The sequence below is a fragment of the uncultured Corynebacterium sp. genome, from assembly GCF_947253065.1.
In the GTDB taxonomy this organism is placed as follows: Bacteria; Actinomycetota; Actinomycetes; order Mycobacteriales; family Mycobacteriaceae; genus Corynebacterium.
Genome location: NZ_CAMXWS010000015.1, coordinates 1 through 48,380, shown reverse-complemented (window position 1 = coordinate 48,380; position 48,380 = coordinate 1). Strand labels below are relative to the sequence as shown.

At 59.7% G+C, this 48,380-nt stretch carries 40 protein-coding genes; 18 read left to right on the top strand and 22 right to left on the bottom strand.

What is annotated here, in order from left to right; all coding sequences use genetic code 11:
• The 6 genes from Q0X21_RS05465 to dnaA all read right to left on the bottom strand — a co-directional run.
• On the bottom strand, positions 1–6,863 hold a 6,863-nt coding region (locus Q0X21_RS05465), incomplete at its 3' end, for a G5 domain-containing protein (protein ID WP_297850807.1).
• A 421-nt stretch (positions 6,864–7,284) separates the two neighbouring features.
• The gene (gene gyrB / locus Q0X21_RS05460; protein WP_297850805.1) at positions 7,285–9,372 is read right to left on the bottom strand and encodes a DNA topoisomerase (ATP-hydrolyzing) subunit B; all 2,088 of its coding nucleotides are present in this window, start codon (positions 9,370–9,372) and stop codon (positions 7,285–7,287) included.
• A gap of 557 nt (positions 9,373–9,929) precedes the next feature.
• Positions 9,930–10,595: a DciA family protein gene (locus Q0X21_RS05455; RefSeq protein WP_297850804.1), complete on the bottom strand. Its 666-nt coding sequence runs from the start codon at positions 10,593–10,595 to the stop codon at positions 9,930–9,932.
• Entirely contained in the window at positions 10,592–11,788 is a 1,197-nt protein-coding gene (recF, locus tag Q0X21_RS05450) for a DNA replication/repair protein RecF (protein ID WP_297850803.1), read from the bottom strand. Before recF ends, Q0X21_RS05455 begins: the two co-directional genes overlap by 4 nt.
• Positions 11,789–11,790: 2 nt before the next feature.
• Positions 11,791–12,978 (bottom strand): DNA polymerase III subunit beta, encoded by a 1,188-nt coding sequence (gene dnaN, locus Q0X21_RS05445; protein ID WP_297850802.1) that lies wholly within the window; start codon positions 12,976–12,978, stop codon positions 11,791–11,793.
• A gap of 522 nt (positions 12,979–13,500) precedes the next feature.
• Positions 13,501–15,186 (bottom strand): chromosomal replication initiator protein DnaA, encoded by a 1,686-nt coding sequence (gene dnaA, locus Q0X21_RS05440; protein WP_297850801.1) that lies wholly within the window; start codon positions 15,184–15,186, stop codon positions 13,501–13,503.
• An 803-nt stretch (positions 15,187–15,989) separates the two neighbouring features.
• Between dnaA and rpmH the strand changes: the two genes are divergently transcribed.
• The 7 genes from rpmH (at position 15,990) to Q0X21_RS05405 (ending at position 20,732) form a co-directional block, all read left to right on the top strand.
• Positions 15,990–16,127, top strand: a complete 138-nt coding sequence (gene rpmH, locus Q0X21_RS05435) for a 50S ribosomal protein L34 (protein ID WP_076598259.1) — start codon at positions 15,990–15,992, stop codon at positions 16,125–16,127.
• 15 nt (positions 16,128–16,142) lie between these two features.
• Complete coding sequence (gene rnpA, locus Q0X21_RS05430) at positions 16,143–16,505, top strand: ribonuclease P protein component (protein WP_297850800.1); 363 nt, start codon at positions 16,143–16,145, stop codon at positions 16,503–16,505.
• Positions 16,502–16,780: a membrane protein insertion efficiency factor YidD gene (gene yidD, locus Q0X21_RS05425; RefSeq protein ID WP_297850799.1), complete on the top strand. Its 279-nt coding sequence runs from the start codon at positions 16,502–16,504 to the stop codon at positions 16,778–16,780. Before rnpA ends, yidD begins: the two co-directional genes overlap by 4 nt.
• 7 nt (positions 16,781–16,787) lie before the next feature.
• On the top strand, positions 16,788–17,966 hold the full coding sequence (yidC, locus tag Q0X21_RS05420) for a membrane protein insertase YidC (protein ID WP_297850798.1): 1,179 nt from the start codon (positions 16,788–16,790) through the stop codon (positions 17,964–17,966).
• A gap of 5 nt (positions 17,967–17,971) precedes the next feature.
• Complete coding sequence (gene rsmG, locus Q0X21_RS05415; RefSeq protein ID WP_297850796.1) at positions 17,972–18,613, top strand: 16S rRNA (guanine(527)-N(7))-methyltransferase RsmG; 642 nt, start codon at positions 17,972–17,974, stop codon at positions 18,611–18,613.
• A gap of 89 nt (positions 18,614–18,702) precedes the next feature.
• Positions 18,703–19,647, top strand: coding sequence for a ParA family protein (locus tag Q0X21_RS05410; protein WP_297850812.1), 945 nt, complete (start codon positions 18,703–18,705; stop codon positions 19,645–19,647).
• Between the two features lie 8 nt (positions 19,648–19,655).
• A complete protein-coding gene (locus Q0X21_RS05405; protein ID WP_297850795.1) occupies positions 19,656–20,732 on the top strand; it encodes a ParB/RepB/Spo0J family partition protein in 1,077 nt (358 codons plus the stop codon).
• 11 nt (positions 20,733–20,743) lie between these two features.
• Here Q0X21_RS05405 and Q0X21_RS05400 read toward each other — a convergent pair whose 3' ends face one another.
• From Q0X21_RS05400 to Q0X21_RS05370, 7 genes are all read right to left on the bottom strand, one after another.
• Positions 20,744–21,904: an N-acetylmuramoyl-L-alanine amidase gene (locus tag Q0X21_RS05400; protein WP_297850794.1), complete on the bottom strand. Its 1,161-nt coding sequence runs from the start codon at positions 21,902–21,904 to the stop codon at positions 20,744–20,746.
• A 99-nt stretch (positions 21,905–22,003) separates the two neighbouring features.
• Positions 22,004–22,327 (bottom strand): thioredoxin, encoded by a 324-nt coding sequence (trxA, locus tag Q0X21_RS05395; protein WP_297850792.1) that lies wholly within the window; start codon positions 22,325–22,327, stop codon positions 22,004–22,006.
• A 62-nt stretch (positions 22,328–22,389) separates the two neighbouring features.
• Entirely contained in the window at positions 22,390–23,355 is a 966-nt protein-coding gene (gene trxB / locus Q0X21_RS05390) for a thioredoxin-disulfide reductase (protein WP_297850810.1), read from the bottom strand.
• Positions 23,356–23,444: 89 nt separating this feature from the next.
• Positions 23,445–24,035 (bottom strand): sigma-70 family RNA polymerase sigma factor, encoded by a 591-nt coding sequence (locus Q0X21_RS05385; RefSeq protein ID WP_297850791.1) that lies wholly within the window; start codon positions 24,033–24,035, stop codon positions 23,445–23,447.
• A 137-nt stretch (positions 24,036–24,172) separates the two neighbouring features.
• Positions 24,173–27,424, bottom strand: a complete 3,252-nt coding sequence (gene murJ / locus Q0X21_RS05380) for a murein biosynthesis integral membrane protein MurJ (RefSeq protein ID WP_297850789.1) — start codon at positions 27,422–27,424, stop codon at positions 24,173–24,175.
• 86 nt (positions 27,425–27,510) lie between these two features.
• Complete coding sequence (locus Q0X21_RS05375) at positions 27,511–29,991, bottom strand: hypothetical protein (RefSeq protein ID WP_297850787.1); 2,481 nt, start codon at positions 29,989–29,991, stop codon at positions 27,511–27,513.
• Positions 29,991–30,863 carry an NUDIX hydrolase gene (locus tag Q0X21_RS05370; protein ID WP_297850785.1) on the bottom strand — a complete coding sequence of 291 codons (873 nt, stop codon included), beginning with the start codon at positions 30,861–30,863 and terminating at the stop codon, positions 29,991–29,993. Before Q0X21_RS05370 ends, Q0X21_RS05375 begins: the two co-directional genes overlap by 1 nt.
• A gap of 109 nt (positions 30,864–30,972) precedes the next feature.
• Between Q0X21_RS05370 and Q0X21_RS05365 the strand changes: the two genes are divergently transcribed.
• The 8 genes from Q0X21_RS05365 to Q0X21_RS05330 all read left to right on the top strand — a co-directional run bounded on the left by Q0X21_RS05365 (position 30,973) and on the right by Q0X21_RS05330 (position 37,090).
• The gene (locus Q0X21_RS05365; RefSeq protein WP_297850783.1) at positions 30,973–32,466 is read left to right on the top strand and encodes a CCA tRNA nucleotidyltransferase; all 1,494 of its coding nucleotides are present in this window, start codon (positions 30,973–30,975) and stop codon (positions 32,464–32,466) included.
• Positions 32,459–33,067: a YqgE/AlgH family protein gene (locus Q0X21_RS05360; RefSeq protein WP_297850781.1), complete on the top strand. Its 609-nt coding sequence runs from the start codon at positions 32,459–32,461 to the stop codon at positions 33,065–33,067. Before Q0X21_RS05365 ends, Q0X21_RS05360 begins: the two co-directional genes overlap by 8 nt.
• 2 nt (positions 33,068–33,069) lie before the next feature.
• Complete coding sequence (locus Q0X21_RS05355; protein ID WP_297850779.1) at positions 33,070–33,789, top strand: AzlC family ABC transporter permease; 720 nt, start codon at positions 33,070–33,072, stop codon at positions 33,787–33,789.
• A 2-nt stretch (positions 33,790–33,791) separates the two neighbouring features.
• On the top strand, positions 33,792–34,139 hold the full coding sequence (locus Q0X21_RS05350; protein WP_297850778.1) for a branched-chain amino acid transporter permease: 348 nt from the start codon (positions 33,792–33,794) through the stop codon (positions 34,137–34,139).
• A 120-nt stretch (positions 34,140–34,259) separates the two neighbouring features.
• A complete protein-coding gene (locus Q0X21_RS05345; protein ID WP_297850776.1) occupies positions 34,260–34,631 on the top strand; it encodes a hypothetical protein in 372 nt (123 codons plus the stop codon).
• Between the two features lie 22 nt (positions 34,632–34,653).
• Positions 34,654–34,776: a hypothetical protein gene (locus tag Q0X21_RS05340; RefSeq protein ID WP_297850773.1), complete on the top strand. Its 123-nt coding sequence runs from the start codon at positions 34,654–34,656 to the stop codon at positions 34,774–34,776.
• A gap of 10 nt (positions 34,777–34,786) precedes the next feature.
• Positions 34,787–35,341: a hypothetical protein gene (locus tag Q0X21_RS05335; RefSeq protein ID WP_297850771.1), complete on the top strand. Its 555-nt coding sequence runs from the start codon at positions 34,787–34,789 to the stop codon at positions 35,339–35,341.
• Positions 35,342–35,512: 171 nt separating this feature from the next.
• Positions 35,513–37,090, top strand: coding sequence for an HNH endonuclease signature motif containing protein (locus Q0X21_RS05330; protein ID WP_297850769.1), 1,578 nt, complete (start codon positions 35,513–35,515; stop codon positions 37,088–37,090).
• On the opposite strand, the gene Q0X21_RS05325 is transcribed toward Q0X21_RS05330, so the two are convergent.
• Genes Q0X21_RS05325 through Q0X21_RS05285 form a run of 9 tightly spaced genes read right to left on the bottom strand, consistent with a single transcriptional unit; the run spans position 37,087 to position 45,103 of the window.
• On the bottom strand, positions 37,087–37,398 hold the full coding sequence (locus tag Q0X21_RS05325; protein ID WP_297850767.1) for a hypothetical protein: 312 nt from the start codon (positions 37,396–37,398) through the stop codon (positions 37,087–37,089). The two genes, Q0X21_RS05330 and Q0X21_RS05325, sit on opposite strands and share 4 nt — an antisense overlap.
• A gap of 18 nt (positions 37,399–37,416) precedes the next feature.
• The gene (locus Q0X21_RS05320; RefSeq protein WP_297850765.1) at positions 37,417–37,815 is read right to left on the bottom strand and encodes a Rieske (2Fe-2S) protein; all 399 of its coding nucleotides are present in this window, start codon (positions 37,813–37,815) and stop codon (positions 37,417–37,419) included.
• Entirely contained in the window at positions 37,812–38,654 is an 843-nt protein-coding gene (trpA, locus tag Q0X21_RS05315; RefSeq protein WP_297850763.1) for a tryptophan synthase subunit alpha, read from the bottom strand. The genes Q0X21_RS05320 and trpA overlap by 4 nt, the downstream gene beginning before the upstream one ends.
• Positions 38,654–39,910, bottom strand: a complete 1,257-nt coding sequence (gene trpB, locus Q0X21_RS05310; RefSeq protein WP_297850761.1) for a tryptophan synthase subunit beta — start codon at positions 39,908–39,910, stop codon at positions 38,654–38,656. The genes trpA and trpB overlap by 1 nt, the downstream gene beginning before the upstream one ends.
• Before the next feature lie 45 nt (positions 39,911–39,955).
• Positions 39,956–41,368 (bottom strand): bifunctional indole-3-glycerol-phosphate synthase TrpC/phosphoribosylanthranilate isomerase TrpF, encoded by a 1,413-nt coding sequence (trpCF, locus tag Q0X21_RS05305; RefSeq protein ID WP_297850809.1) that lies wholly within the window; start codon positions 41,366–41,368, stop codon positions 39,956–39,958.
• 49 nt (positions 41,369–41,417) lie between these two features.
• Positions 41,418–42,446, bottom strand: coding sequence for an anthranilate phosphoribosyltransferase (gene trpD / locus Q0X21_RS05300; RefSeq protein WP_297850759.1), 1,029 nt, complete (start codon positions 42,444–42,446; stop codon positions 41,418–41,420).
• A complete protein-coding gene (locus tag Q0X21_RS05295; RefSeq protein WP_297850757.1) occupies positions 42,439–43,107 on the bottom strand; it encodes a glutamine amidotransferase-related protein in 669 nt (222 codons plus the stop codon). The genes trpD and Q0X21_RS05295 overlap by 8 nt, the downstream gene beginning before the upstream one ends.
• Complete coding sequence (locus Q0X21_RS05290; RefSeq protein ID WP_297850755.1) at positions 43,104–44,645, bottom strand: anthranilate synthase component 1; 1,542 nt, start codon at positions 44,643–44,645, stop codon at positions 43,104–43,106. The genes Q0X21_RS05295 and Q0X21_RS05290 overlap by 4 nt, the downstream gene beginning before the upstream one ends.
• Positions 44,646–44,671: 26 nt before the next feature.
• Complete coding sequence (locus tag Q0X21_RS05285) at positions 44,672–45,103, bottom strand: SdpI family protein (protein WP_297850754.1); 432 nt, start codon at positions 45,101–45,103, stop codon at positions 44,672–44,674.
• Between the two features lie 178 nt (positions 45,104–45,281).
• Between Q0X21_RS05285 and Q0X21_RS05280 the strand changes: the two genes are divergently transcribed.
• The 3 genes from Q0X21_RS05280 to Q0X21_RS05270 form a co-directional block, all read left to right on the top strand.
• Positions 45,282–46,496, top strand: a complete 1,215-nt coding sequence (locus Q0X21_RS05280) for a dicarboxylate/amino acid:cation symporter (RefSeq protein WP_297850752.1) — start codon at positions 45,282–45,284, stop codon at positions 46,494–46,496.
• A 99-nt stretch (positions 46,497–46,595) separates the two neighbouring features.
• Positions 46,596–48,041 (top strand): DUF5129 domain-containing protein, encoded by a 1,446-nt coding sequence (locus Q0X21_RS05275; RefSeq protein WP_297850750.1) that lies wholly within the window; start codon positions 46,596–46,598, stop codon positions 48,039–48,041.
• Positions 48,042–48,062: 21 nt separating this feature from the next.
• Positions 48,063–48,380 (top strand): flavodoxin domain-containing protein (locus Q0X21_RS05270; RefSeq protein WP_297850748.1); only part of this gene is annotated, 318 nt, incomplete at its 3' end.

Sequence of the window (48,380 nt, the reverse complement as noted above, 5' to 3'; positions counted from 1 at the left end):
ACAGTCTCGTTACCGGAGGAACCCGGCTTGGTCGGATCCTCAGGATCCGTCGGCTGATCCGGGTTATCCGGCGTATCCGGGTTGTCCGGAGTATCCGGAGTGTCCGGCTGGTCCGGCGTATCCGGGTTGTCCGGGTCCGTCGGCGTATCGCAGTTGCACTTGGTGCCAACGCGGATCTTACGATCCTGCTTTTCCTTCGTCACCATCTCGGTGGTCTCCGGGTCGCCAACAGGCTCACCGTTTTCAAGCTTCCAGGTCTTGGAAACTTCCTTCTCACCGACGACACCAGCCTGATCCTCTTCAACCTTGCCGGCTTCGAGGTTCGGGTCGTACTCAACGATGGTCTCGTACGGAATCTCCTCGGTGTGCTTGTCCGTCAGCTCGGTCTGGTTCTCAGCCGGACCAACCTCGATGATGCGCGGAGTCGGGTCGCTGATCTTTTCAGTGGACTCGTCTTTGTCGACCTTGCCGTTATCAACGGTCACCGTAACGGTGTGCTTGATCTCGCCAGGCGTGCCCTCCTGGACAACCTTGGTCTCACCCGGCGCAAGGTCCGAGTTTACGCGGATCTCGGTCTCGTACGGAGTCTTCTCAGTCCATTCGACCTTGTCAGAAACAGGGTCAGCCTTGGTGCCCACGCGGATGACCGCGTTGATCGGCTCCTTGGTGCGCTCGGTGGTCACGGTCGGCTCGCCGGACGGCTTACCGTCCACGATCTTCTGAGTAGAGGTCACAACCTCAGTACCAAGCTCACCCTGCTCATCGACGACCTGCTCGCCCGCCTTCAGATTCGGATCGAAGACGATCTTCGTCTCGAACGGAACCGGCTTCTCAGTCTTGGTCACAACCTCGCTGTCGTCAGCCTTTGGGCCGTACTCGATGATCTGCTGAACCGGCTGCTTGGTCACCTTCTCGGTGGTATTCACCGTGGAGGTGTTGTCCTTCGCAGTGAAGTCGGCGGTGAATTCCTTCTCGCCGTACTCACCCTCCTGGACGACCTTCATCTCTCCCGGCTTCAACTCCGGGTTCACCCGCACGATCGTGTCGTACGGCAGCGGCGCAGTCCACGTTGCCTTGTTCGTTGCCTCAGCAGGCTTGGTGCCGACAGTGACAATCTTCTCAACCGGCTTCTCGATGATCTCCTCGGAGATCTTCGGGTCGCCAGGCTTGGAGTTGACGATATCGCGTTCGATCGTCACCTTCTTCTTGCCAGGCTTACCCTCCTGAGTGACCTTGGACTCTCCCGGCTTCAGGCTCGGGTCGTAGACGACCTTCACATCGAACGGAACCTCAGTCTCAATGGACTCAGTATTCGTGCCGGTGGTCTTGGTACCAACACGGATGATCTGCTTGACCGGCTCCTTGGTGCGCTCAGTGTTCACCTCAGGATCACCAGACGGCTTGCCATCGACAATCTTCTGAGTGGAGGTCACAACCTCAGTACCGGTCTCACCCTGCTGATCAACCTTCTGCTGACCCTCTTCAAGAGAGTCATCAAAGACAATCTCAGTCTCGAACGGAACCGGCTTCTCAACCTTGGTCACCACAGAGGTGTCCTTAGCAGCAGGACCGTACTCGATGATCTCGTTAACCGGAGCCTTGGTCTGCTCCTCTTCCGGGGTCACCGTTGCCTGATCACCCTTAGCGGTGAAATCAGCAGTGTAGGTCTTCTCACCCGGAACACCCTTCTGGACAACCTTGATCTCACCCGGCTTCAACTCCGGATTCGGACGCGTCTCAACCTCAAACGGAACCTGAGCAGTCCACGTCACCTTCTCCGAAGCCTCAGACGGCTTCGTACCAACCTTGATCACCTGATCAACAGGCTCTTCGGTGACCTTCTCCTCAACGGTGGCTTCGCCATCCGGCTGGGAGTTGGTCACCTTCTGGGTCACCGTGGTGGTCTTCTTACCCGGCTTGCCCTCAGTCACAGTCTCAGACGTACCGGCAGGCAGGTTCGGATCGAACTCAATCTTCACACCAAACGGAACCTCAGACTCAACGGTCTTCTTGGTCTCACCAGTGGTCTTGGTGCCGACGCGAATCTTCGCGTTGGTCGGCTCCTTGGTCCGCTCGGTGGTCACGGTCGGCTCGCCGGAAGGCTTGCCGTCCACGATCTTCTGAGTAGAGGTCACAACCTCAGTACCCAGCTCGCCCTGCTGATCGACAACCTGCTCGCCTGCTTCCAGGGAGTCATCGAAGACGATCTCAGTCTCGAATGGGACCGGCTTCTCAGTCTTGGTCACAACTTCGCTCGGCTCTGCGCCCGGACCGTATTCAATGATGCGCTCGACCGGTTCGGTACGTGCCTTGGTCTCCTTGACCGTTGCCTCACCATTGGTGCCAGTGAACACAGCGGCGTAGGAAGCCTCGCCGTTCTTGCCCTCCTGAACAACCTTGGTCTCGCCCGGCTTCAACTCCGGGTTCGGACGCAAGACGGTGCCGAACGGAATCGGCTCCTTCCACTCAACCGACTCGGTCGCCGTGGCCTGCTTAGTACCAACGGTGATTACCTCATCGACAGGCTCCTTCGTGATCTCCTCAGTGATCTGCGGATCGCCCGGCTTGGAGTTGGTGATGTCGCGCTTGATCGTCACCGTCTTCTCACCCGGGACGCCCGGGGTGGTCACCTTGGACTCACCTGCAGGCATGTTCGGGTCATACTTCACGACGACCTTGTACGGAGCCTCCGTGGTGAAGGTCTCGGTGTTCGTGCCGGTGGTCTTGGTACCAACGCGGATCTTGGCGTTCTTCGGCGCCTTCGTCTGCTCAGTGGTCACCTCAGGATCACCGGACGGCTTACCATCGACGATCTTCTGGGTAGAGGTCACAACCTCAGTACCAAGCTCACCCTGCTCATCGACGACCTGCTCACCCTCCTCGAGGGAGTCATCGAAGATGATTTCGGTCTCGAACGGAACCGGCTTCTCAACCTTGGTCACCACAGAGGTGTCCTTAGCAGCAGGACCGTACTCGATGATCTGGTTAACCGGAGCCTTGGTCTGCTTCTCCTCCGGCGTGACCGTTGCCTGGTCACCCTTGGCAGAGAAGTCAGCGGTGTAGGTCTTCTCGCCCGGAACACCTTCCTGGACGACCTTGATCTCACCCGGCTTCAGCTCCGGGTTCGGACGAGTCTCAACCTCAAACGGAACCTGAGCCTTCCACTCAACCTTTTCGGAAGCCTCAGACGGCTTGGTGCCGACGGTAATGACCTCGTCGACAGGCTCCTTCGTGATCTCCTCAGTGATCTGCGGATCGCCCGGCTTGGAGTTGGTGATGTCGCGCTTGATCGTCACCGTCTTCTCACCCGGCTCACCCGGGGTGGTCACCTTGGACTCACCAGCAGGCATGTTCGGGTCATACTTCACGACGACCTTGTACGGAGCCTGAGCCTTGTAGGTCTCGATGTTCTCACCAGTGGTCTTGGTACCGATGCGGATCTTGGCCTTCTGCGGAGCCTTGGTCTGCTCGATGTTGATGCTCGGCTCGCCGTCCGGCTTGCCGTCCTTGATCTTCTGGGTGGAGGTAATGGTCTGCTCACCCGGAACGCCCTCTTTGTCGACAACCTGCTTACCGGACTCGAGGGTGTCGTCGTAGACGTACTCGATCTCGAACGGGACTTCCTGGGTCTTCTTGCTGGTCAGCTCCTGATCAGGGATACCCGGGCCAACCTCGATGATGCGGGTCTGCGGCTCCTTGGTTACCTTTTCCTCGGCCACAGAAGCCTGATCACCCTTAGACGTGAACTTGGCAGAGTAAATCCTCTCACCGTTCACGCCCTCCTGGATAACCTTCATTTCACCAGGCGCAAGCGCCGGGTTCTCGCGAACCTCGGTCGGATACGGAATCGGGAAAGTCCAAGCGACATCCTTGGCGCTCTCGGCAGGCTTGGTGCCAATGACAACGACTTCGTTGACCGGTTCCTTGGTGCGATCCCAGGATCCGTCCTTCTTCATCTTCTCTGCGCCCGGCTCGCCCTTGGTTTCTACCTTGTACTCGCCGGCAGGGATGGTGTTGTCGTACTTGTACTCGACCTTGAACGGAACCTCACGCTTCGGAACATCAATAACCTTGATCAAAGCGTTGGTGACGTCCTTGGAACCGTCCTCATAGGTCACGGTGACGGGGACCTGAATGCTGTCGCCCGGCTCTGCGGTTGCCGGCGAAGTGGAGACAACGTTGCCCTTGTCGTCCAGGCCAACGATCCAATCACCGTTAGCAGTGTTGACCTTGTAGGTCGGGTTGCCGAAGCCGTTGTTCTCGCCAGTCGGCGTGAAACCCGGGGTCGCTGGATCGATGACATAGGGGTTATTGTCAGCAACCTTGACGTTAGCGCCGGCTGGCTGGCTGATCTCCAGCGGCGAAGTTGCCGTATCACCCGGGTACACGGTCTGTGGAGGGATGCCAGGCTCAGCCTCGTAGTTGTTGGTCAGCTTCACCACGGTGGTGACAGGCACCAGCGGGGTCGAGCCGTCCGGGGTGGTCACAGTGACGTTGATGGTCTTCTTGTCACCCGGCTTGGAGTCTGCCGGCGGGGTGGAAGTTACAACACCCGTGTTCGGGTCAACCGTGTACTTCCAGCCGTCAACTTCCTGCTCAAGGATCGGCTGATCGTTCTCGTCCTTGCCGAAGGAGAACTTGGAGCCCTTAGGCGCGTCCTGCACCTGATGGTTCACGGCCTTGTTCGGGCCAGTGGACTCCACGGAGTACGTCGGAGAGAAGTCGCTCCTCAGAACGACAACGGTGCCCTTTACCTCTTGCGGCTTGTCAGCGTTGTCGTAGTACGCAAGAACCGGGACGTTCAGGATGTAGCCCTCAGGAGCGGTGCGCGGAATCGTCGTCGTGATCTCACCGGTGTTCTCGTCAATCTTGACGGTCCACTTACCGCTATCGTCCTCGACGGTGTACTCAGTCTTGCCGTCCGCGAAGGTGTAGCGATTTGGGGCCTCGTCGGTCGTGTTACCGCTCAGACCACGCTCCGGAACCTTAGGCTTGAGGGAGACCTTTGCCGCCGGCTTATTGGTGACCGTGTCGTAGGTCGGGATCTTGATATCCACGATCGCCTGGAACTGGGTCTCGATCTCATCCGTGGTCTGGTCCGGGTAGGTTGCCTTGACCTTCGGGGTGATGATCGTGCCCGGTGCGACGGTGTCGTCAGCCTTAGCGGTGACCTTGCCAGTGTCATCGACGGTGACGGTCCAGCCGTCCGGCACGGTGGCTGGGTCGATCTCGAACTTGGCCGGGTGAACCGGCTTATAGCCCTTCATGATCGACTTGGTGCCCACCTGGGCGGTGAGGTCGTCACCGATGTGGCCCTTGGTCAGGCTTGGGCGCACGAGGTCGGTGACCTGGGTGTTGTTCGGGTCAACGACGACGAGCAATTCAAGCTCATCGGTGGAGCCGTTGGAGTATTCGACGGTGATCTTCGGGCGTGCGAAGGTGCCCGGACGTGGGTTTTCCGGAGCGGTGACGGTGACGTTGTAGTCATCGTCCATCTCGACGGTCCAGCCCTCGTAGACGTACTTCTCGTCGAGCTCGACCTTGGCTTCGTAGCCGCCGTCACCCTTCTTCTTGACCAGCTCCTTGATCAGGTCAGGGGTCTGGGTGAAGGTGACCTTCTGTGGCTCGGTAGCAATCGGACCGGTAGCACTATCAACGCCCGAGATGATCGACGCATCCGTCTTGTCGTACTTCGGGGAGTGGTACTCGGTGTCGTCCAGGGAGAACGCCTTCGAGTCGATGACGTTCGCCTTGTTGTAGCGCGTCAGCGAGTTGGAGCTGTCGAAGGCCTTGGGCTCGCCATCCGGATCGTTGTGCGCGCTGGCAGCCTGGAGCTGGTCCACGTTACGCGGCTTTGCCAGAACGGAGAAGTTCACGTTCTTATCAGTCGCCAGGTCGGTACCGCGGTACTCGGGCCAGGTGAAGAAGATCTCGCCGGTTGTTTCGTCGATACGCAAGTTCTGCGTACCGCCGGAGGCTGCCGGGTCCGTGGTGCCGATGAACTTGCCGTTACCGTCGTAGGCTTCCACGACCATGCGGGACATGGAATCGTCCGTGCCGCCGCCCGTCACATCCGGGATGTTGATTGTACCGACCTTGGTTTCATCGCCAGCAACAATGACGTGCTTCTCGAAGTTCTCCCAAGACACCGTGATCGGGTTACATTCGATGTTCTCGCTCGGCCACGGGTTCACAACGGCAGTGAAGGTTGCGCTGGTCCCGTGGGTGGCCCTTGGCCCATCAGGATTTTCCTTCGTATAGTTTCCCTGCCAGGCGTAACGCACCGGGTTACCGGCAGTGGCCCCAGCGAACTGCTTGACTTTCGCATCGGTCAGTTCCGCGAAAATGTTCAGGTTTCGCTGTTGCCTAAATCCATCAATCACGACGGCTTCGTCGGCCTTGTGCGTAACTGCCTTGCCAAGGAAGGTCTGACCGGCATTCATAGCAGGAATTTGAGCCGCATCGAGGTACGCACCCATAAGGCCTGAATTGGTAAAGCCCCAGTCAGCGAACGTGCGGTCCTGCGAGTTATCAAAGGAGACGCTCAAGCCCCAGGCTTTCTTGTTGGGGCTGGACGCGGACGGCTCAGAGGTGCTCCAGCTAAAACCAGCCTGGCTGCCCTGCTGAGAGTTGTTAGCCTGAACAACACACGAACCGGCGGGCAGGTCGGAGGCCTTCTGCTTATCCTGCTCGACCGCGCCGGACTTGTCACGGATGCCGCCGCTCAGGGTGGCGGCGGTTGCCTCAGTGGTGAGGGGGCCGGTTGGAACGATGCTCAGGCCACCCAAAGCCAAAGCGATTACAGATGTAGCGGCGATACCAGTGCGGGTGGGCTTCCGCAGACGCCGAGATGATTCAGTCAAAGTTGCTCCTTAGACAACCGCAAAGCGAGACCAGATAGATCTGACTCGCAGTAATGACCATGCGATTTTAAGACCATATGAAGAGCGGGACAATAGATTAGTCAGCCAAAATGCAGACACTTTTACCTTCGCACAGATTTAGGTTCAGCGTCAACTAGATTTAATGGCTCTGAGCTCGATGAATCCAAAAATTTCACGATGCTTCGACTGGGGCGCTTGTTGAAGCTGGGAAATGCCTAGACGCTTGATCGAAATCATTTTCATTTGTGAATCAGACGACATAGGCAAAAATTATGATCTTGTTCACAGCCATCGCATAAATGACAAAATGCCCCCGAACCAAAAGGTTCAAAGGGGCATCACTGTCTGCTTTCTTCAGGGCGGTGATTCCTACCACGGCCCGTCGATAAGCGAAAAAGCGCTAGATGTCCAAGAAGCGGACGTCCTTCGCCTTGCGGGTGATGAACGAACGGCGGGCCGCGACGTCATCGCCCATGAGGATGGAGAACAGCTCATCAGCACGCTGGGCATCCTCAAGATCGACGCGACGCAGCACGCGGTGCTCCTTGTCCAAGGTGGTCTCCCAGAGCTCACCCGGGTTCATCTCACCCAGACCCTTGTAGCGCTGAATGCCATCATCCGTGTTGATCTTGCGGCCAGCATTCAAACCAGCCTCCAACTCCGCATCGCGCTCAGCGTCGGAGTACGCGTAGCCCGGCTCGCCCTTCTGCCACTTCAGCTTGTACAACGGCGGGTTAGCCAAGTACACGTGGCCATTAGCAATCAAGTCCGGCATGAGGCGGTACAGCAGCGTGAGCAGCAGCGTAGCAATGTGCTGGCCGTCCACATCCGCATCGGCCATGAGCACGATCTTGTGGTAGCGGAGCTTCGAAATATCAAACTCGTCGTTGATACCCGTACCCAGCGCAGTGATGATCGCCTGGACCTCATTGTTGTTCAGCACACGATCAAGACGTGCCTTTTCGACGTTCAGGATCTTGCCACGCAGCGGAAGAATCGCCTGGTACATCGAGTCACGGCCCTGCTTTGCGGAACCACCAGCGGAGTCACCCTCCACGATGAACAACTCAGAGACGACCGGGTCCTTCGAACGACAATCCGCCAGCTTGCCCGGCAGACCACCCAAGTCCGTCGCGGACTTACGACGCACAGACTCACGCGCCTTACGTGCTGCTTCGCGCGCCTGGGACGAAGACACTGCCTTCTTGATGATCACCTTGGCCTCAGCCGGGTTCGCATCAAACCAGTCATTCAGGTGCTCATTGACCGAGCGCTGCACGAAGCCCTTGATCTCCGAGTTACCCAGCTTCGTCTTCGTCTGGCCCTCGAACTGCGGGTCGCCGACACGGACCGAAACAACTGCGGCAAGACCCTCGCGGCAGTCATCGCCCGTGAGGTTCGGATCCTTATCCTTGATCAACTTGTGCTCACGCGCATAACGGTTCATCAGCGAGGTCAGCGCCGCACGGAAACCTTCCTCGTGCGTACCGCCTTCATGCGTGTTGATGGTGTTAGCGAAGGTGTGCACCGACTCCTTGAAGCCGCTGTTCCACTGCATGGCGATCTCAAGCTCGTGCTCCTCGCCCTTGGCCTCAAAGCCAACCGTGGTCGGGTGGATCGCCGTCTTATTGCGGTTCAGGTAATCCACATAGTCGATCAGACCGTTCGGGTAGTGGTACGTGACCTTCTTTTCACGCTTCTTCTTCGTGTCCGGCGCGACACCAGTTTCATCGTCGCTGTCCTCGGTCTTCTCCGTGTCAGCGTCGCCGTCTGCTGCCTCGTCGTCGAAAGAATCACCCTCGACGATCTGGGCGGTATCGCCTTCCTCAGCGATCGCCTCGAGCTCCAGCTCCTCGTCGGAGACACGCTCATCCTTCAGAACAATGGTCAGACCCTTGTTCAGGAATGCCATCTCCTGCAGGCGACGGGCGATCGTGTCGTAGTCGAAGTCGACCGTCTCAAAAATCTCCGGGTCTGGCCAGAACCGGATCGTGGTGCCCGTGCCGCGGGCATTATCGCCCTCAACCAGGTCCTCCGGGATCGCATTGGCGAACTTCTGGTACCAGTGCTTCCCGTCACGCTTAATATCCGCCTCAACACGAGTGGACAGCGCATTCACCACGGAAATACCAACACCGTGCAGACCACCCGAAACGGCGTACGACTCCGAGTCGAACTTGCCGCCGGCGTGCAGCTGCGTCATAACCACCTGCACAGTCGGTGCGCCCGACGGGTGCATCTCCACCGGAATACCACGGCCGTTATCTACGACCTGGACACCACCGTCTGCCAACAAGGTCACCTCAACCTTGTCCGCGTAGCCAGCCATGGCCTCATCGACGGAGTTATCTACGACCTCCCACACCAAGTGGTGCAGGCCGCGCACACCGGTAGAGCCGATGTACATGCCGGGGCGCTTACGCACCGCCTCCAATCCCTCAAGGATGGTGATCGATGACGCGTCATAATGCGGTTGTTGCTCGGCCACTTTCCCGAAACTCTCCTGTCACGGCGTGAAATACGTCTTTAACCCAAGTCATCTTACACGGTTGTGGTCCCCCACAGACGCACCGCCAACATCAGCGACAGGGTGTTTCACGCGCGTTTTGGGGGATCAGTGTCTTCGCTCGACTAGAACCAAGGGTGAAGACGGACCCCCAACCCCCTTCAGTTGCTATCGTCACCCTCAAAATGGGCCGGAGCCGACCCCGTCGGGGCCGACTCCTGCATGTCTTTGAAATTACCCTGCCACGATTTCTAAGTCCACATCTTTGACACTGTCTATTTCGGGCCATCTGATTACAGTCGACTCCTACAGGCAGTGGACATCTGCACCTATTTCTACATGCAGTCACGTTTTTCCAAACCTGCCAACAACCCATGGGCACGATCCCAGATCAAAAGTATTTGCGAGATTGTGGATAGTTTTTTGCAATTCGAATACGAATGGCCTTCTTAGTGGACCGACGCCTACAAATTGGGAAGGGATACTGCTCAGGACTACCGCCGCCCGAATCGCAACGATTTCATGACCTGAATTGCAATCTACCCGTACGTGTCCCGCGGTCCGCGGCCCTTGACGTGCAGGGGCCCGTAGCGCCAGTTCTTGGTTTTCGGCGGGTACACGTGCAGCTTCGTGATCACGCCGGGGCCGATCTTTTCCGCGATCTGGGACAAAACGGTGGACTGCATGTACTTCAGGTTGGTCGCCCACGCGGTCTGATCGCACGAGATGAAAAGTTCGCCGTTTTTGATCATGGTCACTTCGGTGTGCTGGGCGATCTTCTCCCCCACCAGCGCTTCCCAATTTCCCATCACCCAGCCATGCGCGATCGGTTCAGTCCACTCACGCTGCGCGATCTCCTTCTTCAACAGCGAACCAAAACCAGAGATCTTGTAGTCCCGCTGCATCGCGCGCCCATCAGGACCAGTCGGGCGACCGTGTTGGAACCTCCGCTTCTTCATTGGTTCGGGCGTGAGGTCCAACCCAGGCACGGAGATCTCCGGTGCCGTGGGTTCTTCCGCGCCCATTGCTTGTGCGAGCTTGCCCACTGAGCGACGCGGAATGACATTTCTGCCCTGCCCCGTCAGTCGCGGTACCTTGCCGCCACGGCGCTTCGCGGTCGCGCGGAGGTTCTCAAAAGTGGAGCTGACCAGATCTTGAGTTGGTTCTTCTGGTTGCTGCTCGCGGCTTTCTTGCGGCTCGGTCATTGTGGATCCTCAATCCGGGAAACACGGCGACCATCATCGCTTTCCTCCATGACCACGCCGAAACGCGCGGAGACATGGTCATCCAGATTCGTCGGCAGATCATCACCGACAGCAGCCGTGATCAATACCTGCTCGGCCTTTTCCGCCACGGCTACCAGACGCTGACGTCGCTTAGCATCGAGCTCCGCGAAAACATCGTCCAGAATCAGCACTGGCTCCGCACCATCAGAAGCAAGCAGCGTGTACTCCGCCAAGTGCAGGGAAAGCGCGAAAGACCAGGTCTCCCCGTGGCTGGCATATCCCTTCGCCGGCTGGTCACCCAGCATCAGCACCAAATCATCACGGTGCGGGCCGACCAATGTCATGCCGCGATCAATCTCCTCCTTGCGGCGCCGAGACAGCTCAGTGAGAAACGCGGCCTCAAGAATCTCCGGGTCGGCAGAATCCACGCCAGCTAGCTTTTCGACGCCCCCATCCACCGTCGACGAATAACTAATACTCGCCGGCCGCGATTCCGGTGCCACCGATGCGTAGGCATCATGCACTGGTTCAGTGAGCTCAGCCACCAGTTTCTTCCGGCCAGCGATCACCTGCGCACCCAAAGATGCCAGCTGCATATCCCACGCATCGAGCGTGGACAGTGCACTTGCTCCCTGATCGTCGTTATAGCCGCGCCGGAGGAGCATATTTTGTGATCGTAATAAGGCATTTCGCTGGCGCAGCACCTTGTCATAATCCGCTTTCGCACCACCGAAACGTGGTGTGCGGATACTAGCCAGACCATCGAGGAATTTCCGGCGCTCCCCTGGCTCACCCACCACGAGTGCCAAATCTTCCGGTGCGAAAACTACCGTGCGCAACACCCCGAGCATCTCCCGCGGGGACTTCAAACGCGTCCGGTTGATCTGCGCTTGGTTCGCTTCACGCGGCTTGATCAGCAAATGGGTGGTCAGCTCACGGCCCTCATTGACTGTGGTCACTGACACGCGCGCATTCTGTGCACCAGCGCGCACTAATGGTTGGTCTTGTGAGACACGATGGCTCGACAGCGTCGCCGAATAGATGATCGCTTCAACGATATTCGTCTTCCCGTGACCATTGCGGCCTGAGAAAACGGTGACTCCTTTATCCAGCGCGAGATTCAGCTCCGGCCAGGAGCGAAAATCACGCAGATCGAGTTCACGAACAAACACGTCTATCCCGGCAGACGCACCGGCATGAGCAGGTAGGTGAAGTCCGTCGCCGGAGTTTCAAACGAGCCATCCGCACCAGCTTCCGGCATTTCCTCCGGCTCCGGGATCATGATCGCCGGGCGGGAAGCCTCAGTGAATCCGAAGACCACGCGGTTAGTCGGAATGACGCTCAGCCCATCGCGCAGGTAACCAGAGTTGAATGCGATGAGCAGCTCATCTGCACCCGTGAAGGCGCACTGCAAGGACTCGCTCGCCTCACCGGAATCAGCACCGGATGCGTACAGGGTGACTTCGCCCTGCTTGAAGTGCATGCGCAACTGAGCATTGCGGTCCGCAACCAGGCTGACGCGACGAATTGCCTCGACCAGCGGTGCGATCTCCACCGACGCCATCGACGTATGCGTCTTCGGCAGCAGCGGCTGAATATTCGGAAATTCCGCATCCAGCATGCGCGTGGTGGTCTCACGGTTATCGGAGTGCAGACCAAACAGGCCGTCACCACCGACATTCTCACCAGTACCCACAGCGATCTCCACTGGCTCCTCAAGGTGAGTATCCAGCGTACGAGCGTTATCCAGAAGCGTCTTCGCTGGGACAAGCAGCTTCGCCTGCACATCACCAGAGACCGGTTCCCACTCCAAAGAACGCAGGGCCAGACGGAAACGGTCGGTAGCAGCCAGGTTCACCTGGTTGCCCGAGATCTCCATGTGCACACCCGTGAGCATCGGCAATGTGTCATCACGACCAGCAGCGGATGCCACCTGGGTGACAGCATTGACAAACGTCGAGGTGTCCAGCGTGCCAGTGACCTCCGGCAGCGTAGGCAGCTGCGGATAATCATCAAGCGGCATCAACGGCAGCTCGAAGCGTGCGGATCCGCCCTGGAGCAGAAGGCGGGAATTATCCACGGAGACCTCAACCGGCTTGGCCGGCATATTGGAAACGATGTCAGCCATGAGCTTGCCTGCAACAGCGACGCGGCCAGGTTCATTGACCTCTGCGCTAATGCGTACACGCGTAGAAACTTCGTAGTCGAAGCCTGCCAGTTCCAGCCCGTTGTCATCGGCCGTGATCACAACAGCGCGGAGTACCGGCTGCGTGTTCTTTGTTGGCAGGTTACGGGCAACCCACGCCACGGCATCCGAGAGATCGTCTTTGTGCACTCGGAATGACACGTTGTTGTCGTCCATGGTCCTTGTCGCTCCTTGATCGGGCCACCGTGAGAATTGTGATTCTGTCTCACCTTAAGCGGTGAGTGGATTCGCCTCAACGGCAGGTTGGCGGTTGCTCGTCGAAGTTGTCCCCACGCTCTGTTTCTCTTGGTTTAAATACTAGGAAAAAGTTTGGGAAGAACAGTAGGTGCTGTGCAGTCTGTGGATCACAGCCTATTGCCCCACGTCGCACTGGCGTGTCGCCTGTGGGATGAGGGTGTGTAATTTCTGTGGATAACTCTCAATAGTTGTGGATAACTTTTTGTCCCTTCCCTTTCCTCACAACCAAGTCTTGTTATTCCACCGCTTAATCACAGCTTTGTCCCGTGCCTGTGGACTGCGGTTTTGTCCTGTGGATAACGCAAAAGTGACTAATTTCATCTAATTACAATGGTGGAATTACACAGGTGTGTATAACTCTGTGGATAACTCGATGAGTGTGAAAAGGGCATAAAAAATGACGCCTGGGGGATTCCCTCAGGCGTCGATAAGCGAATGAAGCTAGCGCGAACGGACCTTGCTCTTGATGATCTGGGTGAGCTCCTGGATCTGGTCGTATGTCTCGCGGTTCTCCTGCATCTCGCTGCGGATCTTGCGGTCGGCGTACATGACCGTGGTGTGGTCCTTGCCGCCGAATTCCTGGCCGATCTTGGGCAATGACAAATCTGTCAGCTCGCGGCACAGGTACATGGCCAGCTGGCGGGCATGCGCAACAACGCGTGTTTTGCCGGCGCCGGTGAGCTTGTCCATGGGCACCTTGAAATAATCCGCCGCTGCTTCCTTGATCGTCGCTGCGGTGATGGTCACATCGCCCTCATCAGGCAAAATATCGCGGAGCGCTACCTGGGCAACCTCCATGGTGATCGGCTCATTGATCAGCGACGAGTACGCCGAAACCCTGATCAACGCACCCTCGAGCTCACGAATTGAGGATTCGAATTGTGAGGCAATGAGCTCCAGGACATCCTCATCCACATGCGTGCCGTCGGCCGCTGCCTTCTTCATCAGAATTGCAATACGCGTTTCCAAATCCGGCGGCTGAACATCGGTGATCAACCCGCCTTCGAAGCGGGTACGCAGTCGATCCTCCAGCGTGGTCAGCTGCTTCGGCGGACGGTCCGACGACAAGATGATCTGCTTATTCGACTGGTGCAGCGCATTGAAGGTGTGAAAGAACTCCTCCTGAGTTCCTTCTTTGCCTTCCAAGAACTGGATGTCGTCGACCATGAGAATGTCCAGGTCGCGGTAGCGGCGCTTGAAGGATTCCTGGCGGTCATCGCGCACGGAATTGATGTAGTCGTTGGTGAACTCTTCTGATGAGACGTATTTAATACGCAGATTCGGCTGGAGCACCTGGGCGTAATTGCCTGCGGCGTGCAGCAAGTGCGTCTTGCCCAGGCCGGAGCCGCCCCAAATGAACAGCGGGTTATAAGCACGCGCCGGATTTTCCGCGACAGCAACGGCTGCGCCGTTGGCGAAACGGTTGGATGAGCCAATCACGAAATTCTCAAACGTGTACTTCGGGTTCAGGCTCATGTCCCGGTCCGGATCATGCGCGGGCTTTTCGCGCGGGATGCGCTGCGGCGCCGGCACGATCGGGTGGTTGGACTGCTGGCGGGAAGATTCCTCCACGGGATTTTCCTGCTGCTGCGCGTGAATGCGCGCGAGCTCATCCAGCCCCATTGGCAGCTGCTCCCCCGTCAGGTGTGTTTGCTGCATTGGGCGGGGCTGCTCATGTTGCTCATGCTGCTGTGGTGGCTGGTTGTGCTGTTGGTTTTGCTGGGCACGCTGGGAATAGGTGCTGTACCAGTCATCGGCGGAGCTATCCGTGCGCGTTTGGGTTGGCGGCTGGTAGCTCGACTGCTCAGGCTCAGGGGCTGGTTGTGCTGGCTGTGCTTCGGGCGCATTGATAGAAACGGCCAGTGCGCAGGGCTGTCCCATGTGCTGGGTGAGCAGCTCCACGATGTAAGGGCCCAGATTGTTCTCAACGACATTCTTTGCCGCGGCGTGTGGGGCAGAAAGAATGCAGTAGCCCTGCACCAGCATGACCGGTTTGACCAGCTGCAGGTAAGCGCGATCCCCCGGGGAGAAGGTGGGGACGTGAGAGTTGGGGCGTTCAGACAGGTTGAGCAGTTCGGCGACGATGTCGTGCCACAGAGCATCCAGACTCTGTTGATCGTTAGCCATATAAGCCCGCTTTCCTTCTCTATTCCTGTTCCACTTCCCCACCGACTTGGGCGCCGGCAAGGAAGCTATTCACACCCCGTGTGGGAGTGTGATCATCGCTCTGAACATGTGAATTCACAGCTTTATCCACAGGTAGTGCGTACAGCCCTGTGGAGTTTATCCACAAGGTACCAATCTTGCTGTGGATAACCGGTTTGCGCCAAATTCTGGGCGCTGACCTCCTCTTTCTCGGCTTGCCCGGGCAGAACCTCAAGTAGTTGTTGAGGTTTATCCACAGAAGTGTGGGGAACTTTCCTGTGAAGATGTGGTGATAAAACTTTCTTACCCTGCTCCGCGCCGGACTGTCTAGACAGACCCACTTGTCCCGGCGGTCGTCGCCGAGAGATCAGCAAGCACGTTCGACACCCCCGACGAAGGAGTGCAGGATACGTCGGCGTGTCGTGTTTGACCTGCGAAAAACCACATTGTTGTAATTTCGGGGGTGGACAAAAATTGGCCCGAGTACCCCCGCGCGTCGATTTTGTCGGTGCGATACCGATCACGTATCCTGGCATGGTCTGTCACACCAAGTGACTCTTGTGAACAGTCATGTCGGTGTGTGTGAGAGCATCATCTGCGCTGAGCACCGGGCCGCTACAGGCGAGTCAGTGCGGACGACGCAAGCCATCAGCTATGGCCTTTTAGCTGTAAGAGCATCTCACTTACATGTTTTGAAAATGGCTGCCTCTTCCCGGGAAGGCGCATAGCCGGTTGAACCGGCGGGCGCCGCTGGCCGCCGCATAGATTGCAAGGAGTACCCCGCCATGTCTAAGCGGACTTTCCAGCCGAATAACCGTCGTCGTGCACGCAAGCACGGCTTCCGTACCCGCATGAACACCCGTGCAGGCCGCGCTATCGTTTCCGCGCGTCGCCGCAAGGGCCGTTCCAAGCTCACCGCCTAGTTTTTCTAGCGCGCTGTGTTACCCCGCGCCCATAAGCTCACCTCCTCGGCGGAGTTTCGCCGGGTGATTTCTAAAGGTGGTCGCGCGGGCACCCGCACCGTCGTGGTGCACTATTACACCCGAACCGACACCGTTATTAATGGCGGTCCTCGGTTCGGGTTAATTGTGTCTAAGCAGGTGGGCAACGCTGTTGCCCGTCACCGTCTCTCGCGCCAGTTGCGTCATATTTGTATGGAGCTCGCTCTAGAGCTGGACCGCGAGGTCGACATTGTCATCCGTGCCCTGCCGGCTAGTGCTTCGGCGACCAGTCAGGCACTGCTGGAGGATGTGCGGTCGGGTGCGAGCAGGGCGCGTCGTAAAGCAGAAAAGCGCGCATGAGCGCCTACTGGAACTCTGATGGACAGCGCATCCCAGCACCTTCCGGCCCTGTTGGGCGGGCTGTGGTGCGGTGCGTGCGTCTTTACCAAAAACATTTCTCACCCCTTAAGATGGGATCGACGTGCCGTTTCGCACCGACGTGCAGTGCATATGCGCTCGAAGCGGTGTCCCGGCATGGAGCAGCCCGCGGTGGCCTTCTTGCACTAGTCCGATTGACCAAGTGCGGGCCATGGCATCCCGGCGGCTACGACCCCGTACCTATGAATAGGAGTTAGACAACCAGTGCTGAATTTCATCTACTGGCCCATCTCAGCGGTGCTGTGGTTCTGGCACAACATCTTCGGCTACATTTTCTCGCCGGATTCTGGTGCCTCGTGGCTGCTGGCGATCATGTTCCTCACTTTCACCATCCGTATCTTCCTGGTGAAGCCGATGGTGAACCAGCTGCGTTCTGGCCGCAAGATGCAGGAACTCCAGCCGAAGATGCAGGAGATCCGCCAAAAATACGGCAAGGACCAGCAGAAGCAGGCGATGGAGATGCAGCGCCTGTACAAGGAAGCCAACATGAACCCGTTGGCCAGCTGCATTGTGCCGCTGGTGCAGATGCCGGTGTTCATTGGTCTGTTCCACGTGCTGCGTTCGTTTAACCGCACCGGCACTGGTGCCGGCGGTCTGGGCATGTCTGTGGAGGAGAACCGCAATACTGCGAACTACATCTTCTCTCCGGAAGATGTCCAGTCCTTCCTTGATGCCCGTGTGTTTGGCATTCCGCTGTCTTCCTACATGTCTATGCCGGAAGAGCAGTTCGCGGCGTTCGCCCCATCGGACTTCTCCCGCATGGACATCATCTTGGTGGCTATGCCGCTGGTTCTTGCCTGTGTGCTGCTTACCCACTTCAACGCACGCATGTCCATGAGCCGTCAGCGCGAGCGTATGGCCAAGCGTCAGGCGGAGCAGGCTGCAGCTGGCAAGAAGCCGGATCAGAGTGGTCCGGGCTCGCCGGAAATGATGGAAATGCAGATGAAGACCATGAACGGCATGATGCTGTGGTTCCTCCCGGCAACCCTGCTGTTCACCGGCTTCCTGTGGCACATCGGCCTGCTGACCTACATGCTGTCCAATAACATCTGGACCTTCTTCCAGACCAGGATCGTCTACGCCAAGATGGACAAGGAAGAGGAAGAAGAGGAAGCAGCTAAGCGTGAGGCAAAGCGCGCTTCCGCCCCGGTCGCTGGTGCACGCACGGTGGATAACCGTTCCAAGAAGCAGCGTCAGCGCGATGCCGCGAAGCAGCGCGCCAACAACAACCATCCGGAAAACGAGCCGAAGGCGAAACCTGAGGCCGCGTCCGAAACCGGCACTGACTCCAATTCCGATGTAGGCCTCAAGCCCAAGCCCGGCGCCAAGCCCAATAACCCGAAGAAGGGCAAGAAGAATAAGGGAAAGAAGAAGGGGAATTAAGGCAAATGCCTGACACACATCCCACGTGGGAAGCTGCGCCGCAGGCAGCCGCCGAGATCTTCGGTGACCGCCTTCCGCTCGCGCAGGCATACCACGATTCCCTGGCCACCACCGCCGCCGAGCGTGGCTTCATCGGCCCGAAAGAAGTCTCCCGTCTGTGGAGCCGCCACATTCTTAATTGCGCGGTCATCGCGGAGGCATTTGAAGAGGGCCAAAGCGTTGCGGATATCGGCTCCGGCGCCGGCCTGCCGGGCATCCCGCTCGCGATTGCACGCCCGGACCTGAAGATCACGCTGATCGAGCCTTTGCTCAAGCGCTCCACCTACCTCGGCGAAATCACCGAAGAGCTCGGCCTGGACAATGTCACGGTTGTGCGTGGCCGCGCCGAAGAGCAGAAAAAGATGCTTTTCGACGTCACCACTTCCCGTGCCGTCGCCCCCCTGGGCAAGCTGGCCGGCTGGTCCCTTCCCCTGGTCCGCCCCGGCGGGTCCATGACGGCGATGAAGGGCGCCAGTGTTGCAGACGAACTCGAGCGCGATGCCAAGGTGATCACCAAGGCCGGTGGCACTGATGCGGAAATCCTCACCGTTGGTGAAGGCCTGCTGGAACAGCCCACTACCCTGATCCGCATTGTGCGGGCTGGGTAACGGTTGTCCGGGTGCTCTACTAGTCTGAACTAGTCTGAGATTGACTAGTTTTTGGTTGACTGATTCTTAAAACCGTGACGGGAGGCCACGTGGACGACCAGCAGTGGGATGACACCCCGATTGCTGCGGCGGCTCGCCGTGCGGCGCAGATGAATAATGGCAAGGCCACTGTGCCGAAGCCGGAGCACCCGCGTCTGATCACGGTGGCTAACCAGAAGGGCGGGGTGGGTAAAACCACCACGTCGGTGAACCTGGCTGCTTCTTTGGCCAAGCTTGGTTGCAAGGTGCTCGTGGTGGATCTGGATCCGCAGGGCAATGCGTCCACCGCGCTCGGTGCCGGCCACCGTGATGGGGAGACTTCGAGCTACGAGCTGCTGATTGGTGCCGCCACCGCTGAAGAAGCCCTCCAGCGTTCTGGTGATAATGACAATTTGTGGTGCATTCCCGCCACAATCGATCTGGCCGGCGCGGAGATTGAGCTAGTCAGCCTCGTGCGTCGTGAGTACCGCTTGGCCGATGCGCTCCGTGGTGGCTTCCTCGACGAGCATGGTTTTGATTACGTCTTCGTGGACTGCCCGCCGTCGCTGGGTCTGCTCACCATCAATGCAATGAATGCTGTGGATGAGGTGCTCATCCCCATTCAGTGTGAGTACTACGCACTGGAAGGCGTGGGCCAGCTGCTGAATAACATCACCATGATCCGCGGTGCCTTGAACCCGAACTTGCACATCTCCGCTGTGCTGTTGACCATGTTCGATGGTCGAACGAAGCTCTCGGAGCAGGTCGCGGAAGAAGTCCGTGGCCAGTTCGGCGATGTGGTGATGCGGAATGTGATTCCGCGTTCGGTGAAGGTGTCTGAGGCACCGGGTTATGGTCAGACTGTCATTGAATATGACCCGGGTTCACGCGGTGCATTGGCATATTTCGATGCGGCGCGTGAATTGGCTACCCGCGGCGATTATCAGCCACATGAATCGACTGGGCCGATCGGTGTCAGCCCCGAGATTTTCGCTCAGTTGAGCGAGGAGGACTAAGTAGAGCTATGGCAGAGCAACGTAAGGGCGGTCTGGGCCGCGGGTTGGCAGCATTGATTCCGTCGAATCCGGACCACCACCAGAAGACGGGTCCGCTTGGCGATGGCGCAGCGGATGTCATCATTGGCGGCACCAAGGGCGCACGCGATACGAACTCTGAGGGCGATGATTCGAGCGCTAAGCCGAAGAAGCGCGTGAAGGGCGCCCCGACCATTCCGGGTGCGCCGACCGTGGGTCGTTCCTCTTCTGTCCCGGCCGCGATGGTCACGGGCAAGAATGATTCTTTCGGTGCGAGCTACCAGGAGATCCCTATTGGGGAGATCTTCCCGAATGCGAAGCAGCCGCGTACCCAATTCGATGAGGATGAGCTGGCTGAGCTGGTCCACTCTGTCAAGGAATTCGGTCTGCTGCAGCCGATCGTGGTGCGCCCGGCGAAGGACGGCTACGAGCTCATCATGGGTGAGCGCCGTTGGCGCGCTTCCTCCAAGGCTGGGCTGAAGCGCATCCCAGCGATCGTGCGTGAGACCTCCGATGAGGACATGCTGCGCGATGCGTTGCTGGAGAATATCCACCGCGTCCAGCTCAACCCGCTTGAAGAAGCCGCTGCCTACCAGCAGTTGTTGGAGGAATTCGGTGTCACGCAGGAGCAGTTGGCTGACCGTCTCGGTCGTTCTCGCCCGGTGATCACTAACTCGATCCGCCTGCTCAACCTGCCGGTTCCGGTTCAGCGTCGCGTCGCTGCCGGTGTTCTCAGCGCTGGCCACGCTCGCGCGCTCCTCGGCGTCAAGGTCGGTCCGGAAGCACAGGAGCAGCTCGCCGATCGCATCGTCGCCGAAGGCCTGTCCGTCCGCGCAACGGAGGAAGCAGTCACCCTGCTCAACCGCCAGGGCCAGCTGCCGGAAAAGGCGAAGCGTCAGCCAACGCCGCAGCCAGAGTTCTTGCGCCAGGCCGCCGAGCGGCTTGCCGACGAATGGGATACCAAAGTCTCCGTCACCATGGGCAAGCGCAAAGGCAAGATTGTCGTGGAATTCGGCGACCGCGATGATTTTGAGCGCATCTTGGCGCTCATCGAGGGAACTGACTAACCAGCTACTAGCTAGTCCTGCTCTTCGCGGAGCAATTCCGTGAAGGAGTAGGTGCCAGTTGGCTGGTTGTCCTGCTCCAGCAGGTAGAGGCGCTTGACTGCCACGACGATTGCCTCGGCGATCGCATCACGCTGGGTGGGGTCGGTGACGATCTCCATGTCGTGCGCATTGGTCACATAACCAAGCACGACCTCCACCGACGGCATCTCGGTGGCACGCAGCAGCTCCCACGTGCGTCCATGGTTGTAGTTATTGCCCAGGTCAGTGCGAGCAACGATCTCACGTTGGATGAAGCCGGAGAGCATCTCACCGGTCATCGAGGACGCGCCCAATTCAGAACCGAAGTAGAACGTGGCCACACCATTGGCCTTGTCGTTCTGGTAGCGGTCCAGCTGCAGGGAGATCAGCAGGTCCGCCTCAAAGCTATTCGCCAGATCAGCGCGTGCCTTCGCCGTCGGGTTATCCCCGCGCGGGCGGGACATGATGGTCTCCATGCCAGCGGCGATCATGCGGGACTCAACACGCGAAGCCAGGTCCCACAGGATCTCCTCTTCAGTGATCTCACCAAAGGGACCCTGGATGGTGGCCATCTGTTCAGTATTGAAATTCGGGTCGATGACCACGCGCTTGCCCGTCAGACGCGGACCCGCCATGCGGACCACCTCACGCTCACGGATTGCCTGCGTAGACCCACCGGTAATGCGGCGACCCAGCAGACTCAAAGCGTGCAGGGTTTCCGGGCCACACACACCGTCATCCTGAATGCCGTAATTCAACTGATAATTCGACAGGGATGCGTGGGTATCGGGACCAAAGTGCCCGTCGATACGCCCGGAATAAAAGCCCAGCTCCTGCAGCTGTTTCTGCAATTGGCTCACGTCGTCGCCGACGAGAATCTGGTTCGGCTGGTACGACAGCGCACGCGCACCCAAGGTGTAGGACGCATGGCGCAGCTCCCGCAGGGTGATGTCATCGATTTCACCCGACGGCAAAATGCCACGGGACTGCTGGAATGCCTTGAGCGTGTCAGAGAGTTCCTCGTCGAAATACATTTCCGACTGGGAGAACCGCAGACGGTCCCACTCCCCCACGTCTCCCTCGAAGCTGGTCAGAAGACCCAGACGTGCAAGGGTCGAGCGGACCTCGGCGACACGCGCGCTGGAGTCGCCCACTCGATAATTGCCTAACACAAGTCACCTTCCTGACCACATGGCTGATCAACCGGTTTCATCTTACTGTCACCGCGGCGCTACAAACCGCTTGCCATGCGGTTACAGATGATTCTTCACGCGGGTGAGAATCTCATCCTTCGGTGCCAGGCCAACGAACTCGTCAACCTTCTCGCCACCCTTGAAGATAGCCACATTAGGAATGGACATGACCTGGAACATTGCAGCGAGCGTACGCTCCTGGTCCACGTTCACCTTGGCCACCTTCACCTGGTCGCCGAGCTCATCTGCCACCTCGTCGAGGATGGGCGAGAGCTTCTTGCAGGGGCCACACCATTCAGCCCAGAAGTCAACGACAACGGGGACGTCAGATTCGATGACTTCCGACTTGAACGTGTTCTGTGTGATGTCGATCGGTGTGCTCATGATGCTTCCTTCGCTTTATTGACCTGCTGGTTTATGACGCCGGATGAAAAAACGGCGATTTTTTAGAGCGACTCGAGGTAGTGCTCAGCGTCGATAGCGGCACGGCAACCAGAACCAGCTGCCGTGATCGCCTGGCGGTAGTAATTGTCTACCAGGTCACCTGCTGCGAAGACGCCAGGAACATTCGTCTTGGTGCTCGGGTGCTCAACGGTGACATAGCCCTCAGCATCGGTGGCGACCTGGCCGTTGAGGAAGCCGGAGCGCGGATCGTGGCCAATGGCGACGAACAGTGCGGTGGCATCCAGGGTGGACTCTTCACCAGTCTGGGTGTCCTTGACGCGCAGGCCAGAAACACTGCCGCCGTCTTCTAGGACCTCTTCGACCACTGCATTGGTGAGGAAGGAGATCTTCTCATTCTCCTTCGCGCGGTCCAGCATGATCTGGGAGGCGCGGAACTCTTCGCGGCGGTGAATGATGGTCACCTTGGAACCGAAACGGGTAAGGAAGGTGGCTTCCTCCATCGCGGAATCGCCGCCACCCACCACGGCGATGTGGTGGTCCTTGAAGAAGAAGCCATCGCAGGTCGCACACGTGGAAACACCGCGGCCGGTGAGCTCCTGCTCGCCCGGAATACCCAGGTGACGCGGTGCAGCACCGGTAGCAAGAATGACGGCGCGTGCGTGGAATTCCTCATCACCGACGACGACCTTCTTGATGTCGCCTTCCAGCTCCACGCTGTCAACCATGTCGGCGCGCAGGTCAGCGCCGAAACGCTCGGCCTGGGCGCGCATCTCCATCATCAGGTCTGGGCCCTGGATGCCGTTTTGGAAGCCAGGGAAATTCTCCACCTCAGTGGTGTTCATCAGCTCGCCGCCGAATTCATAACCTTCGAAAACCAGCGGGGACAGGTTTGCGCGCGCGGTGTACAGCGCTGCGGTGTAGCCGGCCGGGCCGGAGCCGACAACGATCACGTCATAGATCTTGTTGGTATCCGCTTCAGCGCCGCTGTGCTGGGCGTCTTCTTGCATCTGTTCAGTCTCAGCGGTCTCCGGAGTAGTGGAGGTAGTGAACCCACCAAGAGCATTAGCGGTGGGGAATTTCGGAGTGTTCGACTCAGTCATGCATGCCAGTGTAGTTCCCCAGTGGCCGACTGGTTAAGGGCGTGCGCAAGGGCCCTCCGACCGCGGTTTCTGCGGGACTTCACGGTGCCGGCTGGCACGCCGAGGCGCGAGGCGGCGGAGTTGATGGTGTGCCCGGCGACGTCGATAAGCATGAGCGCATGTTGCTGCGATGCGGGGAGTTTCTGCATGGCCTGGCGGAAGGTGAGCAGGCGATCGAGGTTGCCCAATGGGTCGTGCGCGAGGTAGATATTCGCGTCCTGGTTGAGCTTTTCCGAATCGTCCAAGCTGGTGTGCTGGCGTTTATTCTCCGCGCGTTTGGCGTGGTCGAAACCGGCGTTAAGCACGAGCCGGTGCAGCCATGTGGTCAACGCGGATTCGGCGCGGAAGGTGTGCATATTGCGTGAGGCTTTGAACAGGGCGTCTTGGACGATGTCCTGGGCATCGTGCTCATTCCGCGCGTAGCGCCGCGCTACCGCCAGCATGCGCTGCCGATGCCTTTGCACGATCACCGCGAATGCTTGGTTGTCCCCCGCGATATAGTCCTTGACCAGCCTTTTGTCTGTTCTTTCCTGCAGTGCATCCCGCATGTTTTCGTCCCCCCGAACGAATCCCCGATATCCCATTATGTGGTGTTGTAGCACCCATTGTGCCGTGTGCGCTGTGATTGCGCGCGCCGGCAATGCACACTTCAGTGCGCATTTGAGCCTTGCGTTTGCGGGATGACTTAGCGCAGGCGGGTGCCCACCACGGTGATGCCCCGGACGATTGCAGCGGACGGTTCCGATTCAGAGCTACCTTCTGGGGCGCTGAAGCTGATCACCAGGCCGGAAGCTGCTGGATCGCCCTCAATGTCAATGACGGTGCGTCCGTCCTTGAGCGTGCTATTCGCCAGGATGCGCAGGTGGTTGACGTCGGTGGTGTCCATGGTGTTCTCGTCGATGGCGTAGATCGTCACATCCAGCTCACCCGTGACGGTGGTGAAGATGACCTCGGAGGGGACGAATGTCTTGGTCCCCTGCTCCCCCGACGGGGTGAGCAAGACATATTCACCCGCGTTGGTGGATGCGGCGGTGTCGTCCTTGTTGTCCACGAGCGCTTCGAAATCGGTGTTGCGGTCCGTATCAGCACCGTCACCCCAGGCTGTGGCGGTGAGCGGAGCAATGATCACGGGCAGCTTTCCTTCGAGGGCAGACTTGTCCACATCCTCGAGGCTTTCAGAGACCTGGGCAGCGCCATCGCGGGCAGATTCATTCGTGATCGGCGAATTCTCGGTGTTGCCAAACAGGCTGACCATGTACACGGTCAGTGCTGCGACGAGGACGACAGCGGTGATGGCTACGGCAACGAGTCCGGCTGTGCCGAAGGTGCCCAAGCCACGTTCACCGAATCCACCGCGGGACTTGACCTCCGGGTAATCCTCCGGTTCTTCTTCCGTCTCCCAATCCGGCACGATCGGGATCGGACTGGTGTTTTCAAACGTGTCCACCTTGGCTATCTCGGCCAGGCGGTCCTCGATCTCGCGGTAATTCGGTTCTTCACGCGCAGCATCGACAATGCCGGCCAGAGAGTCAGTCTCAGCCGAACCGGCTAGCAGCTCAAGTGCGAAGGCGTAGGCAGACTGGTCGCTTTCCTCATCCGCATCGGGCAGGACAGCCGGGAATGCCAAGAACACGGTGCCGTCGCCCGCAACGCGCATGCGGTGGCGGTTATCCAGACCCAGCAGGACACCCTTGTTCCGGGCGCGCGCCATGGAGTCGGTGAGTGGGAGCATGGCGGCGGCGACGGCTTCGTCGAGAAGCGTTGCACCGGAATCAGCCACTGTCTTCAGGTCGGAGCCCGGCACCCACTCGGCGACGATGAGGCAGCCGGTGCGGTAACGGATCGTTTCAATCACCGGGGCGACGGCGGGAAGGTTCATCTCGCCGAGCTTTTCCGTGCGCAGACAGATTCCTGCGGCGTCCAGCGCGGCCTCGCGCGGTGTCACGGGTGCGAGTGGTGCAGCACCGCAAGTATCCACGAATGTCAGCGCGACGAGACGGCCGGTGCGCTGCTCGCGTGCCTGCCAGAAGCGGGCGGATGCGCTGGCACCGTAATCACGCAGAAGGCGGAATCGGCCGTCGGAGACTGCCGCGCCGGGCACCAGGCGCGGTCCACGCACAACGCCAGCAGACATTGGCGGCGGGACCGGTGAGGTGTTGAAGGTGTCTGCAGCGTAGATCTGCGAGGAGGCCTCCTGCGGGTTGACGGTGCCTTCGATCTCATCGGTCTGGCCCGTGCGCACAAACCGGCTCATGCCCGGGATGCGGGCAAGAGCTGCACCCAGGTTGCGCACCTCCGGCAGCTTGGAGAACGACAGCGTGATGCCCGTGACAACGACGAAGACAACGCCCAGAATCATGATCTCCAGCAGCAGGCCGAAGGAATCGCGGCGGCCCAGCGCCGCCATCAGACCCGGAATGCCGCCAGGGATCAGGCGCAAGAGGAAGCGCACGAACAGTGCGGCAGCAGCACCGACCAGGCCAGCGGCGGCAGCCCACACGGAGGTGTGCAAAACAGCAGCAGCACCCAGCGAGCCCAGCTTGCGGCGCAGCAGGAACGCACCGATGAGAGCACCGGCCACAAAACCAAACCCATTCGCCGCACCGAGCAGCACCACGACCTGGTCCGGGCGCGCTGCCACAGTCGGTGCCAGGGTGGCCAGCACGACCTTGGTCAAAGTGATACCGGCGATGATGAATGTCGGCGTCCACGCCTCCTCACGGGCATAGAACACGCGCAGGTGCAGCATCACCAGGGCATAGGGAATGAGCGTGAAGGCGGAGAAGCTCAAGGTCAGACCCAGCGTGCGGGCCTCTTGGTTGGTGAAGTTGCCGTAGCCGAACAGGGCATTACCAATGTCCGGGCCCAGCGCCGTCATGAAGATGATGATTGGGATCAGCGCGATGAACGTCAGCTTTGTGCCAACGGTCAGGTCGCGGACCACCGCTTCATCATCACCATCAGCCGCATTGCGGGACAGGCGCGGCATGATCGCCGTCAGCAGCGTCACGCCCACGATGCCGTACGGCACTTGGAGGAGTTGCCAGTGCTGCATGTAGATCACCGGTGCGGAACTATCCACACCAGAGGCGATGCGGTTATTGATGATGTAGCCCACCTGCGAGATCGCCACATACGTCACGATCGCCAAGGCCATCCCACCGAATTGCTTCAGGCGCTCATCAATCCCCCACAGCGGGCGCAGGTCGATCTTCAATCGCCTCAGCGCCGGCAGCATGATCAGGCACTGCACCGCCACACCCAATGTGGTGCCCAGACCCAGCAGCAGGATATGCGGGTCCATGACACCCGTGGGCTCCGCCGGGTCCAATTGCCCAGGCAGGATCATGTACAGCAGCATCACCACGATGGAGACCACATTGTTCGCCACCGGTGCCCACGCTCCGGGGCGGAACACTTCCTTGGTGTTCAAAATAGCCATGAAGAGGGAGAACAGGCCGTAGAACATGATCTGCGGAAGCAGCAGATAGGCAAAGGATGTCGTCTGCACCAGGTTGACGTGCCCGTTGCCATCGAGCATCAGCTTCGACAACAGCGGAGCACCGATGACGGTGAGCAGCGTGACCACAGTCAGCAGCGTGACGGTCAGCGTGAACAAGCGCCGAATGAATGCTGCGCCGCGGTCCGGGTCTTCCTTTTCCGCGCGCACGAGCACGGGCACCACGAGCGCGGTCAGCACGGAGCCGAGCACGATCTCGGTGATCATGTTCGGCAGCGTGTTGGCCGTGTTGAATGCGGATGCCACCGCGCCACCAAGCGCGGAGGTGATCATCACCGTGCGGATGAAGCCGGTGATGCGCGACATCAGGGTCGCAACAGCCATTGATCCGGTGGAGCGGACGACAGCCCTATCGCTTGTCGTTTTACTCTCCGCGTCCTCCGCGTTCTCCGCGGCCGCTACGGTTTGTTCCGCCATGACTCGCTCACCTTGATCCCGGGAATAGTTTGAAAAAGAATCCTTGGCACCTGAAATAGTCCTAGGAATTCTGGGTCAAGGGTATGTTAGTCGGCTTGCGCTGAATCTCTATTACGTCGGCGTTTCCCCAATTGCGCGGCGACGGCTGCCACGAACAGCCCACCCAGCAGCGAGATGAGCACCCAATTGCTTATCGACGCCCCCGCCGTTTGCACCCCGATCTCCACCGGTTGCGAAATCGGCTGGTTTTGCGGAGTGGCCAGGTAGAGCTGCAGATCCGACCGTTGCGCATCAGAAGGCAGGTCCGCTGTCATCTGCAAGGTGAGTGAGCCGCGCGCTGGGATCCGGAATTTCGCAGGCGTGTTCAGCGTGGCCCCTTCTGGCCCGCGGTAGAGGATCGTGGCGTCCACGGGCAGTGGCAGACCATTTTCTGCCACGATGAGCAGCGGTGATGATGCCGAGGTACGCGTGTACACATTTCCCGGCGGCAGCAGCGCGATCGAGGCTCTCAGGCCCGCCAGTGTGTCGCGGTCACCATTGAGCCGTTCCCTTGTGCGTGTTTCAGCCTCAGTGAATGTGGTGTATGCGCGACGGCCAGTGACCGTTAAAGCAGTCAATAGATCCGCCCGCAGTGGCTGCGTGTATCCGTAGCGCGTCAGCGCGATCACGTCATCATTGGCCAGTAGCGCAGTCAGGTCATTGATGAAGCGGGCTTGCTGCCCGGTATTCAATACCTCGGTGTCTGCGAATGCAGCCGGGTCTGAATCAGGTACGCCAAGCGCGTTTATATCCGCAGGTGCTGCATCTTTTGGCGCTGCCACATAGTCTTCGAAGGCCAGCGGGGTGGCCACGCGCTCAGTGAACAGTGCGGTGACGGTCTCCATCACTGCCCTCGCCGTCGAGGCCTCCCATGCCGCTGGCGGGGTGACCAATGTGGGGTCCGACTCCTGCCCTTCTGGAATTGTCTGGGCTGCCTGTGCAGCTGTGCGAACAGCAGTGGCCGCCGTCAGATCGCGAGCTTTAGTGGAGTCCAGCGTGAAGTCATACCGCGAAATCTCGCTCGAGTACCCAGGTGTTTCCGGTCGTGGCCCTGTCGCTGCCAGTGTGGCGCCCAGTCCCGCATCAAAGGTCACCGCCGCGACTCCAGGGGAGAGCGTGGCAAAGCGCGAATCCCCGGTATTCACCGTGTTGCTTGCCACCAATACTCGGACTGGTTCCTGCGGTTCTGGGGCTGTCACGCCGCCTGCTTGGGGCAGGTTCGGGTTATCCAGGTTGCTGCGCTGCTCCCCCATCACACGCCCACCGGGCGCATTGGTCTTCTTCGTCTGCGCTGCTTGATCCTGCTCCCACGCCGTATGCATGCCGGTGGTGGCCATGGTGGATTGGCTTAAGTCTGCCCAGCCCATGCCACGTGCGGCTTCTGGCACGAGGTATCCCGCGCCGGGCACAACAATATTGTGCAGTACCGGTGACTGGAGGATGCGCTCAACGGTGAATGGTCCGCGTTCGACGGATTCACGCATGAGCCATTTATCGCCCGTGCGTGCCACTGCATTCAAGTCAGTATTAGCCCAGGGCAGAGCAACGGTGCAGTTGTCTTTGGTTGCCTCGCGCAGCTTGTCCAGCCACGCTTTTGCATCCGCTGCTCCCCTGCCTTCTTCAGAATTGGCAGTGGAATCGTCTTCACCCCAGGAATCGCGCAACCGTTTACGTTTGGTCTCCGCGGTCGGCCTGTCATCATCCACGGTGTAGCCCTGTGTCATCCGGTCGACGGTGTCCAGCAACGCTGGATCAATAGCCAGGCAAGTCGCCTGGTGGGTGCCATCAAAATCGGTGTAGGTATCCACCAACTGGTCCAGGCGTCCACCCGGCGCGATCTGGTCAGCCAGTTGTTCCGAGGACAGGATCAGTGGTGGGCGGTTGGGTGCTTCACCCGTCTCCCCCGGCACGATGTCCACCGGCGCGGAGATCGGGTACAGCATGCTCAGCCCGGCTGGAGTGTCTTGTTCAGCGTCTTCTGCCCCGGCTTCTTCCCCAGGCGCGCCCGTGACAGTCATGTGCCACCGTTCGCTGTCCAAGTTCACGCCGTCTTGGGCAAGCAGCAGCATCATCGGGAAAGTGCTGTCAAAGGGTTGCTGCACGGTGGGAATGGTGACTTTGACCTCGGTCTCCTCCCCCGGTGCCAAGGTGGGCACGTCTACGGCTTTGCCTGCTGGGGAGTACTCACTCACCGCTGCCACGGTCGCTGCTCGCGCATCTGCCACTGAGCCAGATGCGGGACCTTCCAGGGGCGCGATGGTCAGTTCAGAGATCTCTGTGTCAGATTCATTGCGGACCCGTACGGTCACGTCGATGGGGTGGCCGGAGGGGACGGTCAGGGGGGCGTCGATAAGCGAAAGCTTGAGCCCTTGCTTCCCGTCGGTCGGGCGGATTTGGTCGTTGATCCACTGGTGCGCGACCGCTGGGTCATTCGGATTGATCGGAACTGGCTCGGCGTGTGCGGGGAGCGGGCATGCAAGAACCGCGGCCGCGAGTATCGCAGCCGTTTTTTGCGTGCGTCGGTGCATCACCGCGGCGTGGTCCTTCCCGCTTCTTTTTCTGCGCGCGCCAGGTCCGGCATCTGGTCGTAGGCGATGCGTGCGAGTTTGCGCTCATCCGCGTACGCGAGGTGTTCAATCAGTTCGCTGACCGGTACCCAGGTGACTTCGGTGACTTCCGGGTCTTCGTCGTTAAGCACGCCGTCGACATAGCGCAGCAAATTGTGGTGGACCGTCTTGTGGATGCGCACGCCGTCGGAGACAAACCAATAATCAATCGTGCCCAGCTCAGCGAACGGTTCGCCCGTGATTCCGGTTTCTTCCCACACTTCGCGGCGTGCTGTGTCCCACTGGTGTTCACCCGGCTCGACGTGCCCCTTCGGCATGGACCACAGCAAACGTCCACGGCGGTCCAGACGCCCGATCAGCGCGACATAAATCTGCGACATGTCCACGGAACCATTCGCCGCGACGGCCTCCGCCATGCCCGAAACAACAAGGCCGCCCGCCGAAGTCTCGTCGCGGGTCTCCATATTCGCCGACGCATAATGCGCGCTTGACGACGGCCTCCGGTACCTATTTCCCCTGTTATTCCTGCTATTTCGGTGGTTCTTGCCGCGACCGTTGCGCTGATTATTGCGCTGGTTATTGCGCTGTTGGTTGCTGCCGCCACGACGTTTGCGGCGACGCTTATTCCCTTGGCTATTTCCTTGGTTGTTGCCCTCGGTGCTGCCCTGATTCTTGCCCTGATTCTTGTTCTGGCTGTTGTTGTGGCCATTGTTCTGGGCGCTATTTTGGTTTGTGCTCTTATTGTGGGCATGGCTGGTCGCGCGCCGACGCCGTTTGCGGGGGCGCGATCTGCGGTGCGGCGATGATTGCTCGCCGGGGGAATTTTCAGCCATCGTATGAATGGTATCCGTCCGCGGTGCGCATGTGGAACTTGAGGACCGATGTGGGTGGTTTGCCTGTGGCTGTAAGGTTATGCAGGTGACCACCCCAAAGAGCAGCGCGATGAATTCGACCGATCCAGCCGATCTGTTCAACCTGCCTGAAAAAGGCGATCCAACGGCTTTTATTGCTTTGCTCGCCCGCGCTGAGGCAGCGGTGGGTGAGCTCGCTGACCTGCTGGGACCCCTCGCTTCTGCCTTTGCGGCGCAGGGCGAGTCGCTCTATCTCGTCGGCGGCCCGGTCCGTGATGCGATGCTGGGGCGCTTGGGCCATGACCTTGACTTCACCACTTCTGCCCGCCCGGAGACGATCAAGGCGATTCTTTCCGAGTGGGGTGAGGCCGTGTGGGATACCGGAATTGAATTCGGCACTGTGTCCACCGTGAAGCAGGGCCAGCAGGTGGAGGTGACTACCTTCCGCGCTGATCTTTATGACGGTGTGACCCGCAACCCCGAGGTCACCTTCGGCGACACCATTGAGGGCGATCTGGTCCGCCGTGATTTCCGCGCGAATGCCATGGCGATCGAGCTGCTTCCCGCCGATGACGGCACGTTGTCGCTCGATTTCCATGACCCGGTTGACGGCTTGAAGGACCTGTTGAATCGCACCTTGGACACCCCGCAGGCACCTGAGGTGAGCTTCCGCGACGATCCGCTGCGCATGCTGCGCGCCGCACGCTTTGTCTCCCAGTTGGGCTTCACTGTCAGCCCGCGGGTGAAGCAGGCGATGACAGACATGGCGGATGAGATCGGTCGCATCACCGTTGAGCGCGTGCAGGCTGAGCTGGACAAACTCATGTTGGGCATCCAGCCGTGGGAGGGCATCGACCTGCTCGTGGAGACGGGCTTGGCCGGGCACATTCTCCCGGAGATTCCCGCGCTGCAGCTCGAGCGTGACGAGCACATGCAGCACAAGGACGTCTACGCCCACTCCCTCACCGTGCTGCGCCAGGCCACCGAGCTCGAGGACGAGGGCCCCGATCTGAAGTTGCGGTGGGCGGCGCTCTTGCACGACATCGGCAAGCCCGATACCCGCGACATCAAGCCCGGCGGTGGCGTTTCCTTCCACCACCATGAGGTCGTTGGCGCGAAGCTCACCCGCAAGCGCATGCGCAAGTTGAAGTACCCGAAGCACGTCATCGAGGACGTGGGCCAGCTCGTGTACCTGCACATGCGCTTCCACGGTTTCGGCGAGGGCCAGTGGACTGATTCCGCGGTACGCCGCTACGTCACGGATGCCGGCGACCTCCTCCCGCGCCTGCACAAGCTTGTTCGCGCCGACTGCACCACGCGCAATCCGAAGAAGGCCGCGCGTTTGCGCCGCACCTACGATGAGCTCGAGGAACGCATCGCAGACATCTCCGCCAAGGAGGACCTCGCCCGCGTGCGTCCGGACCTTGACGGCAATGAGATCATGCAGATCCTCGACCTCAAGCCAGGCCCTGAGGTGGGCAAGGCGTGGAAGTACATGAAGGACCTGCGCCTCGAGCGCGGCGAGCTCGACCACGACGAGGCCGTCGCGGAGCTCAAGGCTTGGTGGGAGAAGGAAAATGGCTGAGTTTTTCTACGCGGACCGCTTATTTACCGCGCTCGAACGCGAAACCCCAGCGCCAGGCATGCTGCTTGTTTCCGCGCCGGGCATGCTCGCGGATGACTTCGCGCGCACCGTCATTTTGCTTATCGACGTCTCCCCCGAAGCCACCTTCGGCGTCGTCCTCAACCGCCGCTCTGAGCTGGCTGTTCACTCCGTTTTGCCCGAGTGGCTGCCGCAGGTGGCAAAGCCGCAGGCCCTCTACGTCGGCGGTCCCCTCCGCCCGCAGGCCGCTATCGCCGTCGGCATGACCGCTTCTGGCACCGTCATTGAGGACCACCCGGAGTTCACCCGCCTGGCTAACCGCCTCGTGCACGTGAACCTGCGTGCTGATCCGAACAGTGTCGATGGGCTCCTGGAGGGCATGCGCGTCTTTTCCGGTTATGCCGAGTGGGCTCCGGGCCAGCTCGACGAGGAGATTGAGCGTGGCGATTGGTACGTCGCACCAGCCCTGCCCACCGATGTCATCGCGCCCGCCGCGACTGATTTGTACAGCGACGTGCTGCGTCGTCAGCCGATGCCCCTGCCCCTCTTCTCGACCTTCCCTGCCGACCTCGAGGACAACTAGCCATGGATCGGGAGATCCGCGCCGCCCTCAAAGACCTCTGGGTCGTCGGCCTTGGACTGATTCCCCTCGGCCTCGCATTCGGCCTGGTCATGACTCAAGCTGGCTTTGCCTGGTGGTGGACGCCGATTTTCTCGGTTGTCATCTATGCGGGGTCGATGGAGTTCCTCGCCGTGCAGCTCGTTTCCGCCGGTGTCGGCCCACTGTCCGCCGCGGTCACGGGTTTCATGGTGAATTTCCGCCATATTTTCTACGGCCTGACCTTCCCGCGCCACCGCATTTCATCGCGTCTCGGCCGTGCATATGCCACCTACGCGCTTACCGACGAAACCTACGCCGTCATCTCCTCCCTTCCACCCTCCACCCGCGCGACCCTTACCGGCACCCGCATTCTCAAAACAGAGATCGTCTGCCAGCTCCTTTGGGTCATCCCCGGCATTCTTGGTGCCCTCCTCGGCGTGGTTATCCCGCCGGAGGTCAAGGGCATGGATTTCGCTCTAACCGCCCTCTTCGTGGTCCTCACCTACGAGTCATTCGTTTCTAACCGCGACTTCTCCCTGCCGATTACCGCCACCGCGATCGCCATCGTCTTCGCCATCATCGCTCCCAGCTGGCTGCTGATGATCGCCCTGACCACCTATTTCCTCGTCCTGGTGCTGCGCTACTCCATGCCTACTGTCGATCGCGCCCTTGAACTCCGCATTCCCTGCGAAGGAGGCAACTAACCATGGGTCTCCCCGAAGGCGTCACCCTGTCCATGGTCGCCGCCGTCCTCATCCCGGTGGCTATCGTCACCGTCCTGCTGCGCGCGCTCCCCTTTAGCTTCTTGCGCCTGCTCAAGGACAGCCCCGTCATCCAATTCCTCGGCGCCACCATGCCGGTCGGCGTGATGACAGTCCTGGTCATCTACACCCTGTCCTCCATCGCGCAAGACTCCTCGCTCCCCCACGGCCTCGCCGCAGCCCTGATCGCTTCCGCGCTCACCCTCGGTCTCCACATTTGGCGCCGTCGCGCTGGCCTGTCGATCCTCGCCGGCACCGCCTGCTACATGGTGCTAGTGAACCTGGTCTTCTAACGACCAGGTAATTTTGCAGCCAAATTAAAATTTGGCGAACTTTTAGGGAACACGCTGTTCAGCGCCGATTCTCCGGGTTAATCTGCACGTGATCTGTCATTCCCACTCAAGGAGATCCTCATGAAGCGTCGATTCATTGCCGCCAGCCTCGCTACCGCAACTGCTCTGTCCCTGTCCGTCGCCCCCGCCCACGCTGATATCGATGATATCGAGCTCCCAATGACCTCTTCCTACGAGTCCAGCAGCAAAAGGATCGACAAGCGCCTGAAGGACGCTAATGCTTCCGGCAATCCGAAGGAGATTGTTCGTGCTATTGACATCGCCTCAGCCTTTGAAAAGTTCATGCAGCCTTCTTACGACAACGACCTGAACAACGGGTACAAGCTCGGCACCACCTTCGACATCCTCTGGGGCACCGGTCTTGCGGTAGCGATCCTCGCTGCAGCTGGTGGCTACGCCTACCAGAACGGCATGATTCAGCTCCCGTTCTAAAAACCGGGGATTTTTGCGTGGCATGGTTTCCATGCCAGGGGCGTCGATAAGCAACTGCTCCTTGCGTCTCGGTGAACTTTGCATGAACGCGCTGCTGGATATTCGCGCTGGTCTTATGCTTGCGGTGCCGTATTTCCGTCGCTGAAGGAGCACTGATGAAGCGCCGTTTCGCCGCCGCATTCCTGTCCGTCACTCTCGTCGCTGGCGCCGTGCCTGCGCACGCCGAAGCCGGACGCGAGGTGGATCAGCGCAGCTCGCTCAAGCCACTTTTTGAGCTTAGCTCTCCTGCTCATAGCTCCGAGCACCTCAGCTTCGCCACCGATGAGGAACTCAAGGACAAGTGGGGTGCCGCCACCCGGAAGGGGCACTTCTCCCCTCTGGTGGAACGGATCTATGACCTTGAGGTCCCGGACGATCTCGAAGGTCGCATGGAAAATGTCGACCCGAACTGGGACAAGTATGAAGCCAACGACTCCGCTAATGCCGTGCTTGGTAGCTCCTTGAAGTGGGATGCCGCGCGTGGCGTGCAGCTCGGCCGTGCGTTGGATGGCTGGATCGCCAGCGGTGTCACCATCGCACTTCTCGCTGGCCTCATTGGTGGACTGACAGCGGCGAATAACGCTGGCTTGATCAGCCTTCCGTCCCCCGCTGATCTTCAGCGCATGCAGGCAGATTTGCGACGCCAAGTTGAGGCGCAGCTGCCACAGTAATTTCGACTCCTGTCGTTCGAAAACCTAGGTTATCCACAGGGTTGACCTGGCTTTTCTTGCTGGTAGTCGAACACGCAAGCGAATCTAAAGGCTGTGACAAGGGGTATGGTTCACCCCATGTGAAAGAGTGTTCTATGCAACCACAACAAACACTCACTGAAAGCCACCACAATGACTGCAGCGAGACCACCGGAAAAGAAAGACACCGACCCGAACTACAACCCATCCACTACTCATCACCAGCAGGCGAAAAAACCGCCATTTTTTGCCACCGAGAATCCCGACGATCCTATCTGCCGCGCTGGCATGGGGATCCGGCAGGAACAAACGAATATCTTCGCGCAGTATGCGCTCGCCAGCCCGCACGAGTCTTCTGAAGACCACGACCGGGAAGTTGCCCAGATCACCACGTTGACCGGCATGTCTAAGGGCCGGGTCGACTACGCGATCACTTCGTACATGTGCCTGCGTAACCTGCCAAAGCTGCGTGCCCTCCAGCTCGCCTACTACCGTCTGGACATCGATCGCATCGGTGCGATCGCCAACGGTCTCGCGGATCTCGGCGTGAATGTCACGGAGGAGGTCTACGCCAAATTCGATGACATGCTCGTCTCTCTGTTCAGCGCGAACAAGATGGGCCAGCAGCTCCCTACCGTCACCTCCATCACGCGCCGCATCAACGCCATGATTGGAGACTTCGACTCCACCGCCGCCTACGACGACAAGAAGCGCAAGGACCGCGAGGAAGAACCAAAGAAATTCGATCCCGGCGAAGGTGAAATTTCTTTCACCACCCCGCCGTCCGGCTCAGGCGATCCCGGCACCGGATTCATGAATGTCGGCGGCGACAGCACCAAGATCGCTGCGATGCGCGCAGAGATCAACGCCACCGCCCGCGAACACGGCGTTTCCCAGTGGGAGGCACTTGACCTGCTCATTTTCCGCAAGGTTCAGCCCACCGCGGCCACCATTTACGGCTACGCGCCACTCGTCAACGGCGTGCCCGACCAGTCGAAGGCAGTATTCCTTCCCGGCTTCGGATGGACCACCGCCGCAGGCACCGAACGCTTCCACGACATGGCCAACTGCATCATCGACCTTGAGGAATACAAGGACCACACGGTCGCCGGTTACGTCGCGCCGGACAAGGTCAAAGCCTACGTTCGTGGCCGCGACGGAACCTGCATCTTCCCTGGTTGCACCCGGTCCGCGTGGAGCTGCCAGCTCGACCACCGCATCCCCTACGACGACGGTGGCCAAACCACCGCATCCAATCTCTACTGCCTCTGCGCGCACCACCACAACCTGAAAACCGACCGCCGCGCGTTCTACGTGCCCGACCCGGTCACGGGCGAAATCATCTGGCTTTTCGACGACGGAACCTACGCCCGCACGGAATCCGAAGGCTTCATCGGCTCTCAGGTCACCCCGACCGCACCGCGTTGGCGGGCATCTTCCGAGGACATTCAGCGCCGGCGCAGAAAAAACGCCCATTTTTTCGCCAAAGGGCACACGCTTATCGACGCTTACGAGGCTCGCCGCCCCGCCCCCACCAACACTGATTCTGAAGCCAACACTGACATGAACACGGAACCCATCACCTACGAAGAGTGCATGTCCGCGATCACGGAACTGGAGAAGGAATTTGGGATGGACTTCCCCTTCAGGCCCGAGCCTCCGCAAAAAACGGGCGATTTTTCGGAATCGTGTGAACCTGAAGAAGGAAAGGAGGACAACCCGCCGTTCTAGAGACTTGGAAAAAGTGCCTGAGCTTCTGCCCAGAGGCCTTCGAAGTCCTCGGCATCAAGCATGTGGGATTCGATGTCTTCGAAATTGGAGAGCTGGTCGGGGTGAGGGACGACGTCGAGAGGCGTGTTTGCGCTGCCGTGGGTTTTGCCGTCGATGAATGCGCCCACGATGGTGTCGTTTGGCGTGAGTTCGATCATGCGGACCATGCGGCAGGATGTGCGCGTCGTGTCGATTTCTTCAAGCTCGGCGACGTTGACCAGGCCGCTACCGTCGGGCGCGGTGAAAACCGTCTTGACGTAGAGGTGCATTAAAAAATCCCCGTTTTTCTACTCTTCGCCAGCGATGACGTTGCTGCCTTCTTCGCGCACCGGGACCGTGGTCATGCCGGTCGCGGCGGGACCAGAAACTGGCTCGCCAGTGGCGATGTTGAACACGGACCCGTGGGATGGGCAACGCACGGTGTCGCCGTCGACTTGGGTGATCGGGCTGCCCTGGTGCGGGCAGCGGGTGGAGTAGGCGACGAACTCACCCTCGGTCGGTTGGGCGATGATGATGTTGTCCACGATCACCGCGCTGCCGACCGGGACCTGAGTTGCGGCGACTTCAGCGGACGGTGCCTTTCCGCAGGCAGCGATGAAGGCGCCCGCGAAGGTCGTAGCGGTGCCCAGCAGGAAGGTGCGACGGGAGCAGGAGGGGCCGGACGTGGGACGGGGGAAGTCAGTCATGACTTGATCGTAGCCTGCTTCATGGTGGTCACGTACTCGCGAAGCTCGGATTTGAGGGCATCCATGTCCCGGACGGTGCCCGGGTTCGGGTGGGTGTAGTCGACGTGAGCGTCGATGATCTTCGCAATGGCGGAGCCAGTGATCGCGCCAGCGGCACCAGCAGCGACGGCATCGGCCACGTGCTGCGGGGTGGAGATACCGAAGCCGAGGAGGACGGGGGCGCCGCCGTAGGTGGAGATGTTGGAGACGACGTCGGCAAGCCCTTGGGTCTGCGATTCGTGCTCCGTGCCGGTGACACCGTCGCGGGAGATAGCGTAGATGTAGCCGCGGGAATTGGCGGCAACACCTTCGAGCACCTCGGGACGTGCCTGAGCTGGAGCGATGAAGACCGGGTCGATGCCGGCGGCCTCAGCGGCAGCGATGAACGGAGCTCCCTCGCGGACGGGTACATCGGGGATCAGGACGGCGTCGGCACCAACTTCGTGCAGTTCGCTATAGAACTTCTCCAGGCCCCGGACGTACGGCACATTTGCGTAGACGAGCATGCCGATCGGGGTATCCGGGTGGCGGCGCCGGATCTCACGGATCTGGTCGAAGCACTTATCCACGTTGGCTCCCCCGTCCAGTGCTCGCAGGTGAGACTTCTGGATGGTCGGGCCGTCGGCAGCTGGGTCGGAGAAGGGGATGCCGAGCTCGAGGGCGTCGGCGCCGGCGTCGATAAGCGTGCTGATGATGTCTACGGCATCTTCGGCGGACGGGTCGCCCAGCATGACAAAGGGGACAAATGCGCCTTCGTTTTTGGCGTCGAGTGCCGTGAAAAGTGATTCGAAGCGGGACATTATTTCTCCTCCGAGGTGTTCAGAACGTACTCCGGGTGCTCTTCGAGGGTGTGCTGGACGTGGGCGATGTCCTTGTCGCCGCGGCCAGACAGGGAAACGAGAATGGTGGTCGGCGTCTGCGACTCCTTGGCCTCCTCGGCGCGACGCAGCGCGTAGCCGAGTGCGTGGGAGGACTCGAGCGCAGGGATGATGCCCTCATCGCGGGACAGCTTCTGGAACGCACGCAGGGCCTCGCCATCTGTGACCGCGACGTACTTCGCGCGTCCGGATTTGGCTAGGTGGGCGTGCTGCGGGCCGACCGCCGGGTAGTCCAGCCCGGCGGAAATGGAGTAGGACTCCTCGATCTGTCCATCCGCATCGCGCATGAGGTAGGACTTCGTGCCGTGCAGAATACCGACGGTACCTGCGTTGATAGCGGCACCATGCTTGCCGGAATCCATGCCCTCACCACCCGGTTCGGCACCGACGAGCTCGACGGATTCCTCCTCGATGAACTCGGCGAACATGCCGATCGCATTGGACCCACCGCCGACGCATGCAACGACGACATCGGGCAGGCTGCCCGTGCGCTCTTGAATCTGAGCCTTTGCCTCCTCGGAAATGACCTTGTGGAACTCGCGCACCAGCGTTGGGAACGGGTGCGGGCCGGCAGCGGTGCCCAGCAAGTAGTGGGACTCATGGAAGGTCGCGGTCCAATCACGCAACGCCTCATTGACCGCGTCCTTGAGGGTGCCGGAACCGGAATCGACACCGATGACCTTAGCGCCCATCAGGCGCATGCGGTACACATTCGGGGCCTGACGTTCCATGTCCTTGGCGCCCATGTAGATCACGCAATCAAGATCCATCAGTGCACACGCGAGAGCGGTTGCAGTGCCGTGCTGCCCCGCACCGGTCTCGGCGATGATGCGCTTCTTCCCCATCTTCTTCGCCAGCAGCGCCTGACCGATCACCTGGTTGGTCTTGTGGGCGCCACCGTGAACCAGGTCTTCCCGCTTGAGGAAGATCCGGGCGTAGTCATTGCCCTTGGTCAAGTTCTTCGCCTCGGTCAGTGGCGTCGGACGGCCAAGGTAATCACGGAGTAGGCTGCGGTACTCTTCCATGAACTCGGGGTCATTCCATGCATCGACGAATGCTTTTTCAAGCTGGTCAAGTGCCGGGAGCAAAGATTCGGCGACGAACTGCCCGCCGAATTCACCGAAATACGCAGGCAGAATGGTCTTTCCGCCAGTGCGTGCGTCTGTGGAATCAGTCATGGAATGTCCTTGGTCAATATCGAAGTACTTGTTACTAAGTGTTGTTCAGTAGTGGAAGTTACGGATTTGCTCGAAAGCCAGTCGTAGTGCGCCAGCATCCTTCGCGCCAGACCACTCGCCCGAATCAGTTCCGTATTCCACACCAGAGTTTAGGTCGACACCGAGGCAACCGGTGGACAACGCAGCGTCGACATTGTCCGGCCCCAGTCCCCCAGCAAGGAGAGCATGGGAACGGACTTCTGCGGGGATCGTGGACCAATCGAAGCTAGTTCCAGAACCTCCGTCCTTCGCGTCCAGCACAAGCTTATCGACGTCACCGATCAGCCCCTTTGCCACCGCCGGACCGTCTGGTTCTGACATTGATACTGCGCGCCAGATCTCTACTGCGGGGTTGACGGCATGGACCTCTTCGCGGATCCGGGCGATGAGTGCCCTTTCGTCGTCGAGCGAGCCTTGGAGCGGTGCATGGATCTGCACAGCGTGGATGTTCGGGAAGACGAGCTCTGCCCAGTTCTCGGTGCGTCGACTAACTGCCACGTAGTGGAGGCCGGGTTCGTTGGCGATGATGTTTTCCGCTGTTTCACGTGAAACATTGCGCGGGCTTGCTTCCTCGAAGATGAGTCCGCCGTAGACAGCGCCGACTGCGCGAGCGGTCTGGGCGGCGGTGTGCGAGGTGAGTCCGCAGACCTTATTCGGGCCGTAGACCAACATGCGAGCTGCCCAATCGATATCAGGTGTGCCGGTCAGATGGGAACCGACGAGGAAGCCATCGGAGTGGCCACCGAGGCGTCGGACGGTCTCGACGTCACGGATACCAGACTCGGAGACGACGAGAGCGCCTTCGGGAGCGAGAGGTGCGAGACGTGCGGAACGTTCGATGTCGATCGAGAGATCGTGCAGGTTACGGTGGTTGACGCCGAAGATTTTTGCGCCGAGCTTCTTTGCGCGGGCGGCCTCCTCTTCGTCGATGACTTCGGTGAGGACATCGAGACCAAGACGGTCAGCCTCAGCGGAGAGAGCTGCGTACTCCTCGTCGTCGAGGACGCTCAGCATCAGCAGAATTGCGTCGGCGCCGAAATAGCGTGCCGCGTGAATCTGCACTGGGTCGATGATGAAGTCTTTGCACAGTACCGGCAAGTGCGTGGTGGCAGAAACGGTGGCGAGGTGATCGTAATCTCCCCCGAAGCGCTCCGGTTCGCACAGTACGGAGATGCCAGCGGCGTACCGCGAATAGATGGACGCGATCTGGCCGGGCTCATAATGCTCGCGGATCATACCGAGTGAAGGCGAAGAGGACTTGCACTCCATGATGAACCGCGTGCCGGGGCGCGCGAGCGAATCATAAAGGGAACGCTCGGACCGTGGAAGCGACGACGGGTCAACGTGGGAGATGCGAGCCTTAATTTCGTCAATGTGACGTTTTCGCGATAGGACAATGTCCTCGAGCACGGTCGGCATACCCGCAGAATGGCCTGTGCCGGATCCGTGCTGGTCAGAGACCTGTGAGTTACTCACTGTAATCAGCTCCCTCGTGGGTGGCGAGCCATTCGCGCACCGTGCCGTCGGCAAGCAGCTTCTTAGCACGCTCAACGCCGGATTTGATGTCAGCGTCCATCCCGTAGAGGTAGAACATCGCGCCCGCGGTGGCGGTGACCGCATCGCGGTGAGCGTCCGGACCGGTGCCGTCGAAGATCGCGCGGATCGCAGCGGCATTCTCCTTGCCGTCACCACCCACGAGCTCTTCGAGCGAATAGGTGGGCAGGCCCATGTCCTCCGGAGTGATGGTGTAGTGCTCGATATTTCCTTCGCGGTCGAGCTCCCACACCTGCGTCTCGCCGTGGACGGCGATCTCGTCGGTGCCGGCGCCGTGAACAATTAGCGCGCGACCGCGACCGAGCTCGCGCATTGTCTCAGCGATCATCTGCCCCTGCTTCGGGTTGGCAATGCCCATGATCTGGAACTCCGGACGCCCAGGCGCTAGAAGCGGACCGAGCGTGTTGAACAAGGTGGGGACACCCAAGGATTTACGAACCGGCTGGACATGTGCAATCGCCGGGTTATAGGCGGGGGCGAAGAGGAAGGTGAAATTCGAGGCCTCGAACTGGCGGACAGCGCGATCCGGGTCCAGGTCAAGAGGGATATTCAGGGCCTCGAGCACATCAGCCGAACCGGACTTAGAAGACACGGAGCGGTTGCCACACTTGATCATTTTGATTCCACCAGCAGCTGCGACCAGGGAAGCTGCAGTGGTGATATTGATGGTGTTCTTGCCATCGCCACCCGTGCCAGCGGTATCCATGAGGCCCTCGCCGGTGATCGGGAAGGGGCGACCGGCGGCGAGGAATGCCTTTGCGGCGCCAGCGATGTCAGCGAAAGTCTCGCCACGGGTACGCACGGTGGCGAGGAGGGCGGCGATGTGAACATCGTCGTAATCACCAACTGTTAGGGGCACAAAGGCTTCGATGGCCTCCTCGAGGGTCGGCTGTTTGTTGTCCAGAAAAACGCGAAGGGTTTCCAGAGCGGATTGACTAGCCATTTAGATCACCTTTCATAGAGTGCCCCAATAATTGGTCGACACAGCGCTGCAAAAGTACTGGTCCCTTGGGCGTGAGAATAGATTCGGGGTGGAATTGGAGGCCGATGGACATCCCATCCGACGATTCAGCGGCCATGACCACATCGCCGTTAGAGGTCTCCACGCGAGCCAACGCGACCAAACCATTGGGGATATCAACGGTTCCCAACGAGTGGTAGCGAGCCACCGGAACGAGTCGGCCAGGCGTGTCACCGTGCTCCGGACCAGTGTCGGTGGTGAGCCCCTGGAACAGCGGGTGCCCAATCCCTTCGTCGGTGAGATACATGGCCTCACTGACACCGTGGACAGGCCCACACGGAGTGACGCGGCCACCGAAGTGCTCAACGAGCGCCTGATAACCGAGGCAGATGCCCAGTAGTGGGATCTTTCCCTGCACCCGGTTGATCAGCTCCATCATGCAGCCGGCATCTCCCGGGTAGCCCGGGCCTGGCGACAAAATGATGAGGTCTGGATTGACTTCGAGCACTTGGTCAGCAGTGACGGTGTTGCGGAAGACGGTGAATTCCACGTCAGGGATCGTGGATAGTGCGTCGACAAGGTTGTAAACGAAGGAATCCTGGTTATCCAGCAATACGATGCGCGCTGGAGCATTGGTGCTCATCGGATCACCTCCACTTCCTGGCCAGAGGCCATCGCGATGGCGCTGAGAACGGCATACGCCTTGTGCAAGGTCTCATCTGCCTCTGATTGCGGGACAGAATCACGAACCACTCCTGCTCCGGCCTGCACCGTTGCTACTCCCCCATGGACATATGCGGAGCGGATGACAATGCAGGTATCGAAATCGCCGTTGCCGCGGAGGTAGCCGACGGCACCGCCATAAGAGCCACGGCGCACGCCCTCCAGCTCACGGATCAGTTCCGTTGCGCGCAGCTTCGGGGCGCCAGTGAGCGTGCCCATATTCATTGACGCACGGTAAGCGTCGAGAGCATCGAGGTCGGAAGCAAGTGTCGCGGTCACACGGGAAACCAGGTGCATGACACGCGAATAGCGATCCACCTGCAAAAGCTCCCGAACCTTGCGGGTGCCGGGCTCAGCCACACGAGCCATGTCATTGCGCGCGAGATCGACGAGCATGGTGTGCTCGGCGATCTCCTTGGCGTCGGTACGCAATTCAAGCTCCATGCGCGTATCGAGCTCGTGCGTTTCGCCACGCGGGCGCGTGCCTGCGATCGGATACAACTGCACCTCACGGGATGCGGAATCGTATTTCAGATTCGATTCAGGAGAGGCCCCGAACAGCTCATACGGCTCGCCATTGCGGTCCAACCCGCGCACGTAGAACATGTACGGCGAAGGATTATTCTCACGCAAGCACTGGTACGCGGCGAATGCATCCGGACAATCCAGGGTGAACGAACGCGCAGGGACCACCTGGTAGATATCACCGTTATAAATATTGTCTTTTAACTTGTCCACATCGCGGCGGAAATCCGAGTCATTGATGCTGGCCTCCACGCGCAAAGGTCCTTGCGCACGAGTTGGGCGCGGGGCTGGGGGCTCGGCGTCGTCGATAAGCGCGGCGAAATCACGCATTCGCTTATCGACGTCTCCCCTTCCCCCGTCCACTCCCGTCAACCGCGCGGTGCCCGCCTGGTGGTCGATAGTGAGCACGATATCCGCGAGAATGAACTGGTAATCGGGGTACGTATTCGTGCCCTCGCCGACGCGCGGCAGGTCTTCGAATGTGGCCAAATAGTCGAAAGCGAAGCCGCCAACGAGCATCGGCAGCGTCGCGTACTCCGCATCGGTGTAGCCCGCATCAAACGTCAACGCACGAAGAACGTCCGCGGAACTCGGAGCGATGAGACGCTCGCGCTCGTCCGCGGCATTAGAAACCGGGAAGCTGAAGCTGCGCTGACCCGTCGCATATTCCTGCAGTTGCTCATTCAAACGGTCAGCGATGGCTTCCCCGTCCGGGCTGAGCACATCCACGACGACATCCGGGCCGTTGCACGTGATGCGCAAAGAAGCACCGAGCACCGCGACTGACTGCAGGCCCGACTTCGTGGTGATGTCCGCGCTTTCCAGCAGCACGACATCAGTCATCTCCGTGCCACCAATTGCTGTGAAGAGATTCGACGCGTCAGCGTGATAGCGCACCTTGCGGTGAGTAACCTCCGGGCGAAATTCGCTCACGGCTGGCCTCCTTTCTGCTGTTGAGACTACCTGCCGTCAGCTTCGCGGGCGGCGTTACGCAAAGCCCCGAGATCGACCTGAGGTGCTGGCTCGGTCTCGGCTTCTGCTTTTGCTTCCTTCGCTTCAGCGAAGAGTCGTGCCGCGCGTGCACCCTGATTGCCAGCTGCTGCGAGCGCTGCGATGGCCACCACTGCCAGAACGACCGGGCCAACCCACAGCCAGCCATTAGCGATGAATGCAAATGCCGCTCCGAAGCCCAGGGCCAAACCACCGAGGATCAAGTACGGGCCGGCAACCTTGTGTGCCTTCACCCAGACTTCCTCGTCCTTACGCACCTCGGGCACGTGCAGACCCACGACATTATTGCCGGGCAGACGGCCCAACGTGGCAAGCACGCCCGGAATCAACAGCGCCAGAGCGAAGACAATGAAAACAACACCGATAACCACGCCAGTCATAAACCAAGAGTCTACTTTCCATGTGACCCATGGCACGGTATCGGGGGGTGCTGGGAAAACGACTGTTTTCCTCCAAGGGGTCATCTCGTGGAGAATAGTAATTAATAAGGCGCAGTGCCGTCTTATTCATTTCCCGTACCAAAGCCTTAATTCAGGCATACCGAGCAAAGAGAAAAACATGAACACTAAGTCGATCACGAGATCGCTGCTGTTCTGGATCGTCGTGGCCATCGTGCTCGGCGTCTGCTGCAGCTTCTTCTTTCCTGAGTGGCTCGCCCGCATTTTCGTCACCTTCAACGGGCTCTTCTCCAACTTTCTGGGCTTCTTCGTCCCACTCCTCATTTTCGCGCTGATCACTCCTGCGATCGCGAGCCTCGGCCGTGGCGCGGGCAAGTGGCTCGGCATCACCGCTGGCATTGCCTACGGTTCGACGGTGATCTCTGGCCTGATCGCGTGGGGTCTCTCCACAGCGCTCTACCCGTGGCTGCTGGGAGACCAGAACCTTGTCACTGATGTCGATGATGTCGATGCCGGTGCCCTCTCCCCGTTCTTCGAGGTGGAAATCCCCGCACCTTTCGAGGTGATGACCGGCCTGGTGCTTGCATTCTGCGTTGGTCTGGCCATGACCGCGGTGAAGTCGGACACCTTGTACAAGGTCGCCACGGAGCTTGAGGGTGTGATTATGAAGGTGGTCACGTCGTTCGTGATCCCGCTGCTGCCGCTGTTCATTTTCGGCATCTTCCTGAATATGGGCATGAACGATAATTTCGGTGCGACGATGGCCGCATTCGGCAAGGTGCTCGCCCTGGCCGTCATCATGACCATTATTCTGCTTGTGGTCCAGTACCTGATCGCTGGTGCTGTCGCTGGCGTGAACCCGTTCGTCGCCCTGCGCAATATGCTGCCGGCCTACTTCACCGCGCTGGGCACGTCTTCTTCTGCTGCTTCGATTCCGGTCACGCTCCGTTCCGCGTTGAACAACAAGGTTGACGAAAACGTCGCGGGCTTCGTCGTTCCGCTTTGCGCGACGATTCACCTGTCCGGCTCGATGATGAAGATCGGTCTCTACGCCTTCGCCGTCATCTACATGGGCGGCATGGACGTTTCCTGGGGTCTCTCCCTCGGCTTCATTCTCCTGCTCGGCATCATGATGATCGCTGCCCCGGGCGTACCGGGCGGCGCGATCATGGCGGCAACCGGTCTGCTCGCCTCGATGCTCGGGTTCAACGATGACATGGTTGCGCTCATGATCGCCGCCTACATCGTCATCGACTCCTTTGGTACCGCAGCCAACGTCACGGGTGACGGCGCGATCGCGCTGGTTCTCAACCGCTTTGCTGCTGGCAAGATCGAAGGCCACAAGGATGAGCACGAGGAGCGTGTCGACGCCTAGTACACACCTGCTCTCCTTCCAACAGTCCATGTTTCACGTGAAACATGGACTGTTTTCTTGTGCCCGGACTGTGGTCGTGGTCGGCGTTAAAATGTCCGCATGAACTCAAAGCAGCTCCTTGCCGGAATCGGAGTCACAGCGGCGCTCGCAGCAGGCGGGGCTGCTACTGGTTACGCCATCACGGATATTCCCGAGCCCGATCAAGTCGTGGTCGAGCAAGGTGCTGCCGCGGAAGTGACCATCGACGATCCCGATGATGTCCTCTCCCCCGAAGACGAGGCCCGCATGCTCAAGGACGCACAGCGCCTCGATACTCCCGCTGTGGTGACGGACCTCCACTACATGGTCTTTGCCACCAACCATGAGAATGTGCTTGATACCGTTCAGGAATACGTGCGCGATAACTACCCCGAGATGATCGGCAACGCGGACAACGAGGACAATCGCTTTGCCGACGGCACGATGATCATCGGCGTTGGTCTCGATCCGCGCCAAGCATTCGGGTATTACGGCGATGATGTGGCGAACCAACTGCAGGTCGATTACGGCCAGCGTGACGAGGAAGTTCTGGATGCCATGAAGCCCGGCGTCCGTGATAGCAATATCCCAGCGGGTCTCTTCGCATCTGCGCGCGTGGCCATGGACACCCAGGCAGCAGCGGACTACCGGATCAGCGAAGCGAAAGACGACCGCACTGGCGCCATGCTGGGACTCGGCTTCGGTGGTCTCGGCCTGGGCACCGCCGGTAGCGCCACCGTGATCGGCATCTCAAACAGTCGACGTAAGAAGATTCAGCAAGCACGCGAGGACTACCGTTCAATCACCACGGAATATGCGACATTGGCTGGACGCCTCGACCAGATCGATATCCGCGCCAATTCTGTGTCGTCATCCTTTGCCGATGCAGAGCTACGCAAACAGTGGAATGTAGTACGTGACACATTCTTCGGCTACCACGATGCTGTCAGCGGTGCTGGCGGTATCGGCGACATTCAGATCGACGATGACAAGGCCGCGCTACGCAACCACAAGAAACTCCGCAAGGCAGCGGAATCCGTCGAGCATGTCTCAAATGCAGAGGACAATATCAACCGTCTCTTCGACATCGAGCAGGGCGATCCCAGCACCCGCCGCGCAGCACTCACCGATATCCGCAAGGACGTTATTGAAGCTAAGCACCAAGTCAAAGACAAGGAACTCAGCCGCGACTTGGCCCTGTTGGAAGACCGCCTCAATCAGCTCGACGCGAATCCGGCATCGCCCAGCTTCGTGGACGACTTCGTCCGCGTCCTCGGCGATTACCGCCTGCTTCTCGACGAAGTGAAGCGCCGCGAATTCTCCGACGTCAAGGAATACGAGCCCCTGCGCAAGCCCGCCATCTACGACAACAGCTACACCTATTACGGCTACGTCCCCTTCGTGGTCATGAACGACTGGCACACCAGCAATGTCGAGGCACACGAAGCACACACCTCGAGCAGCAGCACGTCCCCGGGTGTTGCCTCGTCTGGGTTCTCCGCTGCAGGAAGCTCTTCGTCTTTCTAAGCCCAGCCGTAGAATTAAGGCATGACCACCGTTTTCTACGCCACGCACTACGGTTCCACCAAGCAATACGCCGACGCACTAGCCACACGGTTGGGCACTGAAGCCCACGAGATCGACAACGACAGCGCGACGCTTATTGATGCCGGCCCCATCATCGTCCTCTCCCCCATCCACGGCCCTTCCCATCCGGGAGTGAAATTTCTAAAGCAGGTGGGTGCGGGGATCGTCGAAAAGCACAAAGTGTGCCTGGCTACTGTCGGCATGACTCTCGATGAGGTCGTCGTGGAGCAGGACCCCGCGCGTGAGCTGCTCGGCGGACTCGCTGACCACGTGAAACGT

What these genes read in the sequence shown, in the direction of transcription:
- Q0X21_RS05455 (WP_297850804.1), bottom strand. Translation starts at nt 10,595, where the DNA reads ATGACCGAGCCGCAAGAAAGCCGCGAGCAGCAACCAGAAGAACCAACT.
- dnaN (WP_297850802.1), bottom strand. Translation starts at nt 12,978, where the DNA reads ATGGACGACAACAACGTGTCATTCCGAGTGCACAAAGACGATCTCTCG.
- dnaA (WP_297850801.1), bottom strand. Translation starts at nt 15,186, where the DNA reads ATGGCTAACGATCAACAGAGTCTGGATGCTCTGTGGCACGACATCGTC.
- rpmH (WP_076598259.1), top strand. Translation starts at nt 15,990, where the DNA reads ATGTCTAAGCGGACTTTCCAGCCGAATAACCGTCGTCGTGCACGCAAG.
- yidD (WP_297850799.1), top strand. Translation starts at nt 16,502, where the DNA reads ATGAGCGCCTACTGGAACTCTGATGGACAGCGCATCCCAGCACCTTCC.
- rsmG (WP_297850796.1), top strand. Translation starts at nt 17,972, where the DNA reads ATGCCTGACACACATCCCACGTGGGAAGCTGCGCCGCAGGCAGCCGCC.
- Q0X21_RS05405 (WP_297850795.1), top strand. Translation starts at nt 19,656, where the DNA reads ATGGCAGAGCAACGTAAGGGCGGTCTGGGCCGCGGGTTGGCAGCATTG.
- trxA (WP_297850792.1), bottom strand. Translation starts at nt 22,327, where the DNA reads ATGAGCACACCGATCGACATCACACAGAACACGTTCAAGTCGGAAGTC.
- trxB (WP_297850810.1), bottom strand. Translation starts at nt 23,355, where the DNA reads ATGCAAGAAGACGCCCAGCACAGCGGCGCTGAAGCGGATACCAACAAG.
- Q0X21_RS05385 (WP_297850791.1), bottom strand. Translation starts at nt 24,035, where the DNA reads ATGCGGGATGCACTGCAGGAAAGAACAGACAAAAGGCTGGTCAAGGAC.
- murJ (WP_297850789.1), bottom strand. Translation starts at nt 27,424, where the DNA reads ATGGCGGAACAAACCGTAGCGGCCGCGGAGAACGCGGAGGACGCGGAG.
- Q0X21_RS05375 (WP_297850787.1), bottom strand. Translation starts at nt 29,991, where the DNA reads ATGCACCGACGCACGCAAAAAACGGCTGCGATACTCGCGGCCGCGGTT.
- Q0X21_RS05370 (WP_297850785.1), bottom strand. Translation starts at nt 30,863, where the DNA reads ATGGCTGAAAATTCCCCCGGCGAGCAATCATCGCCGCACCGCAGATCG.
- Q0X21_RS05365 (WP_297850783.1), top strand. Translation starts at nt 30,973, where the DNA reads ATGAATTCGACCGATCCAGCCGATCTGTTCAACCTGCCTGAAAAAGGC.
- Q0X21_RS05360 (WP_297850781.1), top strand. Translation starts at nt 32,459, where the DNA reads ATGGCTGAGTTTTTCTACGCGGACCGCTTATTTACCGCGCTCGAACGC.
- Q0X21_RS05355 (WP_297850779.1), top strand. Translation starts at nt 33,070, where the DNA reads ATGGATCGGGAGATCCGCGCCGCCCTCAAAGACCTCTGGGTCGTCGGC.
- Q0X21_RS05350 (WP_297850778.1), top strand. Translation starts at nt 33,792, where the DNA reads ATGGGTCTCCCCGAAGGCGTCACCCTGTCCATGGTCGCCGCCGTCCTC.
- Q0X21_RS05345 (WP_297850776.1), top strand. Translation starts at nt 34,260, where the DNA reads ATGAAGCGTCGATTCATTGCCGCCAGCCTCGCTACCGCAACTGCTCTG.
- Q0X21_RS05340 (WP_297850773.1), top strand. Translation starts at nt 34,654, where the DNA reads ATGGTTTCCATGCCAGGGGCGTCGATAAGCAACTGCTCCTTGCGTCTC.
- Q0X21_RS05335 (WP_297850771.1), top strand. Translation starts at nt 34,787, where the DNA reads ATGAAGCGCCGTTTCGCCGCCGCATTCCTGTCCGTCACTCTCGTCGCT.
- Q0X21_RS05330 (WP_297850769.1), top strand. Translation starts at nt 35,513, where the DNA reads ATGACTGCAGCGAGACCACCGGAAAAGAAAGACACCGACCCGAACTAC.
- Q0X21_RS05325 (WP_297850767.1), bottom strand. Translation starts at nt 37,398, where the DNA reads ATGCACCTCTACGTCAAGACGGTTTTCACCGCGCCCGACGGTAGCGGC.
- Q0X21_RS05320 (WP_297850765.1), bottom strand. Translation starts at nt 37,815, where the DNA reads ATGACTGACTTCCCCCGTCCCACGTCCGGCCCCTCCTGCTCCCGTCGC.
- trpA (WP_297850763.1), bottom strand. Translation starts at nt 38,654, where the DNA reads ATGTCCCGCTTCGAATCACTTTTCACGGCACTCGACGCCAAAAACGAA.
- trpB (WP_297850761.1), bottom strand. Translation starts at nt 39,910, where the DNA reads ATGACTGATTCCACAGACGCACGCACTGGCGGAAAGACCATTCTGCCT.
- trpCF (WP_297850809.1), bottom strand. Translation starts at nt 41,368, where the DNA reads ATGCCGACCGTGCTCGAGGACATTGTCCTATCGCGAAAACGTCACATT.
- trpD (WP_297850759.1), bottom strand. Translation starts at nt 42,446, where the DNA reads ATGGCTAGTCAATCCGCTCTGGAAACCCTTCGCGTTTTTCTGGACAAC.
- Q0X21_RS05295 (WP_297850757.1), bottom strand. Translation starts at nt 43,107, where the DNA reads ATGAGCACCAATGCTCCAGCGCGCATCGTATTGCTGGATAACCAGGAT.
- Q0X21_RS05285 (WP_297850754.1), bottom strand. Translation starts at nt 45,103, where the DNA reads ATGACTGGCGTGGTTATCGGTGTTGTTTTCATTGTCTTCGCTCTGGCG.
- Q0X21_RS05280 (WP_297850752.1), top strand. Translation starts at nt 45,282, where the DNA reads ATGAACACTAAGTCGATCACGAGATCGCTGCTGTTCTGGATCGTCGTG.
- Q0X21_RS05275 (WP_297850750.1), top strand. Translation starts at nt 46,596, where the DNA reads ATGAACTCAAAGCAGCTCCTTGCCGGAATCGGAGTCACAGCGGCGCTC.